Source organism: Gallaecimonas pentaromativorans, assembly GCF_003751625.1.
Taxonomy (GTDB): Bacteria; Pseudomonadota; Gammaproteobacteria; order Enterobacterales; family Gallaecimonadaceae; genus Gallaecimonas; species Gallaecimonas pentaromativorans.
On the sequence record NZ_RJUL01000002.1, the window covers coordinates 509784 to 565973 of the forward strand.

Consider the following 56190-nt stretch of genomic DNA (forward strand, 5'->3'; position numbering starts at 1 on the left):
GCTCAGGCTCCGCCGCCTTGGCGCCAAAGGGCAGCATGGCCACCAGGGTCAACGCCAACAAGGTCTGTTTCATGACGCCCCCAGGGAAGCCCGGTGGGCTTTTAACAAGTCTTCGGGGGGCGGCGGCAGTTGCAGGTAGTAGCCTTTTTCATCCAGCTGCGCCTGCATCTCGGCGCCGCTCAGGCGGGCTAGCTTACGGTCGGGCTTGAGCAGCAGCTGGGTTACAAATACCGGGGCACCGAACAGCTCCAGCAGCTCTTGCGGTACTTGGCTGAAATCCCCTTTACCCGGAATATAAAGGTAGGTGTCAGCTTTTTTTGCACTTTTGTATACAGCGCACAACATAAGAGGTCATCGTCTTGCCTGGCGTGGGCCCTCACTATACCATGGCCGCTATGGACCAAGCACCCGTGAGCCCGGACGCTGCATGTCACTGTTGTTCAAAGGCACTTCATTTACGTTATCCGTACTGGCATTGACCGATGCCGATCTTGCTGACTTTGAAAATAAAGTCGCTGAAAAAGTGCAGCAAGCCCCCGGTTTTTTCCAAGCCGCTCCCCTGGTGGTGGATTTAGGTGCCTTGACCGAGGCGCCTAACTTGGCAAGGCTCAAAAGCGCCATTGCCAATCAGGGCATGGTGCCGGTGGGGCTGGTCAACTGCCCCGAAGCCCTCAAAGGCCTTGCCCGGGAAACCGGTTGGGCGGTGATGCAGCCGGGGCGCCAACCCACGGCGGCCAAAGCTGCCGCCCCCAAGGCCGAACCTCAGCAAGGGCCGGTTTACCTGGCAGCTCAGGTTCATCAGGGTCAGGTACGCTCGGGACAACAGCTTTATGCAAAAGACCGCGACCTTATCATCCTGGGTACGGTGGGCGCCGGCGCCGAAGTGATCGCTGACGGCTGTATCCATATTTACGGTAACCTGCGTGGCAGAGCCATTGCCGGTGCCAACGGTGATACCCAAGCCCGGATCTTCTGTCATAAGCTGGAGGCAGAGCTGGTTTCGGTCGCTGGTACTTACTGGTTAAGCGACGACCTGCAAGGAAGTCAGTGGCAAGCGCCCACGCAGGTCTGGCTAAAAGAAGAAAAACTGGCCCTGGGCCCATTGTAAGGAATTCAAGAGGACTTTATGGCGCGCATTATCGTTGTGACGTCAGGCAAGGGAGGCGTCGGCAAAACCACCTCCAGTGCCGCGATCGGAACAGGCCTGGCTCTGGCAGGCAAAAAAACCGTTATTGTCGACTTTGACGTGGGGCTGCGTAACCTGGATTTGATCATGGGTTGCGAACGCCGGGTGGTGTATGACTTTGTCAATGTCATCAATGGCGAAGCCAACCTCAACCAGGCCCTTATCAAGGACAAACGGGTGGATAAGTTGTCCATCCTGCCCGCCTCCCAGACCCGGGACAAGGAATCCTTGACCAAGGAAGGGGTGGAGAAGGTTTTGGCTGATCTCGCCAAAGACTATGACTACATCATCTGTGACTCCCCGGCAGGCATTGAAACCGGCGCCATGATGGCCCTGTACTTTGCCGACGAAGCCATCGTCACCACCAATCCGGAAGTCTCCTCGGTGCGCGACTCTGACCGCATCCTGGGCATTCTGGCCTCTAAATCTCGCCGCGCCGAGCAAAACCAGGAACCCATCAAGGAGCACCTGCTGCTGACCCGTTATAACCCCAGCCGGGTGAACAACGGCGACATGCTCAGCGTCGAAGACGTGCAGGAGATCCTCGCCATTCCGCTGCTGGGGGTTATTCCTGAGTCCCAGGCGGTGCTTCGCGCCTCCAATGCCGGCGAGCCGGTAAGCCTGGACAAGGAAAGCGATGCCGGTCAGGCCTACCTGGACACGGTGGCAAGGCTGCTGGGTGAAAGCATTCCCATGCGCTTTACTACCGAAGAGAAAAAAGGCCTGTTGAAACGGATTTTCGGAGGGTAAGGCATGTCCTTTCTGGATTACTTTCGTGCCAATAAGAAAAAGACGGCGAACCTGGCCAAGGAACGCTTGCAGATCATCGTTGCTCACGAACGTCATCGCCGCAATGGTCCTGATTACCTGCAGGATCTGGAAAGGGACATCCTGGCGGTGATCATGAAATACGTGAACATCAACCCCGACCAGGTTTCGGTAGCCCTCGAGCACCGCGACGACGAGCTGTCGGTGCTGGAACTCAACATCACCCTGCCGGAAGACAATCCCCCGCTAAGGTAGATGAAAAAAGGCGCCATCGGCGCCTTTTTTATTTCAAGCTGCCCAGCACCTCTTGGCGCCAGCCGCTTTGCAGCACCGGGATGCTGGCGCTCTCCCGCTCCTGTTCGCTAAGGCGGTAGTGGTAGCTGTACCAATCGTTAATCAGCTTTTTAGAGCCGATAAAGGCTTCTGGCAGGCCGGTTTTCTCGGCGGCCAGGGCCACTTTGTCCTTGATGGCGGCAAACTGCTCTTTGTAATCGGGCAGGTCAATCAGCCGCACTATGGGGGCTGGCCAGTCGCTTGAGGGCACATTCATGCCCTGCTCTACCAACCGCTGCAAGGCTTGGCCGTGGTGGCGCCATTCTTGAGGGGCCACCAGCGATTTTATCTCGTGAGCCCGCTCAGGCAGGCGCTTGGCGATGGCCCAGAGGTTTTCCTCGCGGATCACAAAATTAAGCGCCAAGTCGCGCCGTTTGGCTTCGCCCAGGCGCCAGCCCGCCAGTTCGCGCAGCACCGCCAGGTTCTGGGGCCCCAGTTGCCAGGCGTTTTTGATATCGATGTAGGCCAGTTCCGGGTTGGCGCCCCGGGCACGGCCCGATACCTGGCGCTCGCACTCTTCGGTGAGCCAGGCGCGGCGGCCAATGGCAATCAGAGCCGCATCCAGGCGCTGGTGCAGCTCTGGCAGGTAGAGCACGTCGTTGACGCAATAGGCGAGCTGGGCCTCAGTTAGCGGCCTTTTTAGCCAGTCGGTACGGGACTGGCCTTTGTCCAGGGTCACCCCAAATTCCTGCTCTACCAGGGCGGCGTAGCCAAGGGACATGCCTTTGTTACAAAGCGTCGCCGCTACCTGAGTGTCAAAGAGCGGCAGCAAAGGGCTTGGCAGCACATCCAAATCTTCACCGCAGGCGTGTAGCACTTTGGTCTCGGCGCCAACCAAGCGCTGCCACAGCGGCTCGAGGTCAGCCACTGCCAGCGGGTCAATCAGGTAGATGTCCTGGCCGGTGGTGAGCTGCACCAGGGCCAGCTGGGGGTTATAGGTGCGGACCCGCATAAATTCGGTGTCCAGGCAAAGGGGTTGGCTTGGGTCCAACGCATTGAGGCAGGCGTTTAGGTCGGCCTGGCTGGCAATCATCTGATAGTGCAAAAGCGCTCCTTAACAAAACGCCGGCAAGACGCCGGCGTTTTCTTCTTATTATCGAGGCCGTTAATTAACTGGCCGCTTTGACTTCTTCGTCCCGCAACGCTCGGCGCAAAATCTTGCCAACGTTGGTCTTGGGAAGCTCGTCCCGGAACTCGACCTTTTTCGGGATTTTGTAGCCGGTTAGGTGCTTACGACAATGTTGGATAAGCTCGTCGGCGGTCACACTGTTGTCTTTGGTCACCACGAAGATCTTCACCACTTCGCCGGAGTGCTCGTCCGGCACGCCGACGGCAGCCACTTCCAGCACCTTGGGATGCATGGCGACCACTTCTTCAATCTCGTTGGGGAAGACGTTGAAACCGGACACCAAAATCATGTCTTTTTTACGGTCAACGATACGGAAGAAACCCTGCTCATCCATGGTAGCAATATCGCCGGTGGCGAACCAGCCATCCTTGATGCTCTCGGCAGTCGCCTCAGGGCGATTCCAGTAACCGGCCATCACCTGCGGGCCCTTGACCCACATTTCGCCGGGTTTGCCCAGCTCTTCAACCAGTTCGCCGGTATCGGGTTCTTTGAGGACCACATCAGTGCTGGGCGCCGGAACCCCGATGGTGCCGCTAAAGCCTGGCGTGGTGTAGAGGTTGACGCACACCAGCGGTGCACACTCGGTCAGGCCGTAGCCTTCGAGCATGGGGTGGCCGGTTATTTTCTGCCAGCGCTCAGCAACCGGGCGCTGCAGGGCCATACCGCCCCCCAGAGCCAGCTTGAGGCGGCTGAAATCCAGCTTGGCAAAATCGTCATTGTGCATCAGGGCGCTAAACAAGGTATTTACCGCAGTAATAGCGGTAAAGGGGTACTTACCCATTTCCTTGATGAAACCGGGGATGTCACGGGGGTTGGTGATCAAGAGATTCCGGCCACCAAACTTCATAAACAGCAGGCAGTTCGCGGTGAGCGCAAAGATATGGTAGAGCGGTAGTGCGGTGATGATGAGTTCCTGGCCCGGCTTAAGCAAGGGCCCGAACATGGCTGTGGCCTGTTCGAGGTTGGCAATCATGTTGCGGTGGCTGAGCATCGCGCCTTTAGATACGCCGGTGGTGCCGCCGGTGTACTGCAAGAAGGCCAAGTCTTCACCGTCCACCTCGGGGCGATCATAACTTAGCTGCTTGCCCTCGGCCAGTACCGAACGAAAGCTAATGGCGCCCGGCAGCTCGTAGTGAGGCACCATCTTCTTGATGTATTTGACCACCAGGTTAACCAGGGTGCGCTTGGGCTGGCCCAGCATATCGCCAAGCTTGGTGAGAATAACGTGCTTGACCGGGGTATGAGCCACCACCTTTTGCAAGGTGTGGGCGAAGTTGGTGACGATAACAATGACTTCGGCGCCAGCGTCATTAAGCTGGTGCTCCAGCTCGCGGGGGGTGTAAAGCGGGTTGACGTTCACCACCACCATGCCGGCCCGTAGCACCCCAAAAAGGGCGATAGGGTATTGCAGAAGGTTGGGCATCATCAGCGCGACCCGGGCACCTTTTTCGAGTTTCAGTTCTTTTTGCAGGTAAGCGGCAAAATCACGGCTTTTCTCGTCCAGCTCCTTATAGGTGATCTCCTGGCCCATATTGACAAAGGCACTTTGGTCACCGTACTGCTGACAGGCATCTTCAAGGACGTTGAGCAGAGAGGGATAGTGGGCTGGATCAATCTCGGCGGGTACATCGGACGGGTAGCTTTTCAGCCAAATTTTTTCCACGAAGAATCTCCTTCCGGTTTCCATCCCGGTCTTTATCTATTGTTTTTATTCTCAACAACCCGAAATCGGGCCAACTGAGTTTTTACTCGAATTTTTCCGGATCATCCCATAGTGCAAGGGGTTACTCAAGATGGCGACACAAACTTTAGCCAGTTCACGTCAACGTTAACATCTTGGTTAAATGCATTGCCAATGCTTCTGGCTGCTGCAAATGGCAGTGGTGCCCTCCTTCCAGCCACACCGGTTCAATTCCACCGAGCAGCGTCAATTCCCGCTGGCGCCGTGCTTCGTCCTTGGTATAGAGACCCTCACTGCCCAGATACACGGCAATAGGGCAGGCGATACCAGCGACCAAGCTTTGCACCTGATCCGGGGTCAGACGCAGCGGCGAAGTGGTCTTGAGCCTAGGATCGGTACGCCAATGATAGCCATCCTCACGCAAAATGCTGGCCCGTCTGACCAGTGGCATAGCCTGCTGAGTGCTGAAATCGCCATTGTGGCTGCGCACTTGTGCCATTTCCCGTAGCGACGGATACACCCTGCCGGGCCGGCGCCCGTGCTTGAGGCGAGACAAAATCGCGGCTCGCAAGGTTTGGGCGGCGTGCTCGGGAGGGTTGGAGATGGGCAGCAGGCCGTCAATCAGCTGTAAGGTTTTAACCTTATCCGGGAACAATCCGGCAAAGGCGCTGCACAGCATGCCGCCCATGGAGTGCCCCACCAGATGCACGGCGCAGCCCAGCTGCTCCACCACCTGGTAGAGCTCAAGGAGGTAATCGACAAAGTAATAAGGGCCCTGGCGATGCTCGGAGTGGCCGTGGCCTGGCAAATCGAGGGCGATAAGCTCGCCATGCTGCCAGTGCTGGGCCAGAGCCTCGAAGCTACCCGAGTTGTCCATCCAGCCATGCAAGGCAAGCACCGGCTCACCCTGACCCCAGCACTGAGCGGCAAGGGTCAGGTCGGCCAAAACAAACTGGCGTTCGGTCATTGCGGCTTTTTAAAGCGCAGGGTCATACGGTCGCTTTCGCCAATGGCCAGGTATTTGGCCCTGTCTTGATCTTTAAGAGTCAAGGTTGGCGGCAAGGTCCAGACTCCAGCGGGGTAATCCTTGGTGTCTTTGGGGTTGGCGTTGATTTCGCTGCTGGCATCGAGCACAAAGCCGGCCTTTTTGGCATGCTCAATCACGTAATCGGTGGCCATGTAGCCTGAGCTGGCCATCTCGGCCTCGCTGGTGCCAGCTTTGGCGCGGTGCTCCACCACCCCGAAGGTACCGCCCGGTTTCAGGGCGCTAAAAGCGGCGCTGAACACGGTGTCCAACTGGCCACTTTTATGCCAGTTGTGGAGGTTACGAAAGGTCAGCACCATGTCGGCAGAGCCGGGAGCTGCCAGTTGCACCTCTTCGGGCGGCGCCAGCACCGCTAGGGAAACCTTGCCCCAACGGGCCTCGTTTTGCGCCAACAGGGCCTGGTAGGCCTTGCCGGCCCGAACGTAATAGCCTTCTTCGCCATTGGGGCCGGGCTGGGTGGAGAAACTGGCGGCAATAAAGTGCCCCTGGTCTTTGAGGTAAGGGGCCAAAATGGCGCTATACCAGCCGCTGGCGCCGGGCCACAGCTCCACCACCGTCATGGTGGGTTTAATGCCCATAAAGGCCAGGGTCTCGGCCGGATGGCGGTATTGGTCCCTTGCCACCTGGGCCTCGGGACGGGCACCACTGTGCACCGCTTGGTCGAGGGTGATGGCGCTGGCATTAAAACTCAGGGCCATAACGGCCCCGAGTACTGACATGTAAAGTGTCCTTGTCATTTTTGCTTCCCTGGTTGGTTATTGTTGCCCCGTGGCAACGGCTTGGGTGTGTAATCGGGTTTGGGTACCTTGGGCCCGGTTACTCGTGCCCGCTGCGGGCCGTAATAGTAGGGATGATAGAAGAAGGGGTCGCCCCAATACCCATAGCCGTAGCCGAAGGGAGAGCCCCAATAAGGACCCCAGCGATCAGGGTAATAATCCACTTGTTGCTGCGGTGCCCAGAGTTTGAAGTTACTGACGTTCAGCACCGGGTAGGTATAGGAAAAATCCCCCACCTGGCCTTTTTCGGCCTTACCGACAGTCCCCACCAGGGCGACGCGATACCCCTTGGGAATGGACACCGGATCGACAAAACCGTCAACATAGGCATAGAAACGGCCGGGGCTGGGGTTATCAAGGCTTGGCCGGCCGCTGTTGGTCAGTGAGGTGAACATCACCTCGATACGGGTTTTGTCCTTGAGATTGGTCACCCCCGTCACCACCCCACCCCAACGGGCGGTTTTGCCTACTTCCTGCCCTTCACGGGCCAGGTTATAAGCGGCGAGGTTGGTGCCTTCCGGCACTTTGAGCTCGTCGGGCATGCTGGCACATCCTGCCAGCAGCACAACCAGAGCCAGGCTCAGATTACGCCACATGGTTTACCTCCTAGTTACTACCCACACTACAGTAGATAGACCGATGAAAACCCAAAAAATCACGAAGATAGTGGCAGGTATTGCCGTTAATTGGTAGAGAAGGTGCCCGTCACCACCTGTGCCCAAGAGTAGTTGTAAAGGGGATAACAAGGCATTAACCAGCAAGGTAGCGGCCAGCAACGCCCACACCCAGCGCCCTTTGGCGCCCAGGCGCCACAGGCTAGCAAAACCGGCAACAAAAGCCGCCAGCAAAAAACCGCTCAGTAGGTCCCTGACCCAGAAAACCAAAACGCTCAGTATCGTAACTAGCAACAATGGGCTAAGCCAGCGCCAGGCCTGCCCTACCGTCGCCCCTTGCCACAGCAGCACCCCGGCAAGGCTTGCCGCCGGGTAGCCACTTAAACCAATAAGCACCGGCCAGCCGCCGCCGCTTAAGGTGTGGCCGGCGCCATTGGCGGCCAGCACCAATTGCCTGACGCTGCCGCCGGTGGCAAGCGTCACCAGGGCATGGCCAAGTTCGTGAAAAAAGGCGGTAAACCAGAGAAACGGCAGATTGAGGATGGGTATAAATTGCAGCAGAACTGCTGCCAGCAAGGCCAGTAGCAGGCGCTTCAAACGTAGAGATCCACCCCTAGCAGGGAAGACGCTTCTTCCTTGCGGGCTTGGCGGTCGAGGGATTGGTATTCAGCCACCGCCTTACGGTTGCGGCTGGAAGGTTGGTCGTATTGGACCTGATAATCCTGCGCCGCCGCCACCCCTTTGGCGCTGTAGCGCACCAGATCAGTACTGGCCGTAGCCGCGCCAGGCGACGACGGCGTGGCCGCCGGTACCGAGACCGGTGGCTGCGTACTGGGCTGATAGGGGTTGGATTGAATGCGCATTTAAGGCTCTATTCCCGACCGGGCAGTTTCTTCCAGGTTACTTTATCACGAAGATACACGGGCTCAACATTGAGTGCATCGGCGTAGCGACCCTCATTATAGGCGGCCTGTGCCAGAGGCAGCATAAAGCGGGCATCGGGAAGTGTGATGTCGCTCGCATCAAGCCCTAAGCTGGCAACCAGCTCCGGGTAGGCACCAAAGCCGGTGCCGACCGCCAGCGCCGGCCAGGGGCTGGTTACCTCTTGGGGCGCCAGCACCGCTTCTTCGCCCACCAGTTGCATCAGGCCGTCTTTGGCCTCGAAAGCCCCCACATACACTTCGCCCATGCGGGCATCGATGGCGGCCAGCACCTTTTGCTGGCCGGTCTGCATAAGCGCCTGCTGGGCCATGGCCGCCAGGTTGGAGACGGTCACCACCGGCTTGCCGGCCGAAAACGCCAGCCCCTGCACTATGCCAATACCAATGCGCACCCCGGTAAAGCTGCCGGGGCCACGGCCCACCACTAGGGCGTCGACGTCTTTTAGGCCAATGCCGGCTTGCGCCAGCAGGCTATCAATCATCGGCAAAATCTTTTGGGTATGCTGCTGTGGGCAGACTTCAAAACGGCCCAGCACCTCATCGCCTTTTAGCAGCGCGGCGCTGCAGGCTTCGGTTGCCGTATCCAGGGCAAGCAATACGGTCATTGTGTCTCCGAGAAAAACGCCAAGGCCTGGTTCAGATCCCGGGTGCGCTTGAATGGCGGCAGACTTTTGACAAAGGTCTGGCCATAAGGCCGGTTTACCAGGCGGTTATCGCAAATTACCAGCACCCCTCGGTCGTCAGAGTCGCGGATAAGGCGCCCTGCCCCCTGCTTTAAGGCAATAACGGCCTGAGGCAATTGCAGGGTGGCAAAAGGGTCTTCGCCTTTGAGGCGGCAATCTTCGCTGCGGGCTTGCAGCAAAGGGTCATCCGGATGGCCGAAGGGCAGTTTGTCGATAATAACACAGGACAGCGCCTCGCCCCGCACGTCCACCCCTTCCCAAAAGCTGCCGGTGCCCAGCAACACGCCGTTACCGGCCTCGACAAACTGCTCCAGCAAGGTGCGCTTGGGCGCGGTGCCCTGCACAAAGAGCGGAAAATCCAGTTTGTCTTCCAGCCAGCGGGCGGCCTGGCCCAGCATGCGATGGGAGGTAAAGAGCACAAAGGTGCGGCCACCAACCTTTTGAATAAGCGGCAGCAAGGGCGCCAACAGCTGCTCGGCCGAGCGCTGCATATTGGGCTCGGGCATATCCCTTGGCACCACCCATAAGCCTTGCTTGGGGTAGTCAAAGGGGCTGTCGAGAATAAGGGTTTTACTGGGTTTAAGGCCAAGCAGGCTACTGAAGTGGCCAAAGGCGTCGTCCACCGCCAAGGTGGCTGAGGTAAAAATCCAGGCCGAGGGGTGGTCGTCCACCAAGGCGGCGAACTTGTCCGCCACCGACAAGGGGGTCAGGTTCAGCGACAGATGGCGGCGGGTGGTTTCAAACCAATAGCTGAAACCGAGCTTGCCGGTGTCCAGCACCCGGGCCAGGCGATTTTTAATCACCGCCAGCCGCTCGTAGAGGTTGTCGGCGCTTTCGCTGCGGCCCAGGTTGCTTTTCAGCACTTCCACCACAAAATCGAGATCGCTGTTTACCTTGGCCAGCACCGGTTGCAGGCCTTTTTCGATTTGCCGCAGGTTGCCTTTTTGCGGCTCGTCTCCCAGGCCCAGGCGCATGTCCATGGTGGTGGTGGCCAGGCGCTCGGCGGCCAGGGCCAGTTGGCGCTGATCTTTAAGCTCGGTGCGCACGCACACTTCCACGTCTTTACACAGATCCTGGATCTGCCGGGTAGAAACCGACTCGCCGAAATACTGGCAGGCGATGTCTGGTAGCTGATGGGCCTCGTCAAAGATCACCGCATCGGCCTTGGGAATAAGCTCGCCAAAACCGGTGTCGCGAATGGCCATGTCGGCAAAAAAGAGGTGGTGGTTAATCACCACCAGGTCGGCATCCATGGCCTTTTTGCGGGCCTTGACCAGATAACAGTCTTCAAAATGTGGGCAATCACGGCCCAGGCAGTTCTCCGCCGTGGAGGTGACATGAGGAAAGACCCCGGCGTCTTCTGGCAGCGGCAGCTCGGCAATATCGCCGCTTTCGGTGCGCGGCGCCCAGCGGGTAACCTGGGTAAATTCGGCCAGTAGCGCCGGATCCAAGAGGTTGGTGTCGGCTTCCCGGGCCTTGAGCCTCGCCAGGCACAGGTAGTTGGCGCGGCCTTTTAGCAGCGACAGCGCGGGCGCCGTGCCTAGGGCGTCGCGAATGCGGGGCAAGTCTTTTAAAAACAGCTGCTCTTGCAGGGCCTTGGTACCGGTTGAGATAACGATTTTCTTGCCGGCCTTTAAGGCGGGCACCAGATAGGCAAAGGTCTTGCCGGTGCCGGTGCCGGCTTCCACCACCACGGTGCTGCGGTTATCGATGGCTTCTTCTACAAGGTGCGCCATATCCAACTGCGGCGCGCGGGGCTTGAAGCCGTCAATAGCCTTGGCCAGGGGGCCTTGGGGGGAGAAAAGTTCGTCGAGAGTCATCGGGGCACGGCCAGCTAATCGAGCTGGGGAGCTTAACACGGCGCCCTTCAGGCAAAAAGATCGACATCCGGGGCGCTGTTGTCTTCGTCTTCTAAGTCAATGCCGCGGCGATCGTAATAATGCATGGTCTGCCCTTTGCGCTTACGGCGGCGCCGGTCCTGTTGCTCACGGCGCTTGTTCTGCCGGTCTTCAGTCTCGGCAACGGCATCGGGATGCGCTTCGGTTTTACTGGTAGGTTGCGTCTTTTGCACCTCCTGAACCTTGCGCTCCGGTTGCGTGGGCTCCGGGTTCGGCTTGGGCAGAAAGGGCAAAAACGGGTCAAGACTGATCATCGTTATCACCTCTGCTTATTTATCGACCAAAATTTCATGGTCTTTAGGGGTTGTCAATCCATTGGCGGGTCGGGTATGGTGAATGCACTGACTTTTCGAGCGCATATTTACGCACATGAACACTTTCCTCCTGAACAACGTGCACCATCATCATCACGCCACCGAGTAGCCTTCAGGAGGATATTCGACTGGAAGGCTATGGTCCTTCCGGCGGATGTCAAAGGTCATAAGTACCAGACAAAAACCCCGGCAGGACACCTAGCCGGGGTTTTTACTTACTTAGGACCAACATCATGACCACCGACAAAACACGCTTACGCATCGCCATCCAAAAATCCGGGCGCTTGAGCCGCGACAGCGAAAAGCTGCTGTCCCAACTGGGCGTTAAATTCGTGATGCGCGATAACCGCCTTATCGCCCACGCCGAGAACCTGCCCATCGACATCCTGCGGGTCCGTGACGACGACATCCCGGCCCTAGTGATGGACGGCATTATCGACCTGGGCATCGTCGGCCAAAACGTACTGGAAGAAGTGGAGCTGGAGCGCCAGGCCGACGCCATGCCAGCCCGTTACCGCGAGCTCAAGGCCCTGGGTTTTGGCAAATGCCGTTTGTCTCTGGCCATCCCGGAGGACGAGGAATTTGCCAGCGCCGAGGCCCTTGACGGCAAAATTATCGCCACCTCCTACCCGCGCCTGTTGGGCCGTTATCTCGCCGCCAAAGGCACCAGTTTTAAAAACTGCCAACTGAACGGCTCGGTGGAAGTGGCCCCCCGCGCCGGCCTGGCTGACGCCATCTGCGATCTGGTATCCACCGGTGCCACCTTGGAGGCCAACGGTCTTAAGGAAGTGGAAGTCATCTACCGCTCCCAGGCCACCTTGATCGCCCGCGAGCAGGCCTTTGAGCCGGCCAAGCAGCAGCTTATCGACACCCTGATGACCCGCCTGCAAGGGGTGCTGAGCGCCCGCGAAAGCAAGTACATCATGCTGCACGCCCCCAAAAACAAGCTCGGCGAAATCGTCAAATTGCTACCCGGCGCCGAAAACCCCACCATCTTGCCCCTCGCAGGCCAAGAGGGTGAAGAGGTAAAAGTGGCGCTGCACGCGGTGGCCAGCGAAACCCTGTTCTGGGAAACCATGGAAGCCCTCAAGGCCCTGGGCGCCTCCAGCATCCTGGTGCTGCCCATTGAGAAAATGTTGGAGTAAGCCATGCTCACCATCATCGATTGGGCCGCCCTTGGCGCCAAAGAGCAGCAAAACCTGTTGACCCGCCCGGCCCAAAAAGACAGCGCCGCCATTCGCGGTATCGTCAGCGATATCCTGGCGGCGGTGCGCGCAGAGGGCGATGCAGCCCTTAGCCGCTACGCCAGCACCCTGGATAACTACGACGGCTCGCGTTGGGTAGCCACCAAGGATGCACTGGCCAGCATCAAGCCCGAGCTTCGCGTTGCCATGGAACAAGCGGTGGCCAACATCAGCCGTTTTCACGAGGCCCAGCGCCCTCAGGCCATTACCGTGGAAACCCAGCCCGGCATTCTTTGCGAGCAGCGCTGGCAGGCTTTGGAGCGCATCGGCATCTATGTACCCGGCGGCTCGGCGCCGCTGCCCTCTTCTGTATTAATGCAGGCCATACCGGCCCGTATCGCCGGGGTTGAGGAGATCATCCTCGCCACTCCCGGCCCGGTGCCGGATGTGATTCTGGCCGCCGCCGCCCTGGCTGGCATTCCCCAGGTGCTGGCCCTGGGCGGCGCCCAGGCCATTGCCGCCATGGCCTATGGTGACAAACCGGTGGTGAAAATCTTCGGCCCCGGCAATGCCTATGTCACCGAAGCAAAGCGCCAGGTGGCCCTGGACGGTATCGCCATCGACATGCCCGCAGGCCCCTCCGAGGTGATGGTGCTGGCCGACGCCAATGCTAACCCCCGCTTTGTAGCGGCCGACTTGTTGAGCCAGGCCGAGCATGGCCCGGACTCGCAAGTGGTGCTAGTGACCACCAGCCAAGCCCTGGCCGAGGCGGTAAATAAAGCACTGGCCGAACTCACCGCCACGCTGTCGCGCCAGGCCATTACCCTCAAAGCCCTGGATAATAGCCGCACCCTGGTGGTGAAAACCGAGGCCGAGCTGGTAGCAATATCCAACAGCTACGCCCCCGAGCACTTGATTTTGCAGCTCGACAACGCCCAGCAGCTGCTGGGAAGGCTGAAAAACGCCGGTTCTATTTTTGTCGGCGCCTACAGCCCCGAGTCTGCCGGCGATTACGCCTCCGGCACCAACCACGTGCTGCCCACTTATGGCCTGGCCAAAAGTTATTCAAGCTTGGGCCTGTTGGACTTTATGCGCCGCTACACGGTGCAGACCCTCAGTAAAGCTGGCCTGGAAACCCTGGCCCCCACTTTGATTGCCCTGGCCGACGCCGAGGGTCTGGATGCCCACAGACTGGCGGTCACAGTCCGCCTGGAGAACAAGGCATGAGCGTTTTTGATTTAGCCCGCCCCAATATCCGCGAGCTGGTGCCCTATCAGTCGGCCCGCCGCATCGGTGGCCAAGCCCAGGTGTTTGTTAACGCCAACGAGGCCGGTGGCCTGGTTAATGCCGCCTTTGACGGCGCCATCAACCGCTACCCCGGCGCCCAGCCCACCGAATTGGTGGCCGATTACGCCCGTTATTGCGGCTTGAACCCCAGCCAACTGCTGGCTACCCGCGGCGCCGACGAAGGCATCGAAGTGCTTATTCGCACCTTTTGTGAGCCGGAGCTCGACGCCATCCTCATCCAGCCTCCCACTTACGGCATGTACGCCATCACCGCCGAAACCTGCGCAGTGGCGGTAAAAACCACGGTGTCGTTGCAAGAAGCGGATTTGAGCGACGCCAAGCTGGTATTTGTGTGCCGGCCCAACAACCCCACCGGCGAGATGATGGCGCCAGATGACCTCAAAGCGCTGCTTGAACGGGCTGCCGGCAGCGCCCTGGTGGTGGTGGACGAGGCCTACATCGAATTTGCCGAGGCGCAGAGCGTTGCCAACTGGATCAACGACTACCCCAACCTGGTGGTGCTGCGCACCTTCTCCAAGGCCTTTGGCATGGCCGGCTTGCGCTTAGGTATGGTGCTGGCCAATGAAGAGGTCATTAGCCTCTTGGCCAAAGTGCTGGCCCCCTACCCCATCCCCACGCCGGTGGCGGCCATCGCCCGCCAGGCCATGACCGAAGAAGGCCTTGGCCTGATGCGCGACAGGGTGCGGGAAGTCAACGCCCTGCGCGCCACCTTGGTAAACAACCTTGAGGCCAAGGGCTATCGCGTCATTCCGTCGTCGGCCAACTTTATTCTGGTGGACGACGAGGCGCTTTTTGACAAGCTGCTGGCCGGTGGCGTTTTAGCCCGGCGGCTAAGCGGTAAAACCCGCATCTCCATCGGTTCCACACAAGAAATGGCCAAGGTACAGGAGGCCATCCATGGCTAAGCCCATTCTTTTTATCGACCGCGACGGCACCATCATCACCGAGCCCGAAGACTTTCAAATCGATAGCTTTGAAAAACTGGCCTTCGAGCCCGGCGTCATTCCCGCGCTCCTCAAACTGCAAAGCGCCGGTTTTGAGCTGGTGATGGTCTCCAACCAAGATGGCCTCGGCACCAGCAGTTACCCCAGCGAGACTTTTCAGGGCCCTCACGACCTGATGATGCAAATTCTCGAAAGCCAAGGGGTAAAATTCAGCGAAGTGCTGATTTGCCCGCACTTTGATGCCGACAACTGCGGCTGCCGCAAACCCAAGCTGGGCCTGGTGCGCCATTACCTCACCGAAGGCCGGGTCGACTTTACCAAAAGCGCCGTCATCGGCGACCGCGCCACTGATGTCACCCTGGCCGAAGCCATGGGGGTCAAAGCCTTCCAGTACAACCCCAAGACCCTCGGCTGGGCGCAAATCGTCAAAGCACTGACCGAGCAGCCGCGCCAGGCGCAAGTAACCCGCACCACCCGCGAAACCAATATCAAGGTGGAAGTGGATCTCGACGGTGGCCCCAAGGCCAACATCCACACCGGCATCGGCTTTTTTGACCACATGCTCGAGCAAATCGCCGTGCACGGCGGCTTTACCCTGGCCCTTAACTGCGAGGGTGATTTGCACATCGACGATCACCACAGCATCGAAGACTGCGCTCTGGCCCTTGGCGAAGCGCTGAAAAAGGCCCTTGGCAACAAGCAAGGCATCGGCCGCTACGGCTTTGTGCTGCCCATGGACGAATGCCGCTGCGAAGCGGTGCTGGACCTTTCCGGCCGCCCTTATTGCAAGGTGGATGTGGACTTTAGCCGCGACCAGGTGGGCGAGTTGGCCACCGAGATGGTGCCGCACTTTTTCAGAAGCTTGAGTGACGCCGCCGGCATCACCCTGCACCTGAGCTCAACCGAAGGTAACGCCCACCACCAGGTGGAAGGGCTCTTTAAAGCCTTTGCCCGGGCGCTGCGCCAGGCCGTTAGCAAAACCGCCGGCAGCGAGCTACCCAGCTCCAAGGGGGCCTTGTGATCGTTATTCTCGATACCGGATGCGCCAACCTGCGCTCCTTGTTTAACGCCGTCAAACGCCTGGGCAAAGAGCCGGTGGTTACCAAAGACTTGGCCACCATCAAAAGTGCCCGCCGGGTATTTTTGCCGGGGGTCGGCACCGCCGGCGCCGCCATGAATAACATCGAAGCGCGAGATTTAACCGCCACCTTGCAAGAGCTCACCCAGCCGGTGATGGGCATTTGCCTGGGTATGCAGCTTCTCACCCGCTATAGCAGCGAGTCCGACGTGCCATGCCTGGGGCTCATTGATACCGAAGTGCGGGAACTTAACGCCCCGCGTCTGCCACACATGGGCTGGAACCAGCTTACCGACATCAAACCCAACCCCATCTTTGACGGCATCGACCAGAACCACTGGTTCTACTTCGTGCACAGCTTCATCGCCCCGGTGGGGCCCTTTACCCTGGCCCAAAGCCAGCACGGCGAGCTCTTCTCGGCGGTCATCGCCCAGAACAACGTTATCGGCGCCCAGTTTCACCCGGAGCGTTCCGGCAAGAGCGGCGCCCTGATGCTGAAAAACTTTTTGGAGAAAGAGCCATGCTGATCCCGGCCCTGGATATTCTCGACGGCCAGGTGGTGCGCCTCTTTAAGGGCGATTACGGCCAGGTAACCCGCTATGGGGCCGATCCGGCCGAGCGCTTTGCCGCCTACGCCAAGGCCGGCGCCCAGTATTTCCACCTGGTGGATTTATCCGGCGCCCGCGACGCCGCCGAGCGCCAGTGGAGCGCTTTGCGCGATGTAATTCGAAAGTCCCCCTTGCCGCTGCAAGTGGGCGGCGGGGTGCGCTGTTTTGAAGACGTACAGCAGCTTCTCGCCCTTGGCGCCAGCCGGGTGGTGGTGGGCAGCCTTGCCATCAAAAACCCAAGCCTAGTGGCCGGTTGGCTTGATGCCCTAGGCCCTGAAAAACTGGTGCTGGCCCTTGATGTGCGCTTTGACGGCAGCGACTGGTTCCCCGCCAGCCACGGCTGGCTGGAAAAGGCGACGCAAAACCTCGACAGCCTCTTGGCCTATTTCATGGACAACGGCGCCAAGCATTTTCTTATTACCGACATCGACCGCGACGGCACCCTCACCGGCGCCAACGCTGAGCTGTACGGCGACATCACCCGCCGCTATCCGGGCATTGCCCTGCAAGCCTCCGGCGGGGTGGCCAGCCTTGATGAGCTGCCCAAGCTTAAAGCCGCCGGCGTGCAAGGAGTTATCCTCGGCAAGAGCCTTTTAGACGGTAAATTCACCCTGGAGGAGGCAAGCGCATGCTGGCAAAACGCATAATCCCCTGCCTTGACGTGCGCGATGGCGTGGTCGTGAAAGGCGTGCAATTTAAAAACCACGAAGTGGTGGGCAACATCGTCGAACTGGCCCAGCGCTACAGCGACACCGGCGCCGACGAACTGGTGTTCTACGACATTACCGCCAGCTCTGATAGCAGAGTGGTAGACAAATCCTGGGTGTCGGCGGTGGCCGAGGTGCTGGATATTCCCTTTTGTGTGGCCGGCGGTATTCGCAGTGTTGAAGATGCCCGTACCCTGCTGGCCTTTGGCGCCGATAAGATTTCGGTCAATAGCCCGGCTCTTGAAAACCCCGATTTTATCAACCAGCTCAGCAAAGAATTTGGCCGTCAGTGCGTGGTGGTGGGTATCGACTCTTATGTGACTGAGGGCGGCGAGTTGCAGGTGTGGCAATACACCGGCCGCGAAGACAAGGCCCGTACCTCAGGCCGCGCTACCCTCGACTGGGTGCGGGAAGTAGAAGAGCGCGGCGCCGGCGAAATTGTGCTGAACATGATGAACCAAGACGGTATGCGTAAAGGCTACGACCTTAAGCAACTGGCCGCGGTGCGCGCCGCCACCCGGCTGCCGCTCATTGCCTCCGGCGGCGCCGGGCAAATGCACCACTTTAAAGACGCCTTCGAAGCCGGTGCCGACGGGGCCCTGGCCGCTTCGGTGTTCCACAAGGGCATCATTGCCATTCCCGATTTGAAAGCCTGGCTGATTGCCGAGGGCCAGGAGGTAAGACCGTGAAAGTGACCTTGGATAACGCTGTTGAGCTCGATTTTGCCAAAGGCGATGGCCTGTTGCCGGCACTGGTGCAGGATGTGGCCACCGGGCAAATTCGCATGCAGGGCTATATGAACCTCGCGGCCCTCAAGCAAACCCTGGAAGGGGGCCTGGTGACCTTTTACAGCCGCTCCAAGGACCGGCTTTGGGTCAAAGGCGAAAGCTCAGGCAATGTGCTGAAGGTGGCCTCAGTCCATACCGATTGCGACAACGACAGCATCCTGGTGCTGGCCCAGCCGGTCGGCCCCACTTGCCACTTGGGCACCGACAGCTGCTTTGGCGGCGCCAAACCCGACCTCGCCTTTTTGGCAGAGCTGGAAGCCATTCAGGGCCAGCGCCTTAAAGACGCGCCTGAGTCCTCCTACACCGCCAACCTGGCGGCCAGGGGCATCAACAAGGTGGCCCAGAAGGTGGGTGAAGAAGGGGTGGAAGTGGCCCTGGCCGCGGTAGCGGAGAGCGACGAGGCGCTGTTAAACGAAAGCGCCGATCTGCTGTACCACCTGCTGCTCACCTTACGAGTGCGGGGCCTTGGCCTTAAAGAGGTGATAGCGGTGCTACAAAGCCGGCACTGACAAAAAACCCCGCCGAGGCGGGGTTTTTTATTGGCTTATTGCGCCTTGGAAAAATCCAGGGCGTTAGTCAAATCCCCCAGGGCCGGCGAATTGTTGGCCTTCAAGGCCTGGTCGCGCACCATCAGCCCTTCCAGCACCGGCAGATCCCAGCGTTTGGTGATAAAGCGCAGGATAGAAGTGGTGTCGTAGAACTGGTGGTCAACGAAACCGCGCTTGGCGTAAGGCGAAACGATAATGGCCGGAATACGGCTACCCGGGCCCCAGCGGTCGCCCTTGGGCGGCGAGACGTGGTCCCAATAACCGCCGTTTTCGTCGTAGGTGACCACTACCAGCATGTGCTTCCACTGCGGGCTTTGCTGCAACTGGTGGATGATGTCGGCGATATGGCGGTCACCGTCTTCCACGTTGGCGTAGCCGGAATGCTGGTTAAGGTTGCCCTGGGGCTTATAAAAACTCACCGCTGGCAACTTGCCGGCCTTGATGGCGGCCAGGAAGTCCTTCTCGTCTTTGAGGTGTTCCTTACGCGCTTCGGTGCCGGGCGCCAAGTCTTTGAAGTAGTTGAAGGGCTGGTGGTGAGCCTGGAAGTTAGGCTCGGGGAAGTGGTAGATGGCATCGCGGTCGGTGCTGGCTTTGTCCCAGGCGCCGGAATACCAGGCCCAGCTCACCTGCTTGCTATCGAGCATGTCACCGATGTGCTTTTGGGTCTGCGGCGGCAGGGTGTGGGGATCGCTTGGGTCAGCAAAGCGCGGGTCGCCACCGGCGGCCGGGGCCACGCCACTTGGCTGGTAAGCCGGCTGCATGGTGTTCACCGCGAAGTAATCCGGGGTCAGGGCGCCGTCGTTTACGAACTTTGGCGGGCCCTGCATGGCGCTCTCTGGGCTGTTGGCGGCAATTTTCAGGGTAACGCCGTCGTCTTCCACCACCGCAATTTTATCCTTGGCCGGGCTGTGGTTGGCGTTGGGATAATAAGGCGAGCAGGCACAGATCAGGCGAATGTGGTTAAAGAAGGAACCACCAAAACCGCCCATAAAGAAGTTATCGGCCAGGGTGTAGTCTTTGGCGATTTGCCACAGCGGCAGTTGCGAGCCGTCGTAATAGCCCATCACCAGGGCGCCAGCGTCGGAGTAGGCCACGAATTTGTCATTACGGCCGTGGTCGATTTGCATCTGGTTTTGATAGAAGCGGTGTACCAAGTCGCGGGTACGCACGTTCACGCCCAGGTCAAAGCCGCCTTTGTCGTTGATCTGAAAAGGCACGTTAGGCAGGCGTTCGGTCATTTCTTCGGTAATAACCGGGGTCACGCCGGGGCCGGTCAGGCCGCCCCAAGCCGGAGGCAGGAAGGTCAGCGGCCTTTTGCCGGTGCGGTCTAGCTGTTTATAGCCTTCCTGTTTCAAGGCATTGGCAATGCCGTTGGCACCAGGGAAAAGGCCATAGAGGTTATCAAAACTGCGGTTTTCGCCGAAAATAACCACCACGTTATCAATCTTGGCCATATCGGCGGCCGTTACTTCCTGTTTTTTCTCGGGGCTGCCACAGCCTGCCAGCGCCAGGGCACCGGCCACCAGACCAAACATCAGGGGCTTCATTACTGTCATCCTGTTGAACGCACAAAGTGCTATTGTGCCGCAAAACCGACGAAGCGGTCGCCTGCTGCGGCGTCTTAGGGTTGATGTAATACGACAAACTGCAAGAATAACCGCCGGATGTGAAAGAGGTATGATGAATGCGCTGGGGATGGTTACTGGTTTTGGTCTGTACCGCGGCAGTGGCCGAGCCCAGTTTACAAGCATTGCAGCGCCAGGCCATTGCCGAGCGCAAGGCCCAAGTGCTGGCCATGCAGGCTCTGGGAGAAAAGCTGTTTTTTGACCCCAGCCTCTCGGGCTCCAAGGCCATCAGTTGCAGTAGCTGCCATCAACCGGCCCTGGCGTTTAGCTCCCCTGTCGCCCTGATGCCGGGCGGCGCCACCTTGCAGCGCCTTGGCAACCGCGCCGTACCCAGCCTTGGCTACACCCAGAATATCCCCGCCTTTACCGAACATTTTTTTGAAAACGACGGCAACGACAGCATTGATAACGGTGCCACCGGCGGCCTCACTTGGGATGGCCGGGTTGACCGCGCCAAAGATCAGGTATTGATCCCGCTCTTTGCCGACAACGAAATGGCCGCCGGCAACAATCAAAGCCTGGCCGCCGCCATCAAGGCCGCTCCCTACTGGCCAACCTTTAAGGCGCTGTTTGAACCGGCCCGGCTGGCCAACGATGAAGATATCGTGCGCCGCGCCACCGACAGCCTGGCCGCCTACCTGCACAGCCCGCTGTTCTACCCCTACAGCAGTAAGTTTGACGCCGTAGAAGCCGGCAAAGCCCAGTTCAGCGCCGAGGAAAAACGCGGCTTTGCCCTCTTTAATGCCCCCGACAAAGGCAACTGCGCCAGCTGCCATTTCTCCAGCCGCGACGCCTCCGGCTCGCCGCCAAAATTCAGCGACTACGGCATGATTGCCCTGGGCCTGCCCCGCAATAACGCCATTAGCGAAAACCAAAACCCGGCCTTTTATGACATGGGCCTTTGCGGCCCCTACCGCCAGGATTTGGCCGACAAGCCCCAGTACTGCGGCCTGTTCAGGACTCCGAGTCTTCGTAACGTGGCGCTACGCAAACACTTTTTCCATAACGGGGTGATAACCACCCTGCACGACGCCATCGAATTCTACGCCACCCGCGACACCAACCCGGGCCGCTGGTACCCCAAAGGGCCAGGCGGCCACGTGCAAAAATTCAACGACCTACCGAAAAAGTACTGGGGCAACATCAACATGGACCCGCCCTTTGGCGGCAAACCCGGCGACCAACCGGCCCTTACCGAGCAGGACATTCAGGACATCGAGGCCTTCCTTGGCACCCTGACCGACGGCTATCAGCCGTAACGTCTTAAAAAATCAGCCATTACCGGCAATACCTTGTCTGGCGCCTGGATCGGGCCCATGTGCCCGGCATCCACTTCCACCAATTCCGCCTGCGGCAGGCGCCGGGCCAGCTCAAAGGCTACGGCGCGGCTCGACGCCGGGCTGTGTTTGCCCACCATCAGCAGCATTGGCGCCGTGATGTTAGAAGGGTCCGACTGCTCGCCGATCAGCGCCTCAAAGTCTTTCATGACCTTGGGCGCCTGGCTGGCCAGTTTTTGCTGGCTGCGGGCCGGCAGGGATTCAAAGGCGCCCTCCCCGCTCCAGTAATTGACGAAGGTGCGGGCGGCGGTGGCGGCGTCAACACCGGCCATGCGCCGGGCCAGGGTCTCGGCCTCCTGGCGCTCCGTGCTCTCTTCCGGTAGCAACCAAAAAGCTACCGGCTCATAGAGACAAAGCAGCCTTGCTTGTTGCGAATGCAACGAAGCTAAATGTAAAGATGCGGCAGCACCATAAGAATGACCAATCAGGGTCATCGCCGTATTCAGGGGGATCCGCGCCGCTTCCACCGCGAAGGAAAAAGGCCCCGGCGGTGCGGGCGGGGCCTCGCCATAGCCGTAGAAATCATGCAAAACCCCATCAAAATCATTATGTAAAGCTCGCCACTGCCGTGAGTCGCTCATGGAGCTGTGCAGGTAAATTCGGCCCATTATCTACTCCTTGTCTCGTAACCCACTAGGCAGCCAAGCTGAATGCCGGCTGTCTTCGTTCAGGTTTCTCGATTGTGTTCGTTCAGCTTCGTATCTAACCTGTTTCCAACACTACATGAGGGAGAGATACCCATGAAAGTTTTGGTTGTTGAGGATGATAACCTGCTGCGCCACCACCTGAAGGTGCAGTTGTCTGAGCGCGGTTTTGGCGTACACGCCGCCCCCAATGGTGAAGAAGCCCGTTTTTTTGCCGAAGAATACGAACTGGATGTGGCCATTATCGACCTGGGCCTGCCCGGCATGGACGGCATTACCCTTATTCGCACCTTCCGTGAAGAAGGCAAAACCTTCCCCATTATCATCCTGACCGCCCGTGGCAACTGGCAGGACAAAGTGGAAGGCCTGGATGCCGGCGCCGACGACTACCTGGTCAAACCCTTCCAGATGGAAGAGCTGATTGCCCGCCTGCAGGCGCTGTCCCGGCGCGCCGCCGGCTTTGCCAGCCCCACCATCGAAGCCGAGCCCTTCAAGCTGGATCTCGCCAAAAAGCAGGCGTTCCGTGCCGAAGAGCCGCTGACCCTGACCGCTTATGAGTACAAGCTACTGGAATTTTTGATGCGCCATCACCAGGAAGTAGTGAGCAAGCAGCGCCTGGTTGAGCAGCTTTATGACGACCACATCGAGCGCGACTCCAACGTGGTAGAAGTGCTGATTGGTCGGCTGCGTAAGAAGCTGGACCCGGACAACGCTCTCTCGCCCATCGAAACCATTCGTGGCCAGGGCTATATGTTCCGCCTCCCCTGCCAGTAAAAACGGTACACTAGGCCGTGGCCCAGTGAGGGGCCACGGCCTGGCACATCACCTAACCGTCGAGGGGTACCCGCCGAGTGCGACCGCTTTCCCTGAAAGGCCGCGTTATTCTGGCCACCACCGTTTCCATGGTGGTCTTTCTGGCGTTTGTTTCAGTGGCGATCATCAAGTCCTACCAAAGTGCCACCAAAAGCACCATTGAGCGAAATCTGGGCTCGGACGCCAACGAACTGATCTCTTTGCTGGAAGACACCCAAGGCACCGGCTGGCTCCCCAACGAGTTGGTCAACCCCAGCTATAACCAGCCGCTGTCCAACAACATTGGCCTGATCTTCGACCAGGAAGGCAAGCTCATCTGGCGCTCGCTTTCAAGCTACCGCTATGAGTTCAAGTTCCACCCGGTGTTCTACAACCTCAACCGCCGCTTCTATCACGAGAAGATAGAAGGCGACGGCTTCTTCGTGTACGAGCTGTCGGTAAAATTGGCCCTTGGGGACACCATCAAGGACTACACCCTGATGACCATGTACCAGGACAAGGACTACCAGCGCGACGCCTCCCAGTTCTCCACCATCGTGCTGCTGTGGATGACCGGCGGCCTGTTCTTGATGCTGCTGGTGATCACCTGGACGCTGCGCTGGGGCTTTAAGCCGCTGCGTTTCCTGGCAGGGGAATTGTCGGAGATGAAAAGCGGTGACAGAGGCCAGCTCTCTCATCACTACCCCACCGAGATTGCCCGTATTACCCGGCCACTGAACGCCCTTTTGCACCGGGAGCGCGAGTCTCGCGAGCGGCTCAAGAACACCATGGGCGACCTCGCCCACAGCCTGAAAACGCCACTGGCCGCCATTCAGGCCTCGGCCCAGAGCCTGGAAGTGCTGCCCGATGTGCCCAAGGATCCCCTGGCCGACATCATCGAGCAGGCCCAGCGTATGAACACCACCATCACCTATCAGCTCAAAAGAGCGGTGGTGGGCCGCCAGGGTATTGCCCAAAGCCGCATCGACCCCAAACCCATGGCCGAGAAACTGTGCCGGGCCTTGACCAAGGTCTACGCCGCCAAGGACGTGGAAATGGAGCTGGAAGTAGAAGAAGGCTGCTACTTCGACGGCGACGAAGGGGATTTGATGGAAGTGCTGGGTAACCTTTTGGAAAACGCCTTCAGGCTTTGCGTGTGCCAGGTGCATGTGAAGCTCGCTTTTGAAGGGGACAAAAAGCAGCGCCAGCACCTGCTGCTGGAAGTGGACGACGACGGCCCCGGCGTGCCGGAAGACAAGCGGGAAAGCATCCTCCAGCGCGGGGTGCGGGCCGATTCGCGCAACCCCGGCCAAGGCATTGGCCTGGCGGTGGTGGCGGATATCGTCGCCTCCTACCATGGCTACCTCACGGTCGGCCGGGCCGAGGGCCTGGGTGGCGCCCGTTTTGCCATCAGCCTGCCACTGGGTAACTACTAAGGTAAGGCATTGATAAAGCAAGGATTGCTGGAATTCTGGGCCTTCGGCCTTAAACAGGCCTGGGCCTGTCTCTTTGGCGGCTATCTGCTGGCGCTGATGCTGGTCAGCCAGTACTGGTACCCGTTCACCACATTACACCGCTACGACTTTCTGTTCCTGGCCGCCCTTGCCTTCCAGGGGTTGCTGCTGGCCCTGAAGCTCGAAAGCCCCCGCGAGGCGCTGGTGATCCTGGTGTTCCACCTGGTGGCCACGGTGATGGAGCTTTTTAAAACCATGGACGGCATCAACGCCTGGGCCTATCCCGGCCAGGCGGCGCTAAAGCTCGGCAATGTGCCGCTGTTTGCAGGTTTCATGTATTCGGCGGTGGGCAGTTACATTGCCCGGGTCTGGCGGCTGTTTGATTTTCGCTTCAGCCACTACCCGCGGCGGCGCTGGACGCTGCTGCTGGCGCTGCTGGCCTACCTCAACTTCTTCGGGCACCACTATTTTTGGGATCTGCGCTGGCTGCTGCTGGGCGCGGTCGCCGCGCTGTTCTGGCGGGTGGATATCTATTTCAAGGTAAAAACCGAGCACCGGCGGATGCCGCTGCTGCTGGGTTGGCTGTTGGTGGCGCTCTTTATCTGGTTTGCCGAGAACATCGCCACCTATTGCAAGGTCTGGCTCTACCCCAATCAGGTGGACGGCTGGCAGATGGTGGGCATTGGCAAACTGGGGGCTTGGTACCTGCTGATGATGCTGAGCTTTGTGCTGGTCTCGCTCATCCACAGGCCACAAGCCCCCGCCAAGGTAAAAGCCGCACTACTCAGCCGGCTTTGCGGGCGTTTTCTACCGGCCGGGCATAGGCGGCCTTAACAAAGGCCTTTTCCTTTTCGTCCAGCTCCCGAGTGCGCTCGTTAAACCAGCTCAGATCTCCCTCGCCAGCCGCCGAGAGGTTGGACTCGAACAGCTTGTAGCTGTGGTGGATCTGCGCGTCGATAGCGGCGGCCAGGGTATCGGGGCCGTCCATGCCCTCGCCCTTGATAGGCTCGCCAAAGGCCACATGCACCCTTCCTTTAAAGCCGGTAAAGCCGAGGCCCATGGCCTTGAGATCTTCGAGCGGCCCCTTGTTGTAGCAGCCTTCACGGGCCAGGGTAGCCAGCTCTTTGGCCTTTAGCTTGTCGCAAGGGTCAAACTCGTAGCTGATGGCCACCGGCACGATGTTGAGCCGGTCTACCATCTCGGCAAAACTGCGCGTCTTGCGGTGGCTCAAAAAGAACATCTTCAGCAGCGCCGGATCGGTTTGGTCGTTGCCATCTTTGGCGCGGCCTTCGCGCTGGGCTATCCAGATGCTGTGGCCAGTTTGGATGCTGTGGTCGATATAGGACGACAGCACGTTCATGGCCGCCGCCAGCTCCCGCACCCCCTTGGCCGAGCGCTTGACGATAAAACTCTTGTTAAGGCGCATCAGGTCGGTGACAAAGGGCTTTTTCAGCAGGTTGTCGCCGATGCCGATGCGGGCAGTTTGCATCCCCGCCTGGTGGCACACCCAATTGACCAGAGCCGGGTCCAGGGCGATGTCGCGGTGGTTGGAAACAAAAAGATAGGGCTTGTCCTTGGCCAGGGCATCCACCCCGGACCAGCTGACCCCATCGGTGGTGCGGCCAAGGCTCTTGGTAAAAAGGTCGCGAATTTGAATTTGAAAGGCAGCGACGTCCTTGATGGGGCAAAGGCGCTTTTTCAACTGGCCTTTGACCACTAACCGCATCAGCGGGCCCAGCCAGCGGCTCAGGCGCGGGAATTCGTAACGGCTGATAAGGGCAATGAATTCGGGGTTGTGTACCAGCCGGTACAGCACCGCCTGGACTTCGTCATCGTGGTAGGGGCGGATGTCCTCGAAGGAGTCCACACCGTTGTTGTTACTCATTAAATTCTTCAACAAGTCATGGTAAGAGGCTATTTTAGCGCGGCTTGTACTCGGCCGAAACCATGCATCCGGCACAGCTAGACTTCTATCACGGCTTTGCTAACCTACTGACCTTACTAATTTAAGAGAAGGGAATCTTAAAGATGTATAAGAAACTGTTGGGCCTGGCGGTGGTAATAGTGCTGACCCTCGCCGCCTTCTACTACCACCCGCAAACCCTGGCCTTTAAAACCGATGCCGTCAGCGCCGTGCCCACCCTCTTTGGCTATCTGGTGCTGGTGTCGATGGTGGTGGAAAGGGCAACAGAAATTGCCCTGTCGCTGGTGCGAAGCACCGAGGCCGACCGCCAGGACCTTAAGATAAAACTGGCCCAAGAAAGCCTCAAAACTGCCAGCCCCGAGGCGACGCCCGCCCTTGCCAGCCAGCTTGAAGACATGCAGCACCAACGGATGCGCTACCGCGCCGCTTCCCGGCAGATGGCCCAGTGGATAGGCCTTGTTATCGGTATTCTTGTAGCGCTGGTGGGGGTGCGTATTCTTGGCAACCTGGTGGATATGAGCACCCTTGGCAGCAACAACGGCTGCTTTACTGCCGTCGATGTGCTGCTGACCGGCGCCGTGCTGGCCGGCGGTTCCGATGCCATCAACAAGATCATGAAGGTCTACTCAAGCGCCATGGACGCCACCGCCCAGAAGATGCGCGCGGCGCCACCACAAAGCAGCGGCTCATAAAAAAGCGCCCCGAAGGGCGCTTTTTTATTGGTCCCAGTAGACCTCTTCGAGGCTGTCTTCCCGCTCCGGCAGGCCGCGGGAGAGGCGCGGCGAGTGCTGCACCAGCACCTCGAAGCTGACCCGGTTGGCGTATTTGCTGATCTGCGACAGCGAGGAGTACGCCAAGAACCGCTCGGCATGTTTGGAGCTGCCCGGCACATTGAGGCGGTGATAATCGTTGGCCGCCATGTCGTGCAATACCGCCGCCAGGGCGCCATCACCGGCGCCATTGGTGTTTTTGATGCGATCGGGCCCACCCATGTAAGGGGAGATGTGGGTGTAGACCTTCACCGGCACGGCGCAATCGCTTTTGCGCATGGGCCGGGAAAACTCAAAGTGGTTGAACTCGGGAATGGCGCCCGGCAGCAACTGGCGGGTGGTTTCGCGCTTTTGCTCGTCATCGACATAAGAGGCGAGATAAAGGCCAACCGGGCCTGCGGTGCACAGCACCATGTCGGTCCATTCCAGCACCTTCTCACAGGCCAAGAGTGGATCGGCCTCGCCGGTCAGGGCCTGGGCTTCGTCTTCGTTCATGGCCACTACGGTGACATTGTCGCGGATAAATTCCTGCCACCAGTCTTTGAGATCTTCGACGATGAACTTGGTGCCCATGGTCAGTACCACCGGCACCCCGGCGGCCTTGGCCCAAGCTACGGCTTGCAAGGTGGTGGCCTTCATGGGCTCGTGGTCTTCACAGCGCACCAGGTAGGCGGAGATCACCAGCGCCGAGCCGGTCTGAATAAGGGTTTGGTCCAGGTGGCCCACTTCCAGCAAGTCCATCACCCCTTTGTTGATGGCAAAGCTGCGCTCGCCGTCGGGGGCAATCAAGGTAATGCACTGGCCGATGGAGCCCGCCGCCGGTTGCAGGTAGTTGAGATCCACCTTGGACGAGGTGTTGCACAGATATCGGTAAGAGGAGCTGCCCACCCGGATGGTTTCATTCATCACCCCGAACAGCACCGAGCGGTCGTCGGAGAGCACCGAATAGTTGTGCAAGGTGTTACCGATGGTGCCGCCGGCAAACTCCGAGACAATCAGGTTTTGCTCGGTCAGTTCCTGGTAGATGGCGGCGGCCTTGTCCGGGGCGATGAGCATGGAATGGCCCTTGGACAGCGCGTACTTTTCAAGAAAGCTATCGGGCACATGGGCCTCGATGTCCACCAGTACCTGGTCGATACCACAGATATGGCTGGCAATGGGTTTGTTGAGCAGCGACAGCTCGCTCATCAGGGGATCGCGGCTTTCAACCGGAAAAAAGTGCTTACTCTTGCGCTGACCGGGGAATTTCATCTGCCTTACTCAAGGGACCCTTTGAGGGCGGCGATAGTAGCAGAACCGCGCCGCCAACTCACAACACTGTTTTAGAGAAAACGATTTCGCTCCCAAAGCCTGCCCGGCCTTGGCCGGGCATGGGCTCAGGCTCCCAGAGCTGCCGCCCGGGCAGCGCCAATGCTGCGCGCCTCTGGCGCCTTGGCCAGCCAGTCGCCCATATTGGTGCAAAGCAGCTGGTAGAGGGCATCGATATGGGGCTCGCTGGCGTTTAGCGCCGCAATGTACTCGTAGCGCTCGCCGCCCCCTTCAAGAAAGTAGCCGCGGTTTTCCACGCCGATTTCTTCAATGGTTTCCAGGCAATCGGCCGAAAACCCCGGGCAGGCCAGCTGCACCGATTTTACCCCGTCTTTGGCCAGTTGCTTGAGGGTGGCGTCGGTGTAGGGTTTGAGCCATTCGGCCTTGCCAAAGCGGGATTGAAAAGTGGTGAGCACCTCGTCTTCCCCAAGGCCCAAACGCTCGCGCAGCAGCCTTGAGGTCTTGTGGCACTCGCAAAAGTAGGGGTCGCCCAGCAGCAGGTTGCGCTTGGGAATACCGTGAAAAGAGAGCACCAGCTTCTCGGCGCGGCCATGGCTCTGCCAATGCTGCTCGATGCTTTGGGCCAAGGCTTCAATGTAAGGGCCAAAGTCGTGATAGTGGCTGATAAAGCGAAGCTCCGGCAGCCAGCGACGCTGGCGCAAATCGTCGCTGAGCTTATCAAGGGTCGAGGCACTGGTGCTGGCGCAGTACTGGGGATAAAGGGGCAGCACCAGCAGCCGGTCCACGCCCTTGTCCATCAGTTGCTGCACCCCGTCACTGATGCCGGGGTTGCCGTAACGCATGGCAAAGGCGACTTCGACCTTGTCGCCGTGTTCTGCTGCAAAGCGCGCGGCCAGCGCCTGGGCCTGGTCCTGGGTGTGGAACATCAAGGGTGAGCCACGCTCGGTCCAGACGCTTTGATAGGCGTGGGCCGACTTTTTGGGGCGGGTGTTGAGGATAATGCCGTTGAGGATAAGCCACCAGATGGGCTTGGGAATTTCCACCACCCTCGGATCTGACAAAAACTCTTTTAAATAGCGGCGCAGCGCCTTGGGGGTGGGCGCGTCGGGGGTGCCGAGGTTGGTTACCAATACCCCGATTTTGGGGCTTTGACCGTGCTTGAACTGGGGGCTGCCCTTAAAGGCCATGTCGTATCCTCTACATCGTCTTAGCCGATTGTATACGGCCAAAAGTCGAATCAGGTCATCAGGATACGAAAAAAAGGCCCCTTACCGGGGCCTTTTTTCTCAATTGAGCTGTTCGCTAAGTTGCTTGCTGACAGCGTCAACGGCTTGGGTGCCGTCAATCTTGAGGTATTTGACCGCGCCCAGCTTGGCTTCGGTCTGGTAGTAGCCGATCAGCGGCTCGGTCTGCTCGTGGTAAACGCCCAGGCGTTTGCGCACGGTTTCTTCTTTGTCGTCGTCACGAACGATAAGCGGCTCGCCGGTCTCATCGTCTTTGCCCTCGGCTTTGGGCGGGTTGTAGGTGACGTGGTAAACCCGGCCGGAAGCGGGGTGTACGCGCCGGCCCGCCATACGCTCGACGATGACTTCGTCCGGCACCGCAAATTCGATAACCACATCGATGGCCACACCGGCTTCCTTCATGGCGTCAGCCTGGGGGATAGTGCGCGGGAAACCGTCCAGCAGGAAACCGTTCTTGCAGTCGTCCTCGGCGATACGTTCCTTGACCAGGCCGATGATGATGTCGTCAGACACCAGTTGGCCGGCGTCCATGACTTTTTTGGCTTCCAGGCCCAGCGGGGTGCCGGCCGCAATGGCGCCGCGCAGCATGTCGCCGGTAGAGATCTGGGGAATACCGAATTTTTTCATCAGGAACTGGGCCTGGGTGCCCTTCCCTGCGCCAGGGGCGCCTAGCAGGATAATGCGCATGTGTGGCTCTCTTTTTAATTGATAAAGCTGACGCGACTTCGGTAACCACCCTGGCCACCGGTCGCTGCATCTGTGCTTCGGGGGAGTGAAGCTGATCGCGCCGATTTATTGTTAACAGCCTGATAGGGTACACAGCCGGCGCCGTTAAGAAAAGAACAAGGGCAGCAAATGCTGCCCTTGTGCACAGACCGGTTACAGGCCTTGCAGCATCAACTTGTTGAGGCGTTTGACGAAACCGGAGGGATCTTCAAGGCTGCCGCGCTCGGCCAGCAGGGCTTGTTCAAACAGCAGCGCCACCGCGTCTTCGAAATTCTCCCCTTCGCGGCCATCGAGGGATTTAACCACCGGATGCTCGGGGTTGAGCTCGAAGATGTATTTCACTTCAGGGGCCGCCTGGCCAACGGAGGCCAGCAGTTTGGCCATCTGGCTGGACATGCCGTGCTCGTCGGTCACCACGCAGGCTGGGGAATCGGTAAGGCGGTGGGTAAAGCGCACTTCGCTGACCTTGTCGCCGAGGCTGTCTTTGACCTTGGCCAAGACCCCTTCGATGGCCTTCTCGGCTTCCTTCTCCTCGTCGGTGGCTTCGATGTCCAGCTCGCCACGAGTGGCAGAGGCAAATTGTTTGCCCTTGTACTCGGTGAGGTGACTCATCATCCAGTCGTCGATACGCTCGGACAGCAGCAACACCTCAAAGCCTTTTTTGCGCAGCACTTCCAGGTGCGGGCTAAAGCGAGCGGCGTTAAAGCTGTCGGCTACCACGTAGTAAATCTTGTCCTGGCCTTCGGGCATGCGCTCAAGGTACTCATCCAGGCTCACTAGATGCTCGGTGTCGTCATGGTGAGTGGAGTGAAAGCGCAGCAGGCCGGCAATGGCTTCGCGGTTGGCAAAGTCTTCGGCCGGGCCTTCTTTGAGCACGGCGCCAAAGTGCTTCCAAAAACCGGCGTACTCTTCGGGCTTGTCCTTGGCCAGCTTTTCGAGCATGGCAATCACGCGCTTGGAGATGGCGCCTTTCATGGACTGGGTCAGCTTGGAGTCTTGCAAAATTTCGCGGCTGACGTTGAGCGGCAGGTCGGCCGAGTCCACCAGGCCCTTCACAAAGCGCAGGTACTGGGGCAAGAACACCTCGGCGTCGTCCATGATGAACACGCGTTTCACATAGAGCTTGAGGCCGCTCTGACGCTCACGCTGGTACAAGTCCCAGGGCGCATTTTTGGGGATGTACAGCAAGGACGTATACTCGTGCTTGCCTTCCACCTTGTTGTGGCTCCAGGTCAGCGGCTCGCCAAAGTCATGGGAGAGGTGCTGATAGAAGCTGATGTACTCTTCGTCGCTCACTTCGCTCTTGGACTTGGTCCACAGCGCCGTGCCTTGGTTAACCGCTTCAAAGCCGCCTTCTTCACCTTCTTCCTTGCCCTCTTTAAAGAGCTCCACCGGCACGCCGATGTGATCGGAATAGGTGTGAATCACCTGCTCGAGCTTGTAGCTTTCCAGGAAGTCTTTGTCGTCCTCTTTGAGGAACAGCACGATGTCGGTACCGCGACTGGTCTTGTCGCTGGGGCCGGTCTCGAAGGTGCCTTCGCCCTTAGAGCGCCACATCACGCCCTCTTTGGCACCGGCGGCGCGGCTGTGCACCTCGACGGTGTCGGCGACGATAAAGGCCGAATAGAAGCCCACCCCGAACTGGCCGATGAGCTGGCTGTCTTTGGCGGCGTCGCCGGACAGGCTCTGGAAGAAGGCCTTGGTGCCGGACTTGGCAATGGTGCCCAGGTGCTCAACGATCTCGCTCTCGGTCATGCCGATGCCGTTATCGCTGATGGTCAGGGTGCCTTTGTCTTTGTCGGCCTTGATGCGCACTTTCAGGTCGCCGTCACCCTCATAGAGGTCGGCGTTTTCCAGCGCCTTGAAACGCAGCTTGTCGGCGGCGTCGGCGGCGTTGGAAATGAGTTCGCGCAGGAAGATGTCCCTGTTGGAATACAGGGAGTGGATCATCAGTTGCAGCAGTTGCTGGACTTCGGTTTGAAAACCATGGGTTTGGGTGGTCATGGTTCCACATTCCTCTTGTGTGACTCGCTGGGAAAGTAGATGGGGGCAGGGGCAATATTTTCAAGACGCCAGTAATAAAAAACCCCACGGCTGTGGGGTTTTTCAGCAATCAGGCCAGGGGTTGGCGGCCGCTAAAGGAGTGGGACAAGGTGGTGCCGTCCACAAATTCGAGCTCCCCCCCCACCGGTACGCCATGGGCGATGCGGCTGACCTTGACCCCATGTTGGCGGGCCATTTGCGCCACGTAGTGGGCGGTAGCGTCCCCTTCCACCGTGGGGTTGGTGGCGAGAATAAGCTCCTGCCAGGGCTCGCGGGCCAAAAGGGCGTCGAGCCTATCGAGCTCCAGCTCCGCCGGGCCTATGCCGTCCAGGGGCGACAGGTGCCCCATCAGCACAAAGTAACGGCCGGAAAAAAGCCCGGTCTGCTCGATGGCCATCACGTCCCCGGGGGTTTCCACCACGCACAGCTGGCCGGCTTCCAGGCGCCGGGGATTGGCGCAGATGCCGCATTTATCCTCTTCGGTAAAGGTGCGGCAATCGCTGCAATGCTGGATGCCTTCCATAGCCGCTTTTAACTGGCCGGCCAGTTTCAGGCCGCCCTGGCGATCACGCTCAAGGAGGTGAAAAGCCATACGGGTAGCGGATTTCCCCCCCACACCAGGCAGGCAACGCAGCGCCTGGATAAGCTCACGCAGCAGTGGGCTAAATTCCATGGCTTAGAAGGGGAACTGCATGCCGCCGGGCAGCTTCATGCCGCCGGTTACGGCGCCCATCTTGGCCTTGGACTCTTCTTCCACGCGGCGGGCCGCGTCATTGATGGCGGCGGCGATGAGATCTTCGAGCATCTCTTTGTCGTCTTCCATCAGGCTGGGGTCAATTTCAACGCGGCGCACGTTGTGGTTGCCCAGCATGGTGATCTTCACCAGGCCAGCACCGGCTTCGCCGGTGACTTCCATGAGGGCGATCTCTTCCTGGGCTTTTTGCATCCGCTCCTGCATCTGCTGGGCCTGCTTCATGATGTTGCCCATTCCGCCTTTACCAAACATTGTCGTTCCTCACATGATTGGGCGGATTGACTCCGCCACCAGTTCTGCATCAAACAGGGTCACGAATTGGTTGACCCTGGGATCGTCGGCCAGCACCTGCTCGGCATAGGCCTGGCAGCGCTGGCTAATTCGGTTGGCAATGGCCAGCGGGCTTTCGCGCCCGGCCGGTGCGGCTTGTACCTGCACCGAGACATTGCCGGAAAAAATGCCACTTTGGGCCAGGGCTTGTTGCAGGTCACCAAGGTTGCGCTCCAAGTGGCGCTGACTTGGCTCCAGCAGCAAGTTCCAGTGTTCGGGGTGTTGCTCCAGCACCGAGTTTAGGGCCAGTTGCCGGACAAAACCGCCAATATTCAATCGCTCGCAGCATTCAAACCAGAAGCGGTCGTCTTCCCGGGCGTCATCAAGGGCCAGGGTGACACCAGGGTAAGGCTCGCCGCCCTGCCCTGTGAATACCGCCGGTTCTGGCTCTGGCTCGGCGCTGGGCGCTTCAGGGGCAGCCGGGGCCTGGGCTTGTTGCTGCTCAGCCCAGGCGAGCTGCATACCGGGGTCAGGTTCTACTATCTCCTCGTCGAGCCAGGGCGGCGCGTCGTCCCAGCCCGGCGAGGCTTGGCGCTCAGGGGCAACGGGCTGCGGCTGCGGCTGCGAAGAGCGTTCCTCAGTTTGAGTGGGGTTGCGAGCCGGTTCCGTTTTTGGCTGGGCCCGCAGCTGGGCCTCAGGCTTTTTTGGGCCCTTGTCCTCCTGGCCCTGCTGCTTGGCTTTAAGGGCCTGGCGAAAGGCCAGCAAGGCGCTGGTGGGATTGGCTGCCCCCTGAGGCGCATCGGCCTTGGGTGGCGTTTCTGCCTTGGGCGACGTCTCAAGTGGCGGCGCGGCCTGCACCTGCTCAGGCTCATCATGGCCTTGTTCGGGTACGGCCTGAACCGGCGGCGTTGACTGCGGCGCGGCCTGTGTTTCCAACGGCTGCGAAGGCGGCTCGGCAACCTCGGCGCCCCTGAACCCTTGCGCCTCGGCCATGGCCATCAGATGCGCCTGCTGGGCGTCAAGGTCTTCTTGGCTGGCCACCGGCGGCGCCGTCATTGGCGTGCGGGGAGCGCCAGCGGCGGGGGCCATGCTGGCTTTAGCTGGTAGCAGGGCCGCTTTAGCGGCGGTGGAAGGCGCTTTAGCCTGAGCCTTACCCAGGCCAGGATTGGTGTCGATATCAAAGGCCAGCATCCGCAGCAGGGTCATTTCCAGGGCCATGCGCGGATCGGGGCAATAAGGCAGATCGCGCCGCCCATGCAGCACCATCTGGTAGAAAAGTTGCAGCTGCTGGGGGCTCAGTTGCAGCGCCAGCTGCTCGGCCGGCGCCTCCTGGCTGCCCGGCACCTGCTGGGCAATGGCAGCCTGGTGCAGCAGCGCCAGGATATCGGCCAGCAAAGCGTTGTAATCTGGCGACATCATCGCCACTTGCTCGATGGCCGCCAGCAGCGCCTGGCCGTCGGCCGCCACTACCTGGTGCATCAACTGCTGGGCGTGGTGGTTATCGAGGGTGCCCAGCATCGACTGGACGTTATCCAGCAATACCTCGCCATTACCGTGGGCAATGGCCTGGTCGGTCAGACTCAGGGCGTCACGCATGGAGCCGTTGGCCGCCTTGGCCAGCAGCCTAAGGGCCGGCTCGTCAAAACCCAGCTTTTCTTCGCCCAGCACATAGGCCAGATGCTCGGTAATCAGCTCTGGGCTCAGGCTTTTTAAATTAAATTGCAGGCAGCGCGACAGTATGGTGACCGGCAGCTTTTGCGGGTCGGTGGTGGCCAGCAGGAACTTAACGTGCTCCGGCGGCTCTTCCAGGGTTTTTAACAGCGCATTGAACGAGTGGCGCGACAACATGTGCACTTCATCGATGAGGTACACCTTGAAGCGGCCGCGGGTGGGCCGGTACTGAACGTTGTCGAGGATTTCGCGGGTGTCTTCCACCTTGGTGCGGGAGGCGGCATCCACCTCGATAAGGTCGACAAAATTACCCCGCTCAATCTCAAGGCAAGTGGAGCACTGGCCGCAAGGGGTGGGGGTAATGCCGGTTTCGCAGTTGAGGCTTTTAGCGAAAATGCGCGCCAGGGTGGTTTTACCAACCCCTCGGGTGCCGGTAAAGAGATAGGCATGGTGCAGACGATTTTGGGCCAGGGCGTTATTAAGAGCCCTTACCACATGCTCCTGCCCCACCAGGGCAGAGAAATTCTGGGGTCGCCACTTACGGGCCAGTACCTGGTATGCCATGCAATCGTCGTTATGCGCTTCAATAGGGTCATGCTAACACAGCAAAAGGCCGAGCTGGCAGCTTGACGCTACCGGCTCGGCCCTTTGGGATCAATGACCGTCGAATTGCACCAGGTCGAAGATCTCGATGTCTTGTTTTTCCAAGCGCTCGATGCCGCCAAGCTCCGGCAGGGACACGATAAAAGCCGCATGTTTGGCTTCGCCGCCCAGTTCACGCACCAGTTTGGCGGTGGCTTCGATGGTACCGCCGGTGGCCAGCAGGTCGTCAACCAGCAGCACTTTGTCGCCAGGGACGATGGCGTCGGTGTGGATCTCCAGGGTGTCCTGGCCGTATTCCAAGTCGTAGCTCTGGCTCAGGGTCTGGCGAGGCAGTTTGCCGGGTTTGCGCACCGGGATAAAACCGATACCCAGGGCCAGGGCCAGGGGCGCGCCGAAAATAAAGCCGCGCGCTTCAGCGCCCACCACTTTGGTAAAGCCCTGGTTCTCGTAATGCTCGGCCAGCAGGGTGATGCTCTCGGCAAAGGCGCGCGGGTCCTGCATCAGGCTGGTGACATCACGGAACAAAATGCCCGGTTTGGGGTAATCGGGGATGGTTTTGATGGCGTCTTTGATGACGGCCAGACTCTCTTTTTTCATGCTCATTTTTCACGCAACTGCGTTAGCCAAAGCGCCAAAGGGTAAGGGCTTTTAGCCCTGCTGGCAATTATTGGCGAGTTAATCTTCGATCACCGGCAAGCGGTAAAGATAGATAAGTACCGACACCAGTATCCCTACCAGCATGATCTTCAACCAGATCTTGGGCACCACGATAAGGGAGATACTGAAGGTGACCAGCATCATGGCCACGGCGCGGCGCCGGTAGCGGCGGCGCAGGCCTTTTTGCCGCTCCCAGTCTTGCACCATCTGCCCGAAATAGCGGTTAGTGCGCAGCCACTGGTGGCAACGGGGCGAGCCTTTGGCAAAACACCAAGCCGCCAGCAGAATAAAGGGGGTGGTTGGCAGCACCGGCAAGGCAATACCAATAACGCCAAGGGCAATCGCCACCCAACCAAACAACAGATAAAGAAACCGCACCGCCATCACAACTCCCCTGGGCCTGCCGGGCTGAGAGTTTACCCAATGGGGCTGGGGCAATCAATTTAGGCCCCCAGCAGCGCGCCCTTGCCGGCCAGTTCGCCAAGGGCCGCCAGCAGCTGCCGGGCAAGTATCCTTTGCTCCTCCCCTGGCGCGGCCAGGTGGCCGACAAGCGCCTTGGCGCTAAGGCCGGGCGATTGCTCTATCAGCGACAAGGCCTGAGCCATGGCGCTTGAGAGCAGCATAAAGGCGACTTTGTCGTCAAGGCCGCGGTAGACCAGCAAAAACACCGGCGCCGCCAGTGGCGCATCAGGGCGAAAATCGCTGCTTATCTGGTGCACCGGCCAGTGATAGGCCGCCAGCGCCGCCGCGCCACAGAGCCTGAGCGGCGTGTCGATATCGGGGCAAACCGGCGTACCCTCATCTTCGCTTCGCCCCACCGCCAGCTCCAGCCACTCGTAATGGGCCAGCTCCGCCATAAAAGGCGGGTCGCAGGGCCGGGGGCTAAAGGCGGGACCGTCCAAGTAATCTAAAAAGGCTTCGCTGATGTCTAAAAACAGCGGCGAGTGGCAGTCGTGGTCGGCATAGAAACGGCGCACCAGTTGCTGCCAGTCGCCCTCGGCATAGAGGCTTTTTAGCACCGGAAAAGACGAGCTTAAGAAGCCGTCGATGTTGTTGATAAAAAGCCGGCGGTAAATGGCCATGCGCCTATCTTCCACATCGGTTGGCGCCGGATGCTGCTCGGGGTCTCGAAGGTGGGCCATAAAGGCGTGCTGCACTTCTAAAAAGCTCATGCCACCTCCATTCTTGCCTGGGTTTGCAAGGTGGCGATAGTACCCACTTCACCTAGTAGCCCGCTCAAGGGCGGCAAGTTGAAGTCTCGCTCCAACAAGGTGGGAAAGACACCGTGATATTGATAGGCCTTGGCCAGCAGCGCCCAGACCGGGTCGATCACGTCGGCGCCGTGGGTGTCGACGATAAGGTCAGCCGCTTCCTGATGGTGCCCGGCGATATGGCCATAGGCGATGCGCCGGCTCGGCAGGGCTTTTAAGAAGGCCTCGGCGTCATAGCCGTGGTTGGTGGCGTTCACATAGATGTTGTTCACATCCAGCAGCAACTGGCAATCGGCCTCTTCCAGCACCGCATTGATAAAGGCAATTTCGCTCATCTCCTGGCCCGGCGCGCCGTAGTAGGACACGTTTTCCAGCACCAGGGGCCGCTCCAGAAAATCCTGCACTTGGCGAATGCGCGTTACCAGGTGAGTGACCGCTTGCTCGGTAAAAGGAATGGGCATCAGATCAAAGAGGTGGGCATTGCCCGAGCAGTACGAGAGGTGCTCGGAATAAAGGCGAATACGGTGCTCATCAAGAAAGGTCTTGAGGGCTTTGAGAAAGTCCCAATCAAGAGCTGCCGGGCTGCCGATAGACAGCGACAAACCGTGGCAGACAAAGGGGTGGCGCTCGGTCAGGGCGCGAAAACGCCGGCCATAGCCGCCACCGAGCTTCATCCAGTTTTCGGGGGCCACTTCCAAAAAGCTGACCGGCGCCGGTAAGGTGTCGCCAATATCGGCTAAAAAATCCCGCCGAAGCCCAAGGCCTGCGCCGCTGATAGGTCTGTTCATGGCTTGTCCTGGTAGAGGGTGCGGCAGACGCCGCACCCTGTCCGGTTAGTGGGCGCTACCGCACTTACCTTCTTTGTGGGCCTTGGTGTCTTCACCGCAGTTGCCCTCTTTCATTTTGGCCTTTTCGTCTTTCATCATCTTGGCCTTGTCTTCGCCGCACTTGCCTTCTTTCATCATCTTGGCTTTGTCTTCGCCGCACTTACCTTCTTTCATCATCTTGGCTTTGTCTTCGCCACACTTGCCTTCTTTCATCATCTTGGCTTTTTCTTCGCCGCACTTCCCTTCTTTCATCATTTTGGCTTTTTCTTCGCCGCACTTGCCTTCTTTCATCTTGGTTTTGTCTTCACCACACTTGCCTTCTTTCATCTTTTCTTCGGCCTGGCCCTCTTGCTTGGGGCTGCCGCCACATTTGGCTTCACCGCACTTAGCTTCGAATTGCTGAACCTGGTAACCCTGATTCAGTTGGGTCATGGCAAAAGGCGAGGCGCTGGCAGAGGCGGACGCCAGGGTACCAACGGCCAATACCCCAAGGGCTGCTGCAACACTGTTACGAGTTTTCATGCTGAATTTCCTTTAGTGGTTTAGGTATCAATGACGTGAACGGCGTAACGGCTGCCGGCAGGTCTCAGGCTAGTAGACCCGGTACATGTCACACGTCTTTCAATAAAATGCAGATCCCGTAAACTTGCCAACCTGTTTGCTACCTGGCTTTAAAAAATGCGCGTGATCCTGGCCCCGATGGAAGGGGTTGTCGACCATCTGATGCGAGATTTGCTCACCGCCCAAGGCGGTTTTGACCTGTGCGTCACCGAATTTTTGCGGGTGGTGGACCAGCTCTACCCGGAGCGCAGCTTTTTCAAGATCTGCCCTGAGTTGGCCAACGGCGCCAAAACCCCCAGCGGTGTGCCGGTGCGTATTCAGTTGCTGGGCCAATCCCCCGAATGGCTGGCCGAGAACGCAGCCCGCGCCGTGGCCCTTGGCTCGCCGGGTATTGATCTTAACTTTGGTTGCCCGGCCAAGACCGTTAACCGCAACAAGGGCGGCTCGGTGCTATTAAAAGAGCCAGAAACCCTTTACGCCATCATCCGCGAAGTGCGCCAAGCGGTGCCCGCCCATCAGCCGGTGACCGCCAAAATTCGTCTGGGCTACGACGACACCAGCCTGATGCTGGAGAACGCCCGCGCCATCGAAGCGGCTGGCGCCACCGAACTGGCAGTACATGCCCGCACCAAGCGCGATGGCTACCGCCCCCCCGCCTACTGGGAGCAAATCGCGCTTATCCGCAGCGAGATTGGCCTCAATGTCATCGCCAATGGTGAAATTTGGAGCAGCGACGATGCCAAGCGCTGCCAGGCTGTCAGCGGCAGTACCGACCTGATGATCGGCCGCGGCGCCCTGGCCTGCCCCAGTCTTGCCGCCGCCATCAAGGGCCTGGCCCCCAAAGCGCCTTGGGAAGCGGTGCAAGCCCTCTTAAAACGCTACTCCCAGTTCGAGATCCGGGGTGACAAGGGCCTTTATTACCCCAATCGCCTCAAGCAGTGGCTACAGTTTTTGCGCCTGCAATACCCTGAAGCCGAAGCGCTTTTTCAAAAGGTGCGCACCCTTAGCGATAAAGAAGCGATGCTGGAGAGCATCAACCCTTGATGCAGGTCAGCAAAGCCTGAGCCCAAGCCCTTTAGACTGATGCCATCATCCATGTGGAGGCATCCTCAAATGACAGACTTTGGCCAGTCGCTGGCGCAGGAACAGCAACAGCTGCTGCAGCAGATCCGCGCTCGCCTTATCGAACTGGGGGCGCCGGGGGCGCTATTGGAAGCCCTTGCCAGTCAGGGCGTGGATGGCTTGGGCGAGCAGCTGCCCAGTTACCCTGACCGCCAGCTTTATGGCCTGTGTAACCGCCTGAGCAAGGTAGAAGCCGCTCTGTGCCAGCTTGACCTTGGGCTCTTTGGGATCTGCGCCGATTGCGAAGCGGAAATCGAGATGGAGCGGCTTATCAAAGATGCCGCCGAGCAGCGCTGCGCCCGCTGCGCCAGTAAAGCCGTTTAAAAAACTTGCCAACACTCCTTGCTGTAGGCATGCTGTGGTCACTTGACAAATGTAAACCGAGCCGATGACCAACACAGCCGCCCTCTTCTTTTTTTGCTTCTTCGCTTCCTTCAAGGGAGGCGATGATGCGGCATGAGGTTATGTCAGCAGCATCATGAGGCCTCCCAAACGGGAGGCCTTTTTTGTATTGGAGGAGTTATGGATCTCAATACCCTGCGCCAGGAAATCGAAGCGCTGGACCAAAACCTGCTAAGCAGCCTGGCCAAGCGCCGGCAACTGGCTCTGGCGGTTGCCAAAGACAAAGCCAAGCGCCAGGGCGCGGTGCGCGATACCGCCCGCGAAGCGAGCCTGCTGCTGAGTCTGATGGAAAAAGGTCAGGCTTTGGGCCTGGATCCTGCCTACCTGACCCGGCTTTACCATGTCATCATCGAAGACTCGGTGCTATTGCAGCAGGCCTGGATGCAGCAAGGGGATGAAAAAGGCGTGTTGCATATTGCCCACCTTGGCCGCCCCGGCACCTATTCGCACTTGGCAGCCCAGGGTTACGCCAGCCGCCGCCAATGCCAGTTCCAGGGCCTTTGTTGCGAGAGCTTTGCCGATATCGTCAAAGCCGTGGAAGACGGCCGGGCGCCCTTGGGGCTGCTGCCTATCGAGAACACCTCTTCTGGCTCCATCAACGATGTCTACGATCTGCTGCGCCACACCCACCTGCATATCATCGGTGAGACCTACCTGAAGGTGGACCACCACCTGCTGGTCAAACCCGGCCTTAGCCTCGACAAAATTGAGCGGGTCTACTCCCACCCCCAGGCCTTGTTGCAATGCTCACATTACCTGGGCAAAACCACCCTCAAGCAGGAAGCCTGCCCGTCATCGGCCCACGCCATGGCCAAGGTGGCCGAGAGCGACGACCCCATTGCTGCCATAGGCCCGGAAAGCGGCGGCGCCCTTTACGGGCTGGTGGCCATTGACCGCCACCTTGCCAACCAGGAGGAAAACCACACCCGTTTTATCCTGGTCAGCCGCGACGCCCACACCGTGCCCAGCCAGCTACCGGCCAAAACCAGCCTTATCATGGCCACCCACAACACGCCGGGCGCCCTGGTCAGCGCCTTGCAGGTATTGCAGCAGCACGGCTTTAACATGACCAAGCTCGAGTCGCGCCCCATTCCCGGCAACCCCTGGGAAGAGCTGTTTTACATGGATGTGCAGGCCAACGACCAAAGCGATGAGTGGCAGCAGGCCTACCAGGAGCTCTGCGCCATCACCCGTTTTGTCAAAGTCCTGGGTTGTTACTCAGACGAGCGGGTCAAGGCCACCAGCGCGCCACTGCCGCAATAAAAAAGGGGCTGACAAGGTCAGCCCCGAAAAGACGGCTGGGCCGCCATGCTTTCTCATCCAGGGAGGAACCAGAGAAAGTCGGTTGGGCAGGTAAGGCCTGCCAAGCAGAGTAAAAAGGTGGCCCAGGGCCACCTTTTTAGTTACAGACGCCAGCTCAGCTTGGCGTAGAGGTAACGACCCAGCACGTCGTACACCTCAGGTACGGTGTTGGCGTCCGAATAGCTAGGAACGTATTCGGGATCGACGTCAAAGACGTTGTCCACACCCAGGGTGAAGGTGGTGCTGTCATTGATGTGATAGCTGCCGGACAAGTCGTTGTAAATCACCGAGTCGGTCTTGTAGCTGGTCAGGTTCAGGTCCTTCATGCCGTCGATATAACGCACCGACCATTTGGCATCCCAGCTGTCGCCGCTCACCGCCAGGCTGGCGTTGTGCTTCCACTTGGCATAGGCGCCTTGGTCACCGCTGATGGTGCCAGCGTAGTCTTCCCCTTCCTTGGTGTATTTACCCAAATAGCTGCTGTCAAAGCTGGCTGTCCAGCCCAGATCCCAAGCATTAAAGGCGTAACGGGCATCGATATCCACCCCGGACACTTCCTCTTTACCGATGTTGGTCAAGGGGCGTGACATATAAGAGATATCGCCGGAGACGGAGCTGCGGGTGATGTTCAGGGCATCACAAGCCGCGCTGTCGCCGCTATAGCAGTTGTCCAGATAAGACTGGGCGTCGATACGGTCGATGGCATCGGTGATCTTGATTTTGTAGTAGTCCACCGTGGCCGAGAAGCCATTCAGGAAGCTCGGGCTCCACACCGCGCCCAGGGTCAGGGTGTCAGCTTGCTCAGGTTTGAGATCGTCAGAAGAAGTCCAGGTGGTTTCAATCTGCGAGTCGCTGTAGCTGTAGCCGGTATTGCCAATCTGGGCGTTACAGTTCTGATAAAGAGAAGAACTGGTGCTGGCACTGCCGTAACCGGAGCAAGGGTCAGTCAGGTAGTCAAAGCTACCGACGTTACCACCGTACAGCTCGGACACGGTCGGGGCGCGGAAGGCCGTTGACCGCACGCCGCGAAGCATGAAATCGTCGTTCAGGCGCCAAGTGATCCCAAGTTTCCAGGTGTTGTCGCTACCGAAGGTGGAGTAGTCGAAGTAACGGATGGCCGCTTCTACCGACAAGTCCTTGACCAGGAATTTATCGGACAGCAGCGGAATGGCGAACTCGGCGTAGATTTGCTTGGTGTCGTAGCTGCCTGCGGTGGCGTCTTGCTGAGATTGGGCGCTGTCGCCGGCAACGGTCACAGAATCAGGCTGATACCAGCCTTTTTCGCGGCGATATTCGATACCGGAAGCGAAGCTGAACATACCGGCCGGCAGCTCGAACAGGTCGCCGGAGATGTTGGCGTTAACCACGTTCATCTCGTTGCCACCGGTGGACTGGTCGGTGTAATCCACGTAATCGAGGACGTCCTGGCTCAGCTCACCCTCACCGACAAACCAGTTGGCGCAGGGAATGGTAACGTTGTCACAGACGCTGGAATCGACAGTGTCGAGGATCTTGGAGGTGTTTTGCAGGTTGGACACCTTGCTCACCGCGTCATTGCGGCCCCAAGTGTAAGAGACATCCCAATCCAGGCCATTGTGGATATCCAGATACCCCTGGGCGCCCAACACATAGCGGCTGGTATCCACCACCTGAGAGTAACCCCTAGCGCCGGCGTCGGTCATCCGCCGTTTGTAGTAAACGTCGCTGCCCCAGATATTGCCGGTAGCGTCGGCAGGGATGGTCAGGGCAACCGGAGACGGCGCCAGTTGCTGGTTTGAGGTCCGCTTGGTGTAGAGGAATTCGCTGAATAGCTGGGTGTTGTCATTGAGCTGGTAGGAACCGTTACCAAACAGCGACAGGCGCTTTTGTGGGGTATAGAGGTACTGGTAAGGCACGTAGTTGTAGCTGTCGGTCTGGGACACCCAGTTACCGCTGGCATCTTGCTGCAGGTAGCCGTCACCGGCGTTTACCGAGCCACTGGGGATATAGCTACTGCCGCTGCCGCAGTTGCCGGCGGCGGTGCCGTCTTTGACACAGTCTGACCAATCGCGGTTGCTTTGCATGGCGCTGCCACGGTCAACGTAGCTGGCCCCTACCACGATGTTGGCCTTATCGGTGCTGCCGCCCATCAACAGGTTGATTTCACCGGTGTTGGCATCGCCCTTGTCGGTGCCGCCGTAGCTGACATCGAGCTGCACGCCCTGGAAGTCCTTCTTGGTGATGATGTTCACCACCCCGGCCACGGCATCAGAGCCATACACGGCGGAAGCGCCGTCTTTAAGCACTTCGATACGTTCAATCATGCCCACCGGAATGGAGCCCAGATCCACGGAGGAATCGGCACCGGTACCGGAGTTGACCATGCGCCGGCCATTGACCAGCACCAGGGTACGAGCTGTGCCCAGGCCGCGAAGGTCAACCCGCGCCGCTCCTTCACCGCCGTTGTTGGTGGCGGCGCCAGTCGGCGCACCGGCGCTGAAGGTGGCATCGGCCAGCACATCGGCAACTGAGGTATAACCGCTCGCCTGCAGATCTTTAGCCGAGATCACGGTGACCGGGCTGGCGGTTTCCATATCGGTACGCTTGATGCGTGAACCGGTGACTTCAATGCGTTCGGTTTGATTGGCATCGTCGGCGGCCAGAACCGGCAGCGAGACGGTAATAGCAGCGCCGCTCAGCAGCGCCCATTTGACAGCCTTATTAATGGCGGTTTGAGACATCATGACACACTCCCTTTTTTATTAACCGTTAGCGCAGAGGTTGCGTAAAAAACGGCCTGTTTTATTGCTTGGTTTTAAAAAGCGAGTTGATAGTCATGGACAGCCATGTGGCCGTCAAACGACGCATAGAGAGGAAAATAGCAAATAAGGAAGCAGCAGATGATGCCAAATTGTTAAAATCAGAATCTGAATTTCTTGGGCTTAACGGGGATTTGATAAATAAAAATTAAAACAGAAACAATAAAGACGCATTTATCGACATGGCACTCTTCATGAAAATCCTTAATTCCTCGCCAAAGCAAAAAATAAGGATGTCTTGCAATAGCAGGATAAAGATCACCTTTTCTCGTTAACAAGCCATAAAAAAGCGACCCGAAGGTCGCTTTTTGTTTTCCCGTTAATGGGAATTAGATGCGCCAGCTCAGCTTGGCGTATACGTAACGACCCAGAACGTCATATGCCTCAGGCACAGTGTTGGCGTCAGAGTAGTCAGGTACGTAGGCCGGATCTTCGTCGAAGACGTTGTCTACGCCCAGAGTCACAGTAGTGCTGTCATTGAAGTGATAGCTACCGGACAGGTCGTTGTAGACAACAGAGTCAGTCTTGAAGGTGTAGGGAGTACCGTTTTCGTATGCGCCATCGTCGTGCATGCCGTCGATGTAACGTACGGTCCACTTGGCATCCCAGCTGTCGCCGCTCAGAGCCAGGCTAGCGTTGTGTTTCCACTTGGCGTAGGCGCCTTGGTCACCACTGATGGTATCTGCGTAGTCGATACCTTCTTTGGTGTACTCGTCCAGGTAACTGGTATCCCAGGTGATGGTCCAGCCCAGGCCGGCCGCATCAAAGGCATAACGCATATCCAGGTCAACACCTTTGATCTTCTCGTTGCCGATGTTGGTCAGCGGACGAGACATGTAGGTGATGTCGCCGGAGTTGGCGCTACGCTCGATTTTCAGCACGCTACAGGCATTGGAATCGCCGTTGTAGCAGTTGTTCAGGTATTCCTGAGCATCGATACGGTCGATAGCGTCTTTGATCTCAATTTTGTAGTAATCAAGAGTCGCAGAGAAACCGTTGATGAAGCTCGGGCTCCACACCGCACCCAGGGTCAGGGTGTCAGCTTTTTCAGGCTTCAGGTTCGGATCGGAAGTCCAAGTGGTTTCGATCTGAGAGTCGCCATACTTGTAGCCGGTGTTGCCGATCTGAGTGTTACAGGTCTGGTATTTGGTAGAAGAAGCGCTGCCAGAACCGTAGTCAGAGCAGGGATCGTCCAGGTAGTCGAAGCTACCTACGCTACCGCCGTACAGTTCAGATACGGTAGGAGCGCGGAAGGCGGTAGAACGTACGCCACGCAGCATGAAGTCGTCGTTCAGACGCCAGGTCAGACCCAGTTTCCAGGTGGAATCGCTACCGAAGGTAGAGTAATCGAAGTAGCGGGCAGCTGCTTCGATAGACAGGTCTTTAACCAGGAACTTGTCGGACAGAACAGGGATAGCGAATTCCGCGTAAATCTGTTTGGTGTCGTAGCTACCAGCGGTGGCGTCTTGCTGAGACTGTGCGCTGTCGCCAGCTACAGTCACGGAGTCAGGCTGGAACCAGCCCTTCTCGCGACGGTATTCGATACCGGACGCGAAGCTGAACATACCGGCAGGCAGTTCGAACAGGTCACCGGAGATGTTGGCGTTGATAACGTTCATCTCGTTACCGCCGGTGGACTGGTCGGTATAGTCAACGTAATCCAGAACGTCTTGGCTCAGCTGACCTTCACCCACGAACCAGTTGGCACAGGGGATACCAGAATCGCCGCCGCACTTGTCCGGATCAACGGTGTCGAGGATCTTGGAGGTGTTCTGCAGGTTGGAAACCTTGGACACGGAGTCGTTACGGCCCCAAGTGTAGGACACGTCCCAATCCAGACCATTATGAATATCCAGGTAACCTTGAGCACCAATCACATAGCGAGTGGTATCAACGGTCTGCTCGTAGCCACGGGTACCGGCGTCGGTCATACGGCGCTTGTAGGTTACGGCTTTGTTTTCCGGGTTACCGGTGGCACCAGCGGGGATCTCCAGGCTTACCGGAGAAGGAGCCAGCTGCTGGTTGGACATCCGCTTGGTGTACAGGAACTCACTGAACAGCTGGGTGTTGTCAGTCAGCTGATAAGAACCGTTACCAAACAGAGAGGTACGCTTCTGAGGAGTGTACAGGTACTGGTAAGGGATGTAGTTATAGGTATCGGTCTGGGGTACCCAGTTGCCACTGGCGTCTTGCTGCATGTAGCCATCGCCAGCGTTGTATGAACCACCGGGGATATAGCTAGAGCCGCCACCACAGGCACCGTCTGGCAGGCCATCTTTGGCACAATCAGACCAGCCACGGTTGCTTTGCTTGGCAAGGCCACGGTCAACATAGGAGGCGCCGATAACCACGTTGGCTTTATCGGTGCTACCACCCATCAGCAGGTTGATTTCGCCAGTGTTGGCGTCGCCACGACTGGTGCCACCGTAACTGGCGTCTACTTGCAGGCCTTGGAAGTCTTTCTTAGTGATGATGTTCACCACACCGGCTACGGCGTCAGAGCCATAAACAGCGGAAGCACCATCTTTCAGGACTTCGATGCGCTCAATCATGCCTACAGGGATAGTAGACAGATCGACAGAGGAGTCAGCACCAGTACCGGAGTTAACCATACGGCGGCCGTTTACCAGCACCAGGGTACGGGCAGAGCCCAGACCACGCAGATCTACGCGAGAAGCACCGTTACCACCGTTGTTAGAGGCGGCACCGGTAGGCGCGCCGGCACTGAAGGTGGAGTCGGCCAGTACGTCGGCAACAGAGGTATAACCGCTGGCTTGCAGATCTTTGGCAGAGATAACAGAAACCGGAGAAGCGGTTTCCATGTCGGTACGCTTGATGCGTGAACCGGTTACTTCAATACGCTCAACATCGTTACCGTTGTCGGCGGCCAGGACAGGCATGGCTACAGCAGCAGTAGCACTTGCCAGCAACGCCCAGCTAACAGCTTTGGAAGTTTTATTTTTTGACATCATGACATCGTTTCCTTTGGCGATATTTTGTTCGCATTAGGATTTGTGGTTGTTTTTCGGGTTTTTAAAACCGCATTGATACTTAAACAGAGCCACTTTAATGTCAACGCAACAACATGATGCCAAAAGGTTTTTATTGTTTAACCGCAACTGCAATTTGAAAAACAAAACCACAATTAAAAGTTAATAAAAAGATAAAATAAAAAATAAAATCAGATAAAACAACAACATAAAAAAAGGCATATAGATTGAATAGCTATGCACTCTTTGCCCATTTTTTTTGCACAGGGAACTTTTTTTGTGACTGGTCTCACAGCCGGCAGCCGGAAAAGAACAAAAAACAAAAAACAAAAACAATAAAAAAACAAATTTAAATATAAGAACCATATTGCATCAAATTTAAAACAAAATGGCCATTTATGGAGACACACAGAGAGGCCCTTCTGTCTGTAAACAGCGCCTACCGATGAAAAAACAAACAACCAGATCGTGGGCGTTAGCTTCAGCGAAGGTCTGAAACACAACGAGGGAGCAAGGAGAGCACTCAAGTTCAAAGCGTGACAACAGCTCATCTACGAGCAAGACTGGTAAGGTCTGACCTGCGAAGCATCAAGATAGGCTTTAGGAACAGTCTCTACAAAAGCAGGTAAAGAGGGAAATGACCAAAGAGGCTTAAAACAGACATTAAAAAAGCCCCCGAAGGGGCTTTTTATCAGAGCTTAACGTTCTTACGAGCGGCTTCATCCCGCACGTAGCCTTCCCAGCTAGTAGCGGTCTTCTTGGTATCGTCATAGTTCTTCGCCAACTTGATTTGCTGAAGCGCCTCAAGATAGGACTTTTGGAAGAAGTATGCCTGAGCCAGCGCAAGATGAGCACGACCCGGTTCAGAGTGTGACAGCCCAGTTTTCGCGTTAACGGCCTTGTTCAAAGCAACAATCGCCGCCTTGTACTTTTCCTGCTCCAGCAGCAAGTTGCCCTGTTTCAGGAAGTCTTTACCGTTATCGCCGGCTTCACCCGCCTTACCGTAATAGTCGATAGCCTTGTCCAATTCCTTGGCGTTATGCCAGGTATTGGCCAGCGTGGACAGAGAAGACTCATCCTGCGGGATAAGGCCCGCTTTCATGAACTTCTCTTGGATCACCGCAGACTTGTAAGGAATGTCTTGGTTCGCATAAAGCTGTGCCAGTACTTTGCCTTCGTTTTCTTTGGTGAGGAAGCCCTGCTTGTAAGCCAATGCATAGGTCGCCAACGCCTTATCGGTGTTGTTAACCAGCATGTAGGCCTGACCAAGCTGCATCCACCACTGCTTCTCTTTTGGCTCAAGCTTCACCAGCTCTTCCAGTACGGGGATCATCGGCTTGTACATCTTGCGATCGAAATATGCAGCCAATTTCAACACGTACGGGTTTTTGTTGGGCTTTTTGTAAAGCTTGATGGCTTTATCGGCCAACGGCACAACCTTATCCAGCTGCTTCAGCTGGTAATAAGCCTGAGCCATCATGGTGTAAACGTCAGCACTTTCCTTACCGGAATAGTCCATCCATTTATCAAGATAAGTGAGCGACTCTTTCCACTTTTCCTGTTGCTGAAGCATCTGGCCGACCTGGCGCAATACGCCTTCTTGCTCTACTTGGTTCAGCTGACTGGAATCAGCAGCACGCTTTAGGTACTGCAGGGATTGGTCGTACTTTTCCTGATAGTAATAAATGGTACCGATAAAGCGATCGACATAAGCCTTGTCGTAACCATCACGAGGTGACATATCCAGCATGATCTTCAGCGCGCCGGCATAGTCCTCTTTAGAAAAGAGGTCGTACGCCTTGCTCACTGAACGGCCAGCAGACTCAGACAATGCCTGAGTCTTGCGCTTTGGCACCTGCTTGACCTGCACCACGTTGTCTTCAGCCACAGCGGACTGCGACAGGGTGACAGTGCCGGCCAAGGCCAACACTGCCAGTAAGGAAGAAGCGAGTTTTTTCATCTTCATTACTTTTTACCCTCCAGCTTGAAGTCCAGTTGAACTGTCAACCCAGGTTGCTTAACAGGCTTGCCGTCGATGATCTTCGGCTTGTATTTCCACTTGGCCAGGGCGCGCTTGGCTTCGCGATCAAAGATCCGCTTCGGCTGGGCATCGATAACTTCGATGTCTTCAACACCACCGACTTCGTTAATGGTGAAGCTCAGTTTTACCCAACCTTCTTTGCCATCACGGGCCGCTTCCACCGGATACTTAGGATCCATACGGAAGATAGGCGTTGCATCGCCGTCACCACCCATACCGCCACCAATGGTGGGGGCACCCATTGCAGGGCCTGAACCGCGCGATGAGAAGTCCATCTTCGGCATGTTCAGATTCTGCATCTGCTGCTGAGGCTTGCTCGGCTCATCCGGGATAGCCTTCAGCGGCTTAGGCGGCTGCTTAGGCGGTGGTGGCTTCTTCGGCAGCTCCCGCTGTTTATTCTGGGGAGGTGTCTCCTGCTTGTTCACAGAGATATCGATCGTCGGGGCATCAGCAGAACTTGGGTTCCGCTGCGCTCCACCGGAGATCAGATAGGCCATGAACCAGATCAGGAGAAACGTGACCGCAATCCCCAGCAATATGCTTGCTATGGATCTAGCCATAATTAACTCCCAGGGTCGGCGGCAACGGAGATCTTATCGACGCCCGCAGCTTTGACTTGGTCCATAACCTGCACAACAACACCGTGCTTGGAGTTCTTGTCGGCCTGGATAACAACAGATGCTTCAGGAGTTTCGGCCAACATTTTTTCAACGTTGGCGCGAACACGTTCCACATCCACCTGGCGTTTTTCCATGTAAATTTCGCCGTTTTCTTTAATCGCGATAAAGATATTGGCCGCTTTTTTCTTGGTAGCAGTTGCTGCCGTTGGGCGGTTTACATCAATACCTGACTCTTTGACAAAAGAGGTGGTCACGATGAAGAAGATCAGCATGATGAACACGATGTCGAGCATCGGAGTCATGTCAATGCTGGCTTCTTCCTCTTGCCGTACACGTCTACGTGCCATAGCTACTCTCTCTTAGTGATGCGGCATGCTATCGACGAGGCGATGGCTTGCAACTTTAACCTTGGCTTCCAGGCGTGAACTGAAGAACACACCAGACAGCGCCGCAACCATGCCTGCCATCGTCGGGATGGTGGCCATGGAGATACCTGACGCCATCAGACGGGGGTTACCCGTACCGGTGTTAGCCATGATTTCGAACACATGCACCATACCGGTTACAGTGCCGAGCAGTCCGATCAAGGGACACATGGCAACCATGGTCTTGATAAGCTGCATGCGCGCGTTCAACTTTTCATTGGCTTGGGAGATCCATGCCTCACGGATTCTATGCGCGTACCAGGATGTGGTGTCTTCACGGGCGTCCCAGTTACCCAGCACAGTTTTCACCAATTTGGGGAAACCTGTGGTCAGGTACAGATAGCGCTCGATCATCAGAACCCACATGATGAACAGCACGAGGGCCAGCCAGTAGAGGACTATACCCCCGGTATTCATAAAATCCCTGACAGATTCCCAAAGCTCTATCAGGAAGAGCATCATTACTTAGACTCCTTCTCCGCGTGCTCAGCGATGATGCCAGCAGCCTGTTCCTCAACGAGGTGGATCAGGGATTGGCTACGTGAGTACACGATGGAGTGAAGGAAAATCAGCGGCAGAGCAGCAACCAGACCCAGTACGGTGGTTACCAGCGCGGTAGAGATACCACCGGCCATGATTTTCGGGTCACCAGTACCGAACAGGGTAATGGACTGGAAGGTGTCGATCATACCGGTAACAGTACCCAGCAGACCCAGCAGCGGGGCTACAGCAGCCAGAACCTTGATGACGGATACGCCACGCTCGATACGCGGGGTTTCCTTCAGGATGGCTTCGTCCAGCTTCAGCTCAAGGGTTTCTACGTCAACGTTACGGTTGTTTTCGTAAACCTTAAGGATACGGCCCAGAGGGTTGTTATCGCTGGGGGTGTCGGACTTGCGCTGACGGCTGATAGCCGCGCTCATGCCGCCCAGAACAATCAGACGCTCCAGAACGATCAGCAGACCCAGTGCCAGTACACCAGTGATGATGTAACCAACGGTACCGCCCTGGTTGTAACGCTCAAGCAGAGTCACTTTCTGCGTCATCAGGGTCAGGATGGTGCCACGGGAAGGGTCAACATACAGAGGCGAGTAGCCGGAGGTGTTCTTACCGAAGCTGATAACGGTATCAGTCATGTAAGACTCAGGCTGACGAGACAGCTCGTCAACGGTGCCGCTTTCAGAGTTGTAAACCAGGTACTGGTCACTGCTCATCAGGTTGAAAGCGCCAACGCGGGTTACGTCCATTTCCTTTTTCTCACCGTCAACGGTGATAACAGGGGCTTTGAACTTAACCACTTCGCCAGAGGCGGTCATTTCTTTTTGCAGAGCAAACCACAGGTCTTCCAACTGTGGCAGCTCAGGCAGCTCTTTAGACTGAGCCAGTTCTTTCATTTCTTTATCGCGGCCAGGGTACTGGGCGGAAATGATAGAGGTCTGGAAGCGGGATTGGGCGTCGCCAGCAACCTGACGAACAACACCAAACATCTCACCCATGTTGCCAACGGCCAGGGTCAGTTTCTCTTCCAGGGCAGCCAGTTGCTTCTCGTTGTCAGCAAAGGAGGCTTCCAGTTGCTTACCACGAGCTTGCTCGGCAGCCAGTTCAGACTTGGCTTTGCTCAGCAGAGCTTGCTTGTCAGCGCGAGCGGACAGGAATTCCTGTTCGCGTTGCTTGTTGATTTTGTTGTCAGAAAGACGGTCTTTCTGAACATCTTGCAGCAACTGCTCTAGGGTCTTCGCCTGAGGAGCTGCGGCCAGAACAGGCTGGGCGGTCAAAACCAGACCAGCAGCCAGCACTACGCTCTTCAATACAGTTTTCATTCTGCAGACTCCGGTGCTTCGATTGGCAGTTTCATCAGGTTAGGTGCAGCCTGGTTACGAGCCAGCTTCACGGCCTCACGGACGGAAGTTACGTACTCATCACCCAGTTTTTCCCAATCTTTCTTCTCGCGGTTCCAGAACCAAGCGTTTTGCTGGTCCAGAGACAGCGCCAGATAGGCGACACGGCCAACGTGCACGAAGTCAACGGAGAGCTGTTTGCCATCGACGGGCAGAATACCCTGCCAGGCATAGCTCTTAGAGCCGTTTTCAACTTCGATCTGATAGGCATCGAGGATTTGACGATACTTCTCAGAGGTAGAAACAGAAGAATCTTCCATCATGTCACGCAGATGCTGAACACGCTGGGTGCGTTCTTCTTTTTCGAAAGGAACGTCGAGCTTAACAAACTGATCCAAAGCGTCGATCATTTTGTACATCAGCGGCACGACACCTTGTTGGGTCTTGGTGATGTTGGTGATCTGCTTGTTATAACGAGCCATTTCTTGCTTCTGGCTGTCAATCAGCTTGGCAATGTGGTCGTTATAAATTTTCAGGTTGTCAGTTTCTGCAACGGTGGTGCGGTAATCCGCAACCAGGTCACGGGTTTGATCCGAAAGCTTGTCAATCTTGGCCTGCGAAGCCGCAGCGGCGTCATTGATATTTTTCTCAACGTCTTGAGAAGAGACAAGAGGATCGGCCGCGTAAGCGGCGCTACCGGCAAACATAAAGGCACCGGCAAGGGCCGCAGCGAGTGTGCTTCTCTTGCTTAGTCTGGACATAGTTCCCAACCAACGTCTTATCGTTATAGAGCCCTACTCACCGAACAGTGGTAGGCGTTCGAAGGATTGCATCTCAGAAAAACGCCCGAGATACACCAGCTGTCGATGATTCCAGATTCGTTTCAGGGTGTCAATAAAGCATAGATAAGGCCTGCAGAGGAGATCACTTTATAGAATAAAGGCGGTTTACTTCTGCGATTTTATCGGCTTACCTGCTTTTTTCCTCGTTTCTTCACTCCTGGCCTATCTTTGCTAAAGACCGAAAACAAGTATCTACCTCTAGTCCACTAATTGGTTCGGTACTAGGCCCTTGGGTATAGGCCAATGTAAGGGCCGTTTCAGCCACAAAAAAGCCCCCTAGCAGGGGGCTTTCACATCAAGATACGTTTTTAAAACTTAACAGTAACACCAGCAAAGAAGTATCGGCCAGTTACATCATAAGCTTCAGATGCAGTATTAATACCGGTAGCTCCTGAGACTGAACTCTGGTTCAGGACAGGTGGTTTTTTGTCAAACGCATTCTTAATACCAACGTTCAGAGTCGTATTGTTGTTGAATGCATAGCTAGCATTGAGGTCATGATAGAAAACAGAGCTGATATTGTTGTAAGTCGTCAACGGTGCACCGTCGGTATAGTTCAGGTTACCTTCGTCAACGGAATCGACAACGCTATCCCAATAACGGATACGCCAAGCGACAGTCAGGGCGTCATAGTTATATGACAAGTTCAAGTTTGCACGGTTATCAGGGTAGAGTACTTGCCCCGCGTAATCGATAGAAGAGCCGTCGGCAATACCGGTTTCTTTAAACTCAAACAAGTGGTTCCAAATCAAGTTGGCTTTGAATGAGCCGCCCCACAGTTCAGTCACATAGGTCAGATCAACATCCAAACCACGGGTATCGATCTTGTTCTCGTTGGCAGTACCAGAGTTCACTTCAATCAAAGCACCCCGCACATCCCTGATAGCATTGCCATTACAGTCGGCAGAGAAGTCAGCAGACGAAGCGTCAAAGCAGCGGCTCAATACTACACTACGAGACGTGGTAGAGATGGCATTGTCCACCGAAATATCGTAGTAGTCCGTGGTGAGTGACAAACCGTCAATAATCTGCCATACAAAGCCACCGCTCCAAGTGTCCGCCGTTTCCTCTTTGACGTCAGGGTTACCACCAACATAGCCACCAGTCCCTTGACGTTCTGCTTGAGTCAAATCAAAGGAACCGCTTGCTGCAATTCGCGCAGCTACAGCAGGAATAGAACGACAGTTAGTTGCAACCTGGCCAGCAGTTGTTGCTGTTACACCATCACAGGGGTCTGATACAGTGGCAAAGGTTTCACCACGACCAGCATAGAGATCCGCAATATTGGGAGTACGGATAGCTCGTGCAGCTGACGCCCGGAATTTAAGGTCATCAATCGGTGAGTACTCAATGCCGGCATTCCAAGTGGTTTGGCCACCCACAATGCTGTGGTCGCTGTAACGCGCGGCCAAGTCCAGTTCCAAACGTTCGATCAACGGCAATACAAACTCGACGTAATAATCGGTTGTGTGAAGTGAACCATAGGTTGCATCGGTTTTGTTGGTAGAAGAGGCACCAGTTTGAGCCAGCTCGCCGGGATTATAGCTACCTTTCTCCAGACGCTGTTCAACACCAGCAGCCATCGATACATAACCACCAGGTAGTTCAAAAGGCAGATCACCAGTTAGACCGGTAGACACAACAAATTGTTCTGCTGCACCAGTGGCCTTTGCAGGTACCCGGACGTAGTCAACCGCAGCTTGTGAAACATTCTCTCCGAAAATATTGAGTGGCACGCACCCTTGCAGGCGGGCAAGGTCATTACGGCAGACCAGATTACCATTACCATCATCAATTACATCAAGCGCTTGAGCCGCACGCTCGATGTTAATCTGGCCGCCATCTTCTTGCTCTTGCTTGGTCTTACCCCATGTCAAGTAGCTATTCCACTGCCAGTTATCGTTGATATTGTAATCAACGCCAGTTGCAACACGGATAGTATTGCGTTCAAGGTCAGTAGAACGAGGACCAAACTCAACCATACGGCGAACGAAGGCATTAGTCTGGTTCAAATTGGTGATCCCAGCAGCAACCAACTGTTGACGCAGAGCGTCAGGGATCAACGGAGAACTTACGTCCATGCCACCAGTACCATTACGGTCTTGCAGCCAAACGTCATTCAAAACATCCAGAGGAGTAGGTTCGATAGTGGAATGGTCGGTTTCAGTTGAGTTCCAGTTCAACTCGGTCCATACACGCGTTTTGTCGTTTACATCTTGATAAATACCGGCCGCGGCATATTTACGTTCAAGCGGAGTAACCAACTGACGATAGGCAGCACGGTTAAAGCCACCGGAGTACGCTGTACCATCGGCATTAACAGTTTGATTATCACCGTTTGCATCGGTGTAGCTAATACGACCTTGAGGAGGATAAGAGGAGAACAGGTCTCCAACTACCTCATTGCCATTATCATCAAGAAAAATTGCCTGGTCTCTTGCAGAGAAACTTCTATCTGATGACTTCAAACCTTTGTCTTTGTCATAGCCAATAGAAACCCAAGCATTACCACCATTCCAGCTACCGCCGGTGGTAATGTTAATGGAATTCTGTTCGCGGTCGCTGTGGTCAGAAATGCCAGTCTGCAGATCAACTTCAACACCCTCGAAGTCTTTGCGGGTGATGATGTTAACAACACCTGCGACAGCATCAGACCCATAAATAGCAGAAGAGGCGCTCTTGAGAATCTCGATGCGTTCAATGAGCGAGGCGGGGATAGCGTTAAGGTCAACAGCGTAACCAGTTGATGGGTCTACCCCAGAAACAAAACGACGCCCGTTCACCAAAACAAGTGTACGCTCTTGACCAAGGTTACGTAGAGAAGTCGTGTTTAGACCAACAGTAGTGGTAGAGAAAACGCTGTTAGACTGGTCAGAAGCAGCAATTGCAACAGGT

General features: G+C 57.3%; 55 protein-coding genes (2 of these 55 running past the window's edge). 19 read left to right on the forward strand and 36 right to left on the reverse strand.

The window, feature by feature from the left end; genetic code table 11:
- Together EDC28_RS05235 and EDC28_RS05240 are read right to left on the reverse strand one after the other, a co-directional pair.
- Nucleotides 1–73, reverse strand: partial view of a lytic murein transglycosylase gene (locus tag EDC28_RS05235; RefSeq protein ID WP_050657537.1) — the beginning only. It extends 914 nt beyond the left edge of the window; the window shows 73 of its 987 coding nt (coding positions 1–73); the start codon lies at nucleotides 71–73; its stop codon lies off the left edge, out of view.
- Complete coding sequence (locus EDC28_RS05240; RefSeq protein WP_050657536.1) at nucleotides 70–345, reverse strand: YcgL domain-containing protein; 276 nt, start codon at nucleotides 343–345, stop codon at nucleotides 70–72. The genes EDC28_RS05235 and EDC28_RS05240 overlap by 4 nt, the downstream gene beginning before the upstream one ends.
- An 82-nt stretch (nucleotides 346–427) precedes the next feature.
- Here EDC28_RS05240 and minC point away from each other — a divergent pair, with 82 nt between their 5' ends.
- Genes minC through minE form a run of 3 tightly spaced genes read left to right on the forward strand, consistent with a single transcriptional unit; the run spans nucleotide 428 to nucleotide 2209 of the window.
- Nucleotides 428–1108: a septum site-determining protein MinC gene (minC, locus tag EDC28_RS05245; RefSeq protein WP_123420890.1), complete on the forward strand. Its 681-nt coding sequence runs from the start codon at nucleotides 428–430 to the stop codon at nucleotides 1106–1108.
- A gap of 18 nt (nucleotides 1109–1126) precedes the next feature.
- Nucleotides 1127–1936 carry a septum site-determining protein MinD gene (minD, locus tag EDC28_RS05250; protein WP_050657534.1) on the forward strand — a complete coding sequence of 270 codons (810 nt, stop codon included), beginning with the start codon at nucleotides 1127–1129 and terminating at the stop codon, nucleotides 1934–1936.
- A 3-nt stretch (nucleotides 1937–1939) separates the two neighbouring features.
- Nucleotides 1940–2209 (forward strand): cell division topological specificity factor MinE, encoded by a 270-nt coding sequence (minE, locus tag EDC28_RS05255; protein ID WP_050657533.1) that lies wholly within the window; start codon nucleotides 1940–1942, stop codon nucleotides 2207–2209.
- A gap of 28 nt (nucleotides 2210–2237) precedes the next feature.
- Here minE and rnd read toward each other — a convergent pair whose 3' ends face one another.
- The 10 genes from rnd to EDC28_RS05305 all read right to left on the reverse strand — a co-directional run bounded on the left by rnd (nucleotide 2238) and on the right by EDC28_RS05305 (nucleotide 11308).
- Nucleotides 2238–3332, reverse strand: coding sequence for a ribonuclease D (gene rnd, locus EDC28_RS05260; protein WP_148049808.1), 1095 nt, complete (start codon nucleotides 3330–3332; stop codon nucleotides 2238–2240).
- 64 nt (nucleotides 3333–3396) lie between these two features.
- Nucleotides 3397–5079, reverse strand: coding sequence for a long-chain-fatty-acid--CoA ligase FadD (fadD, locus tag EDC28_RS05265; protein WP_123420892.1), 1683 nt, complete (start codon nucleotides 5077–5079; stop codon nucleotides 3397–3399).
- A 154-nt stretch (nucleotides 5080–5233) separates the two neighbouring features.
- Complete coding sequence (locus EDC28_RS05270) at nucleotides 5234–6064, reverse strand: alpha/beta fold hydrolase (protein WP_123420893.1); 831 nt, start codon at nucleotides 6062–6064, stop codon at nucleotides 5234–5236.
- Nucleotides 6061–6861, reverse strand: coding sequence for a class I SAM-dependent methyltransferase (locus EDC28_RS05275; RefSeq protein ID WP_336391496.1), 801 nt, complete (start codon nucleotides 6859–6861; stop codon nucleotides 6061–6063). The genes EDC28_RS05270 and EDC28_RS05275 overlap by 4 nt, the downstream gene beginning before the upstream one ends.
- A gap of 14 nt (nucleotides 6862–6875) precedes the next feature.
- Nucleotides 6876–7514, reverse strand: coding sequence for a Slp family lipoprotein (locus EDC28_RS05280; protein ID WP_123420895.1), 639 nt, complete (start codon nucleotides 7512–7514; stop codon nucleotides 6876–6878).
- Nucleotides 7515–7517: 3 nt separating this feature from the next.
- A complete protein-coding gene (locus EDC28_RS05285) occupies nucleotides 7518–8129 on the reverse strand; it encodes a M50 family metallopeptidase (RefSeq protein ID WP_170164034.1) in 612 nt (203 codons plus the stop codon).
- The gene (locus EDC28_RS20435) at nucleotides 8126–8395 is read right to left on the reverse strand and encodes a hypothetical protein (protein WP_050657526.1); all 270 of its coding nucleotides are present in this window, start codon (nucleotides 8393–8395) and stop codon (nucleotides 8126–8128) included. The genes EDC28_RS05285 and EDC28_RS20435 overlap by 4 nt, the downstream gene beginning before the upstream one ends.
- An 8-nt stretch (nucleotides 8396–8403) precedes the next feature.
- Nucleotides 8404–9078, reverse strand: coding sequence for a tRNA (adenosine(37)-N6)-threonylcarbamoyltransferase complex dimerization subunit type 1 TsaB (tsaB, locus tag EDC28_RS05295; RefSeq protein ID WP_123420897.1), 675 nt, complete (start codon nucleotides 9076–9078; stop codon nucleotides 8404–8406).
- Nucleotides 9075–10976: a DNA repair helicase YoaA gene (locus tag EDC28_RS05300; RefSeq protein ID WP_050657524.1), complete on the reverse strand. Its 1902-nt coding sequence runs from the start codon at nucleotides 10974–10976 to the stop codon at nucleotides 9075–9077. Before EDC28_RS05300 ends, tsaB begins: the two co-directional genes overlap by 4 nt.
- 47 nt (nucleotides 10977–11023) lie before the next feature.
- Nucleotides 11024–11308, reverse strand: coding sequence for a hypothetical protein (locus EDC28_RS05305; RefSeq protein WP_050657523.1), 285 nt, complete (start codon nucleotides 11306–11308; stop codon nucleotides 11024–11026).
- 293 nt (nucleotides 11309–11601) lie between these two features.
- Here EDC28_RS05305 and hisG point away from each other — a divergent pair, with 293 nt between their 5' ends.
- Genes hisG through hisIE form a run of 8 tightly spaced genes read left to right on the forward strand, consistent with a single transcriptional unit; the run spans nucleotide 11602 to nucleotide 18494 of the window.
- Nucleotides 11602–12513 (forward strand): ATP phosphoribosyltransferase, encoded by a 912-nt coding sequence (gene hisG / locus EDC28_RS05310; protein WP_123420898.1) that lies wholly within the window; start codon nucleotides 11602–11604, stop codon nucleotides 12511–12513.
- 3 nt (nucleotides 12514–12516) lie between these two features.
- Nucleotides 12517–13779, forward strand: coding sequence for a histidinol dehydrogenase (gene hisD / locus EDC28_RS05315; protein WP_123420899.1), 1263 nt, complete (start codon nucleotides 12517–12519; stop codon nucleotides 13777–13779).
- On the forward strand, nucleotides 13776–14765 hold the full coding sequence (hisC, locus tag EDC28_RS05320) for a histidinol-phosphate transaminase (protein WP_123420900.1): 990 nt from the start codon (nucleotides 13776–13778) through the stop codon (nucleotides 14763–14765). The genes hisD and hisC overlap by 4 nt, the downstream gene beginning before the upstream one ends.
- Nucleotides 14758–15825 (forward strand): bifunctional histidinol-phosphatase/imidazoleglycerol-phosphate dehydratase HisB, encoded by a 1068-nt coding sequence (hisB, locus tag EDC28_RS05325; RefSeq protein WP_123420901.1) that lies wholly within the window; start codon nucleotides 14758–14760, stop codon nucleotides 15823–15825. Before hisC ends, hisB begins: the two co-directional genes overlap by 8 nt.
- Nucleotides 15822–16409, forward strand: a complete 588-nt coding sequence (gene hisH, locus EDC28_RS05330) for an imidazole glycerol phosphate synthase subunit HisH (RefSeq protein WP_123420902.1) — start codon at nucleotides 15822–15824, stop codon at nucleotides 16407–16409. Before hisB ends, hisH begins: the two co-directional genes overlap by 4 nt.
- A complete protein-coding gene (locus tag EDC28_RS05335; protein WP_123420903.1) occupies nucleotides 16403–17137 on the forward strand; it encodes a 1-(5-phosphoribosyl)-5-[(5-phosphoribosylamino)methylideneamino]imidazole-4-carboxamide isomerase in 735 nt (244 codons plus the stop codon). Before hisH ends, EDC28_RS05335 begins: the two co-directional genes overlap by 7 nt.
- Nucleotides 17119–17886, forward strand: a complete 768-nt coding sequence (gene hisF, locus EDC28_RS05340; RefSeq protein ID WP_123420904.1) for an imidazole glycerol phosphate synthase subunit HisF — start codon at nucleotides 17119–17121, stop codon at nucleotides 17884–17886. Before EDC28_RS05335 ends, hisF begins: the two co-directional genes overlap by 19 nt.
- Nucleotides 17883–18494, forward strand: a complete 612-nt coding sequence (gene hisIE / locus EDC28_RS05345; protein WP_123420905.1) for a bifunctional phosphoribosyl-AMP cyclohydrolase/phosphoribosyl-ATP diphosphatase HisIE — start codon at nucleotides 17883–17885, stop codon at nucleotides 18492–18494. The genes hisF and hisIE overlap by 4 nt, the downstream gene beginning before the upstream one ends.
- Nucleotides 18495–18529: 35 nt before the next feature.
- Here hisIE and acpA read toward each other — a convergent pair whose 3' ends face one another.
- Nucleotides 18530–20080: an acid phosphatase gene (gene acpA / locus EDC28_RS05350; protein WP_083445715.1), complete on the reverse strand. Its 1551-nt coding sequence runs from the start codon at nucleotides 20078–20080 to the stop codon at nucleotides 18530–18532.
- Nucleotides 20081–20217: 137 nt separating this feature from the next.
- Between acpA and EDC28_RS05355 the strand changes: the two genes are divergently transcribed.
- Nucleotides 20218–21417 carry a cytochrome-c peroxidase gene (locus EDC28_RS05355; protein ID WP_123420906.1) on the forward strand — a complete coding sequence of 400 codons (1200 nt, stop codon included), beginning with the start codon at nucleotides 20218–20220 and terminating at the stop codon, nucleotides 21415–21417.
- Here EDC28_RS05355 and EDC28_RS05360 read toward each other — a convergent pair.
- Nucleotides 21408–22103: an alpha/beta fold hydrolase gene (locus tag EDC28_RS05360; protein ID WP_123420907.1), complete on the reverse strand. Its 696-nt coding sequence runs from the start codon at nucleotides 22101–22103 to the stop codon at nucleotides 21408–21410. The two genes, EDC28_RS05355 and EDC28_RS05360, sit on opposite strands and share 10 nt — an antisense overlap.
- A gap of 132 nt (nucleotides 22104–22235) precedes the next feature.
- Between EDC28_RS05360 and EDC28_RS05365 the strand changes: the two genes are divergently transcribed.
- From EDC28_RS05365 to EDC28_RS05375, 3 genes are all read left to right on the forward strand, one after another.
- Nucleotides 22236–22913: a response regulator gene (locus tag EDC28_RS05365; RefSeq protein WP_050657511.1), complete on the forward strand. Its 678-nt coding sequence runs from the start codon at nucleotides 22236–22238 to the stop codon at nucleotides 22911–22913.
- A gap of 77 nt (nucleotides 22914–22990) precedes the next feature.
- On the forward strand, nucleotides 22991–24367 hold the full coding sequence (locus EDC28_RS05370) for an ATP-binding protein (RefSeq protein WP_123420908.1): 1377 nt from the start codon (nucleotides 22991–22993) through the stop codon (nucleotides 24365–24367).
- Nucleotides 24368–24376: 9 nt separating this feature from the next.
- Complete coding sequence (locus tag EDC28_RS05375) at nucleotides 24377–25219, forward strand: DUF817 domain-containing protein (RefSeq protein ID WP_244946543.1); 843 nt, start codon at nucleotides 24377–24379, stop codon at nucleotides 25217–25219.
- Here EDC28_RS05375 and EDC28_RS05380 read toward each other — a convergent pair.
- Nucleotides 25170–26270: a 1-acyl-sn-glycerol-3-phosphate acyltransferase gene (locus EDC28_RS05380; RefSeq protein ID WP_123420909.1), complete on the reverse strand. Its 1101-nt coding sequence runs from the start codon at nucleotides 26268–26270 to the stop codon at nucleotides 25170–25172. The two genes, EDC28_RS05375 and EDC28_RS05380, sit on opposite strands and share 50 nt — an antisense overlap.
- A 143-nt stretch (nucleotides 26271–26413) precedes the next feature.
- Between EDC28_RS05380 and EDC28_RS05385 the strand changes: the two genes are divergently transcribed.
- A complete protein-coding gene (locus tag EDC28_RS05385; RefSeq protein WP_123420910.1) occupies nucleotides 26414–27001 on the forward strand; it encodes a hypothetical protein in 588 nt (195 codons plus the stop codon).
- A 24-nt stretch (nucleotides 27002–27025) separates the two neighbouring features.
- Here the strand turns inward: EDC28_RS05385 and EDC28_RS05390 are convergent, their stop codons facing one another.
- From EDC28_RS05390 to EDC28_RS05445, 12 genes are all read right to left on the reverse strand, one after another.
- Nucleotides 27026–28330, reverse strand: coding sequence for an inosine/guanosine kinase (locus EDC28_RS05390; RefSeq protein ID WP_123420911.1), 1305 nt, complete (start codon nucleotides 28328–28330; stop codon nucleotides 27026–27028).
- 125 nt (nucleotides 28331–28455) lie between these two features.
- Nucleotides 28456–29535: a ferrochelatase gene (gene hemH, locus EDC28_RS05395; RefSeq protein ID WP_123420912.1), complete on the reverse strand. Its 1080-nt coding sequence runs from the start codon at nucleotides 29533–29535 to the stop codon at nucleotides 28456–28458.
- A 99-nt stretch (nucleotides 29536–29634) separates the two neighbouring features.
- Nucleotides 29635–30279 carry an adenylate kinase gene (adk, locus tag EDC28_RS05400; protein ID WP_050657504.1) on the reverse strand — a complete coding sequence of 215 codons (645 nt, stop codon included), beginning with the start codon at nucleotides 30277–30279 and terminating at the stop codon, nucleotides 29635–29637.
- Nucleotides 30280–30471: 192 nt separating this feature from the next.
- Nucleotides 30472–32322 carry a molecular chaperone HtpG gene (gene htpG, locus EDC28_RS05405; protein WP_123420913.1) on the reverse strand — a complete coding sequence of 617 codons (1851 nt, stop codon included), beginning with the start codon at nucleotides 32320–32322 and terminating at the stop codon, nucleotides 30472–30474.
- 109 nt (nucleotides 32323–32431) lie between these two features.
- Nucleotides 32432–33034, reverse strand: a complete 603-nt coding sequence (recR, locus tag EDC28_RS05410) for a recombination mediator RecR (RefSeq protein ID WP_123420914.1) — start codon at nucleotides 33032–33034, stop codon at nucleotides 32432–32434.
- Between the two features lie 3 nt (nucleotides 33035–33037).
- Entirely contained in the window at nucleotides 33038–33367 is a 330-nt protein-coding gene (locus EDC28_RS05415; protein WP_050657501.1) for a YbaB/EbfC family nucleoid-associated protein, read from the reverse strand.
- 9 nt (nucleotides 33368–33376) lie between these two features.
- Nucleotides 33377–35620, reverse strand: coding sequence for a DNA polymerase III subunit gamma/tau (gene dnaX, locus EDC28_RS05420; RefSeq protein ID WP_123420915.1), 2244 nt, complete (start codon nucleotides 35618–35620; stop codon nucleotides 33377–33379).
- Nucleotides 35621–35710: 90 nt separating this feature from the next.
- Entirely contained in the window at nucleotides 35711–36262 is a 552-nt protein-coding gene (gene apt, locus EDC28_RS05425; RefSeq protein WP_050657499.1) for an adenine phosphoribosyltransferase, read from the reverse strand.
- A gap of 72 nt (nucleotides 36263–36334) precedes the next feature.
- Nucleotides 36335–36700 carry a YbaN family protein gene (locus tag EDC28_RS05430; RefSeq protein ID WP_050657498.1) on the reverse strand — a complete coding sequence of 122 codons (366 nt, stop codon included), beginning with the start codon at nucleotides 36698–36700 and terminating at the stop codon, nucleotides 36335–36337.
- A 59-nt stretch (nucleotides 36701–36759) separates the two neighbouring features.
- A complete protein-coding gene (locus EDC28_RS05435) occupies nucleotides 36760–37488 on the reverse strand; it encodes an HvfC family RiPP maturation protein (protein WP_123420916.1) in 729 nt (242 codons plus the stop codon).
- A complete protein-coding gene (locus EDC28_RS05440; RefSeq protein WP_123420917.1) occupies nucleotides 37485–38315 on the reverse strand; it encodes an HvfB family MNIO-type RiPP peptide maturase in 831 nt (276 codons plus the stop codon). Before EDC28_RS05440 ends, EDC28_RS05435 begins: the two co-directional genes overlap by 4 nt.
- 45 nt (nucleotides 38316–38360) lie before the next feature.
- Nucleotides 38361–38876, reverse strand: a complete 516-nt coding sequence (locus tag EDC28_RS05445; protein WP_050657495.1) for an HvfA family oxazolone/thioamide-modified RiPP metallophore — start codon at nucleotides 38874–38876, stop codon at nucleotides 38361–38363.
- 156 nt (nucleotides 38877–39032) lie between these two features.
- Here EDC28_RS05445 and EDC28_RS05450 point away from each other — a divergent pair, with 156 nt between their 5' ends.
- The 3 genes from EDC28_RS05450 (at nucleotide 39033) to EDC28_RS05460 (ending at nucleotide 41702) form a co-directional block, all read left to right on the forward strand.
- Nucleotides 39033–39959 (forward strand): tRNA-dihydrouridine synthase, encoded by a 927-nt coding sequence (locus tag EDC28_RS05450; RefSeq protein WP_123420918.1) that lies wholly within the window; start codon nucleotides 39033–39035, stop codon nucleotides 39957–39959.
- Nucleotides 39960–40028: 69 nt separating this feature from the next.
- On the forward strand, nucleotides 40029–40361 hold the full coding sequence (locus EDC28_RS05455) for a TraR/DksA C4-type zinc finger protein (RefSeq protein ID WP_050657493.1): 333 nt from the start codon (nucleotides 40029–40031) through the stop codon (nucleotides 40359–40361).
- 198 nt (nucleotides 40362–40559) lie between these two features.
- On the forward strand, nucleotides 40560–41702 hold the full coding sequence (locus EDC28_RS05460; protein WP_050657492.1) for a prephenate dehydratase domain-containing protein: 1143 nt from the start codon (nucleotides 40560–40562) through the stop codon (nucleotides 41700–41702).
- A gap of 140 nt (nucleotides 41703–41842) precedes the next feature.
- Here EDC28_RS05460 and EDC28_RS05465 read toward each other — a convergent pair whose 3' ends face one another.
- The 9 genes from EDC28_RS05465 to EDC28_RS05510 form a co-directional block, all read right to left on the reverse strand.
- Nucleotides 41843–44464, reverse strand: coding sequence for a TonB-dependent receptor plug domain-containing protein (locus EDC28_RS05465; protein ID WP_123420919.1), 2622 nt, complete (start codon nucleotides 44462–44464; stop codon nucleotides 41843–41845).
- Nucleotides 44465–44868: 404 nt separating this feature from the next.
- Nucleotides 44869–47511: a TonB-dependent receptor gene (locus tag EDC28_RS05470; protein WP_050657490.1), complete on the reverse strand. Its 2643-nt coding sequence runs from the start codon at nucleotides 47509–47511 to the stop codon at nucleotides 44869–44871.
- A 709-nt stretch (nucleotides 47512–48220) separates the two neighbouring features.
- Entirely contained in the window at nucleotides 48221–49489 is a 1269-nt protein-coding gene (locus tag EDC28_RS05480) for a tetratricopeptide repeat protein (protein WP_198173971.1), read from the reverse strand.
- Between the two features lie 5 nt (nucleotides 49490–49494).
- On the reverse strand, nucleotides 49495–50130 hold the full coding sequence (locus EDC28_RS05485; RefSeq protein WP_050657487.1) for an energy transducer TonB: 636 nt from the start codon (nucleotides 50128–50130) through the stop codon (nucleotides 49495–49497).
- Nucleotides 50131–50132: 2 nt separating this feature from the next.
- A complete protein-coding gene (locus EDC28_RS05490; protein ID WP_050657486.1) occupies nucleotides 50133–50537 on the reverse strand; it encodes an ExbD/TolR family protein in 405 nt (134 codons plus the stop codon).
- Nucleotides 50538–50549: 12 nt separating this feature from the next.
- Nucleotides 50550–51077, reverse strand: a complete 528-nt coding sequence (locus EDC28_RS05495) for a MotA/TolQ/ExbB proton channel family protein (RefSeq protein ID WP_336391498.1) — start codon at nucleotides 51075–51077, stop codon at nucleotides 50550–50552.
- Nucleotides 51077–52435, reverse strand: coding sequence for a MotA/TolQ/ExbB proton channel family protein (locus EDC28_RS05500; protein ID WP_050657485.1), 1359 nt, complete (start codon nucleotides 52433–52435; stop codon nucleotides 51077–51079). Before EDC28_RS05500 ends, EDC28_RS05495 begins: the two co-directional genes overlap by 1 nt.
- The gene (locus tag EDC28_RS05505; protein ID WP_123420921.1) at nucleotides 52432–53214 is read right to left on the reverse strand and encodes a DUF3450 domain-containing protein; all 783 of its coding nucleotides are present in this window, start codon (nucleotides 53212–53214) and stop codon (nucleotides 52432–52434) included. The genes EDC28_RS05500 and EDC28_RS05505 overlap by 4 nt, the downstream gene beginning before the upstream one ends.
- Before the next feature lie 389 nt (nucleotides 53215–53603).
- Nucleotides 53604–56190, reverse strand: partial view of a TonB-dependent receptor domain-containing protein gene (locus tag EDC28_RS05510; protein ID WP_123420940.1) — the 3' portion only. Its footprint extends 254 nt past the window's final position; the window shows 2587 of its 2841 coding nt (coding positions 255–2841); its start codon lies off the right edge, out of view; its stop codon occupies nucleotides 53604–53606.

What these genes read in the sequence shown, in the direction of transcription:
- EDC28_RS05240 (WP_050657536.1), bottom strand. Translation starts at nt 345, where the DNA reads ATGTTGTGCGCTGTATACAAAAGTGCAAAAAAAGCTGACACCTACCTT.
- minC (WP_123420890.1), top strand. Translation starts at nt 428, where the DNA reads ATGTCACTGTTGTTCAAAGGCACTTCATTTACGTTATCCGTACTGGCA.
- minD (WP_050657534.1), top strand. Translation starts at nt 1,127, where the DNA reads ATGGCGCGCATTATCGTTGTGACGTCAGGCAAGGGAGGCGTCGGCAAA.
- minE (WP_050657533.1), top strand. Translation starts at nt 1,940, where the DNA reads ATGTCCTTTCTGGATTACTTTCGTGCCAATAAGAAAAAGACGGCGAAC.
- EDC28_RS05270 (WP_123420893.1), bottom strand. Translation starts at nt 6,064, where the DNA reads ATGACCGAACGCCAGTTTGTTTTGGCCGACCTGACCCTTGCCGCTCAG.
- EDC28_RS05275 (WP_336391496.1), bottom strand. Translation starts at nt 6,861, where the DNA reads ATGTCAGTACTCGGGGCCGTTATGGCCCTGAGTTTTAATGCCAGCGCC.
- EDC28_RS05280 (WP_123420895.1), bottom strand. Translation starts at nt 7,514, where the DNA reads ATGTGGCGTAATCTGAGCCTGGCTCTGGTTGTGCTGCTGGCAGGATGT.
- EDC28_RS20435 (WP_050657526.1), bottom strand. Translation starts at nt 8,395, where the DNA reads ATGCGCATTCAATCCAACCCCTATCAGCCCAGTACGCAGCCACCGGTC.
- tsaB (WP_123420897.1), bottom strand. Translation starts at nt 9,078, where the DNA reads ATGACCGTATTGCTTGCCCTGGATACGGCAACCGAAGCCTGCAGCGCC.
- EDC28_RS05300 (WP_050657524.1), bottom strand. Translation starts at nt 10,976, where the DNA reads ATGACTCTCGACGAACTTTTCTCCCCCCAAGGCCCCCTGGCCAAGGCT.
- EDC28_RS05305 (WP_050657523.1), bottom strand. Translation starts at nt 11,308, where the DNA reads ATGATCAGTCTTGACCCGTTTTTGCCCTTTCTGCCCAAGCCGAACCCG.
- hisG (WP_123420898.1), top strand. Translation starts at nt 11,602, where the DNA reads ATGACCACCGACAAAACACGCTTACGCATCGCCATCCAAAAATCCGGG.
- hisD (WP_123420899.1), top strand. Translation starts at nt 12,517, where the DNA reads ATGCTCACCATCATCGATTGGGCCGCCCTTGGCGCCAAAGAGCAGCAA.
- hisC (WP_123420900.1), top strand. Translation starts at nt 13,776, where the DNA reads ATGAGCGTTTTTGATTTAGCCCGCCCCAATATCCGCGAGCTGGTGCCC.
- hisB (WP_123420901.1), top strand. Translation starts at nt 14,758, where the DNA reads ATGGCTAAGCCCATTCTTTTTATCGACCGCGACGGCACCATCATCACC.
- EDC28_RS05335 (WP_123420903.1), top strand. Translation starts at nt 16,403, where the DNA reads ATGCTGATCCCGGCCCTGGATATTCTCGACGGCCAGGTGGTGCGCCTC.
- hisF (WP_123420904.1), top strand. Translation starts at nt 17,119, where the DNA reads ATGCTGGCAAAACGCATAATCCCCTGCCTTGACGTGCGCGATGGCGTG.
- acpA (WP_083445715.1), bottom strand. Translation starts at nt 20,080, where the DNA reads ATGAAGCCCCTGATGTTTGGTCTGGTGGCCGGTGCCCTGGCGCTGGCA.
- EDC28_RS05355 (WP_123420906.1), top strand. Translation starts at nt 20,218, where the DNA reads ATGCGCTGGGGATGGTTACTGGTTTTGGTCTGTACCGCGGCAGTGGCC.
- EDC28_RS05360 (WP_123420907.1), bottom strand. Translation starts at nt 22,103, where the DNA reads ATGGGCCGAATTTACCTGCACAGCTCCATGAGCGACTCACGGCAGTGG.
- EDC28_RS05365 (WP_050657511.1), top strand. Translation starts at nt 22,236, where the DNA reads ATGAAAGTTTTGGTTGTTGAGGATGATAACCTGCTGCGCCACCACCTG.
- EDC28_RS05380 (WP_123420909.1), bottom strand. Translation starts at nt 26,270, where the DNA reads ATGAGTAACAACAACGGTGTGGACTCCTTCGAGGACATCCGCCCCTAC.
- EDC28_RS05385 (WP_123420910.1), top strand. Translation starts at nt 26,414, where the DNA reads ATGTATAAGAAACTGTTGGGCCTGGCGGTGGTAATAGTGCTGACCCTC.
- EDC28_RS05390 (WP_123420911.1), bottom strand. Translation starts at nt 28,330, where the DNA reads ATGAAATTCCCCGGTCAGCGCAAGAGTAAGCACTTTTTTCCGGTTGAA.
- hemH (WP_123420912.1), bottom strand. Translation starts at nt 29,535, where the DNA reads ATGGCCTTTAAGGGCAGCCCCCAGTTCAAGCACGGTCAAAGCCCCAAA.
- adk (WP_050657504.1), bottom strand. Translation starts at nt 30,279, where the DNA reads ATGCGCATTATCCTGCTAGGCGCCCCTGGCGCAGGGAAGGGCACCCAG.
- htpG (WP_123420913.1), bottom strand. Translation starts at nt 32,322, where the DNA reads ATGACCACCCAAACCCATGGTTTTCAAACCGAAGTCCAGCAACTGCTG.
- recR (WP_123420914.1), bottom strand. Translation starts at nt 33,034, where the DNA reads ATGGAATTTAGCCCACTGCTGCGTGAGCTTATCCAGGCGCTGCGTTGC.
- EDC28_RS05415 (WP_050657501.1), bottom strand. Translation starts at nt 33,367, where the DNA reads ATGTTTGGTAAAGGCGGAATGGGCAACATCATGAAGCAGGCCCAGCAG.
- dnaX (WP_123420915.1), bottom strand. Translation starts at nt 35,620, where the DNA reads ATGGCATACCAGGTACTGGCCCGTAAGTGGCGACCCCAGAATTTCTCT.
- apt (WP_050657499.1), bottom strand. Translation starts at nt 36,262, where the DNA reads ATGAGCATGAAAAAAGAGAGTCTGGCCGTCATCAAAGACGCCATCAAA.
- EDC28_RS05430 (WP_050657498.1), bottom strand. Translation starts at nt 36,700, where the DNA reads ATGGCGGTGCGGTTTCTTTATCTGTTGTTTGGTTGGGTGGCGATTGCC.
- EDC28_RS05435 (WP_123420916.1), bottom strand. Translation starts at nt 37,488, where the DNA reads ATGAGCTTTTTAGAAGTGCAGCACGCCTTTATGGCCCACCTTCGAGAC.
- EDC28_RS05440 (WP_123420917.1), bottom strand. Translation starts at nt 38,315, where the DNA reads ATGAACAGACCTATCAGCGGCGCAGGCCTTGGGCTTCGGCGGGATTTT.
- EDC28_RS05445 (WP_050657495.1), bottom strand. Translation starts at nt 38,876, where the DNA reads ATGAAAACTCGTAACAGTGTTGCAGCAGCCCTTGGGGTATTGGCCGTT.
- EDC28_RS05450 (WP_123420918.1), top strand. Translation starts at nt 39,033, where the DNA reads ATGCGCGTGATCCTGGCCCCGATGGAAGGGGTTGTCGACCATCTGATG.
- EDC28_RS05455 (WP_050657493.1), top strand. Translation starts at nt 40,029, where the DNA reads ATGACAGACTTTGGCCAGTCGCTGGCGCAGGAACAGCAACAGCTGCTG.
- EDC28_RS05460 (WP_050657492.1), top strand. Translation starts at nt 40,560, where the DNA reads ATGGATCTCAATACCCTGCGCCAGGAAATCGAAGCGCTGGACCAAAAC.
- EDC28_RS05465 (WP_123420919.1), bottom strand. Translation starts at nt 44,464, where the DNA reads ATGATGTCTCAAACCGCCATTAATAAGGCTGTCAAATGGGCGCTGCTG.
- EDC28_RS05470 (WP_050657490.1), bottom strand. Translation starts at nt 47,511, where the DNA reads ATGATGTCAAAAAATAAAACTTCCAAAGCTGTTAGCTGGGCGTTGCTG.
- EDC28_RS05480 (WP_198173971.1), bottom strand. Translation starts at nt 49,489, where the DNA reads ATGAAAAAACTCGCTTCTTCCTTACTGGCAGTGTTGGCCTTGGCCGGC.
- EDC28_RS05485 (WP_050657487.1), bottom strand. Translation starts at nt 50,130, where the DNA reads ATGGCTAGATCCATAGCAAGCATATTGCTGGGGATTGCGGTCACGTTT.
- EDC28_RS05490 (WP_050657486.1), bottom strand. Translation starts at nt 50,537, where the DNA reads ATGGCACGTAGACGTGTACGGCAAGAGGAAGAAGCCAGCATTGACATG.
- EDC28_RS05495 (WP_336391498.1), bottom strand. Translation starts at nt 51,077, where the DNA reads ATGATGCTCTTCCTGATAGAGCTTTGGGAATCTGTCAGGGATTTTATG.
- EDC28_RS05500 (WP_050657485.1), bottom strand. Translation starts at nt 52,435, where the DNA reads ATGAAAACTGTATTGAAGAGCGTAGTGCTGGCTGCTGGTCTGGTTTTG.
- EDC28_RS05505 (WP_123420921.1), bottom strand. Translation starts at nt 53,214, where the DNA reads ATGTCCAGACTAAGCAAGAGAAGCACACTCGCTGCGGCCCTTGCCGGT.